The organism is Trueperella bialowiezensis (assembly GCF_900637955.1).
GTDB lineage: Bacteria > Actinomycetota > Actinomycetes > Actinomycetales > Actinomycetaceae > Trueperella > Trueperella bialowiezensis.
In genome coordinates this window covers 1-57,671 of record NZ_LR134476.1, presented here as the reverse complement: position 1 = coordinate 57,671, position 57,671 = coordinate 1, and the positions used below count along the sequence as shown (strand labels likewise).

The window sequence follows — 57,671 nt, the reverse complement described above, 5'->3', positions numbered from 1 at the left end:
TTCGGCCACTTTCACCACCGAATCGGGCACGACGTCGACAACCCTGTCGAACGTTGCCATGTCGACGTCGAGTGTCTTGAGGTTGCGCGCATTAATTCCGAGCACCTGGGCGCCCGCGTCGAGTCCGCGGATAGCTTCTTCACGGTTATGCGCTTCCACGAGGGCTGTCATCCCCAACGAATGGACTCGCTCGACGAGGGAGGTGAGTACGTTCTGTTCGAGCGCTGCGACGATGATGAGCACCATGTCCGCTCCATGTGCCCGCGCTTCCCAAATCTGATAGGGAGTGACGACGAAGTCTTTGCGCAGCACCGGGATATCAACGCGAGCCCGGACGGCGTCCAAATCCGCGAGCGTGCCGCTAAAGCGGCGCTGTTCTGTCAGTACGGAGATGACGGCGGCGCCACCTTCTTCGTAAATGCCGGCAAGATCGGCTGGATCCGGGATGTCGGCCAAAGCGCCTTTCGAGGGGCTGCGGCGTTTGACTTCAGCAATCACCTGAACGCTACGGTGCTCGCCGGGTGGTTTAAGCGCGTCAATCACGTTGAGCGGGCTGCGTACCTTTGCCGCTTGTTCCTTGAGCTCATCTAGGCTCACCGCGGCTTCCCGCAGCGCGAGATCTTCCCTAACGCCAGCAATGATGTCATCTAAAACAGTCATAACCATCCTTCCCCTCAGGCAACCATACCCGGGCTTAGGCGCCGGGCGAAAAAGCGGATTCCGAAAGCTGGGACGCCAGCTGGATCGCCCGTATCGCGGCTCCGGCCTTGTTTTGGGTTTCCGTATATTCGTAGTGCGAGTCAGATTCGGCGACGACGCCGGCTCCGGCCTGCACGCTTGCTTTGCCGTCCTTAACAATCGCGGTACGAATCGTGATCGCAAGGTCAGCATTTCCTGAAAAGTCAAAGTAGCCCGTCACCCCGCCGAAAATTCCTCTGCGGGAGGCTTCCAGTTCGTCGATAATCTCAACAGATCGCTGTTTCGGGCTTCCAGAAAGCGTGCCGGCGGGGAATGTTGCCGCCAGGCAATCCGCGATTGTCGTCCCCTCGTTGAGCGTTCCAATCACCGTGGACGTAATGTGGATGACGTGTGAAAACACTTTAATTGCCATGAGATCCACAACTTCGATTGACTGCGGATCACAGACTTTTGCGAGATCAGATTTTGATAGTTCAACGAGCATCATGTGTTCGTTGACTTCCTTCGGGTCGGCCTTGAGTTCCTCGATGACTCGCGCGTCATCGAGCGGGTCGGCTGGCCGTGGGCGCGTGCCGCCAATCGGGAACGTCATCGCCTGGCCATCGGTGACCCTGATAAGGGTTTCTGGCGAGGATCCCACAATCGTGAATCCCGATTCGGTGCCGTCTGGCAAACGCAAAAATAGCATGTAAGGGCTCGGATTGATTGCTCTGAGCACCCGGTAGACGTCCAGCGGATCTGCCGGCGAGTCGATATCGGCACGTTGCGAGACGACGATCTGCTCGGCTTCTCCCGCCTCAATGTATGCCTTCGCCCTATCGAGTGCCGCCACGAACTCTTCTTCGCTCACACGCCACTGAGGCTGCGGTGCGGGAACGTTGCTCATTGTTGCCGCATGAGCAGACGCCGGCCTGTTGAGATTTTCGCGGACCGCGTGGACGCGCGCCACGGCGTCTTCGTAAGCGCGCTCGATACCCTCCGGCGTGTTATTTCGGTTGATCGCGTTGGCCACGATCCACACGCAGTTTTCCCGGTGGTCGACGACGACGAGGTCGTCAGCCAAGCACAGTGCCGCGTCTGGGGTCGTGTGTTCTTGTGGAGCTTTCCTGCGCAGATCAGGCCACCAGTCGTAGAGCGTGTCCCAGCCGAGCGTGCCCACGAGTCCGCCGGTGAGCGGGGGTAGCCCGTCGATCGGTTCGCTCGTCAGCTCGGTGAGTGCCGATTCGAGAACCTCCATGGTGGTACCTTCACGAAGCAAGCCCTCTGGCACATCACCATGCCAGGTCGCTGTGCCGTCAAAGGTGGTCATCCACGCCCGCGCTGCTACGCCAATGAACGACCACCGTGACCACGTGCCGTCCGATTCGGCACTTTCTAACAGGAACGTTCCTACCCGAGAGTCTGCCAGTGCACGATACAGGCCGACGGGCGCGGCGTCGTCAACAAGAATCTTCGTGACGACCGGAACCACCCGCCGACTCTTACCGAGATCGGCAAATTCGTTCAGGCTCGGCCAGATCTGACCCCATTCCAGGTTCTTCACTACGTGTTCTCCTTATCGCGCTGTATTGTGTGCCCGGTTGTCTCAAGCCGTAGTGGCAGCTGGCCACCTTCGTCGAAACACCGCCACTTGCCGGTGTGGCACGCGGCGATCTTTTGAGTGACGGACACGAGCAGGGCGTCGCCATCGCAATCTACTTCCACACCGTGCACGAGTTGAATAGCCCCCGAGGTGTCGCCTTTACGCCAATATTCTTGGCGGGAACGCGACCAGAACCACACGCGCCCCGAGCTCAGCGTGCGGGCGAGCGCCACGCTATTCATATACCCGAGCATGAGCACGTCCTTGGTCTCGGCGTCTTGAATAATAGCTGGAACAAGCCCGTTCGCGTCGAACGTTACTTTGGCTGCAACCTCGCTCGTCAGCTCGTCGGTCACAGGCGTACCTCGAAGCCAGCCTGCGCAAGTGCTTCTTTGACGTCTGCCACGGTCAGCGTGCCGAAGTGGAACACGGACGCAGCAAGCACGGCGTCGGCCCCCGCTCTGGCTGCGTCCACGAAATGCTCGGCCGTACCCGCACCGCCAGAGGCGATCAATGAAACAGAAACTTTGTCACGAACCTTGCTGATCAGTTCGATGTCGAAGCCATCAGTTGTGCCATCCGCATCCATCGAATTAAGCAAGATTTCCCCCGCGCCGAGCTCCGCCGCGCGCACGGCCCACTCAACCGCGTCCACGCCAGCCGACCTCGTGCCACCATGAGTCGTCACACCGAAACCAGAATCCATGTCCGATTCCCGGCGTGCATCAACTGACAGCGTGACGACATCCCCGCCGAATTCTTCAGCGACCTCGGTGATCAACTCCGGGCGAGCCAGTGCGGCCGTGTTGATTCCCACCTTGTTGGCTCCAGCACCGAGCAGCGCCCGCACGTCATCCACGCTCCGCACGCCGCCACCAATCGTCAGCGGCACGTTCACTTCGCCCGCTGCCTTGCGCAACACGTCAAGCAATGCGCCCCGGCCCTCCACGCTCGCGGAAATATCCAAGAACGTGATCTCGTCGGCGCCCATCGCACTATAGCGGGCTGCCAGCTCGACCGGATCGCCCGCATCTTTCAAGTGTGCAAAATTGACGCCTTTCACAACCCGCCCGTGCGAGATGTCCAGACATGGAATGATACGAATTGGAGTGCTCATCATGACCCTTCGTTGACTACCGCAATATCGTACCGCCAATTAGGCTGTGCGTTATGACAAACGCCCACGAAGTGAACACGGCCAGCGCTATTGCCGCAGTCACCGCCCGCATCCGCGAGCTGACCCGCCGGCCGGGGCTTCCCGTGCTCGTCGGAATTGATGGGCGATCCGGAGCGGGAAAAACCAGTTTTGCTGCCCAACTCGAACACGAGATTGGCAACTCATCAAGCTTCGAAGTAGAAAACCACATCGCTGGCTGGCACGGACTCACCGCCGGCATCAGTAACGTCGCCACAATCGTTGCCGATATTCGGCGCGAAGGCCACACGCGCGCGCCGATCTGGGATTGGGAGCACAACATGTGGGGTCCCCACGTCGCCATTCCGGAACGCAGCGATTCCGACGTCGTCTTCGTCGTCGGCTGCGGATCCACCTCAGCACAGATACGACCCCACCTTGACCTCAGCGTGTGGCTGGACGTACCCGAGTCAGTGCGCAAAGCTCGGGTGCGCGCTCGCGATCCGTACGACTGGTCAGATTACTGGGATGCCTGGGCCGCCCAGGAAGCCGAACTTCTTGACGCGTGCCCGTCGCATCTGAATGCAGACGTTATTGTTCGCTCGTCACTTTAGCGAGCACGTCTACCACCAACGCCACATCGGAATCGCCGCGCGCCTGTTCGGCCGGAACGGCAAGCACCATGCGCGTACCTACCCGTGAATCGACCAGCCCGGTACGCAAACCGGGGAAAACCTCGTCCACATTCAGCACGGTCGGCGAAGCTTGATCCCACGTGCTTTCTTTGACTGTGCCGTCGGGGGCAATCAGCATGTAGTTCACAGCGACGACGTCACGCGGCCCTATCTGAGCGCCCGTCCCCTCGATCAGATCAACTTGAGCATATGTGCCAACCTCACCGCCGCCGGCACTCACCACCGGGATACCGGCGTCGGTGACCGAAAGTGCAGGAAGTCCGCCTCCTGCTGACGTAGCCGCCTGTTCGCCAGTGATGACGGTGGGCAAAATATCCACCACTCGCACAAGTGCTGACCCGGCCTCCGGTTCGACGCCGACAACGCGGCTGCCTTCCGCTCTACCTTGAATATAATCCGTTAACTCTGAGGGAATATCCTCAGGCGCTGTACCAACAATGTACGACTGACCCGATTCCAAGGGATCCTTACCAGGCGTGATCCGAAAATTAGTCACGCGCGCTAGCACTTGGCCGTCGCTGACGGCACGGCCGGAGCCCTGCTTATGCACCTCAATCGTGTCTCGCGCTCCACGCGAAGCCGATCCGGATGTTCGCACCGTCACCGGGGAGCCCAACTCGCCTTCCACCGTGACGACGAGCGGATCCTTCGCGTTCACAAACCGATATTGCACAGCGGAGATCGTGAAACCCGCGAACAGGCCGACGATCAACGCCGCAATCCAGATCAAGCGGCCGTTGTTATGCACGATCCATGTGCTCCATAAGTTCGTCGATCTGAGCATCAGCAGCTGCGAACGGATCTTTCAGGGTAAAGTGGCGTGCGCCGTCGTCGTCAAGAAGGCGAATATTCATCCAATCGACCATGAAATCACGCCGATTTTCCATCGCAAGCGCCACAAAATCACCCCGGACCTTTGCCCGCGTGGTCTGCGGCGGAATCCCCTTAGCCTCCTCAATGCGCTCAGCGCTCATAAGTTTTTTCAGCCCGCCGCTTCGTTCCAACGCGGGGCGCAGACCGGCATCCGTGATGTCGTGCCAGGCAAGATCAAGCCGGGCAATACGCGGGTCAGCTAGATTCACACCCAGTTTGTCCGCGTAACGGCCCAGCAGCCGCCACTTAGCAATCCAGTCAATCTCCGTTGCTACACGTTCCGGGGCGCTCTGTTCAAGCGCGTCAAGCGTGCGACCCCACAGGTCAAACACATAACGCCGAATTGGATCGAGCTCAGCCAGCCATCCTTCCTCTTCGTAGTGAGTGACGACGAACTCGTAGACCTCACGTTGGATCTCCAGCGCGCTCATCGTCGACCCATCTTTAAGGGTCACGAGCGCCCGCCCCGTCGTATCGACACTGACTTCCCGGATCGCCTCAACCGGATCGGCCAGTTCACGCACGGTCATCCGCCTGCCAGACTCAATCACGTTTATCAGAGCTTCAGTCGAACCAATTTTTAGCGCCGTCGTAGAATCCGACATTGTCGAATCGCCGACGATCACGTGCATACGCCGATACAGTTCGGCATCCCCATGCGGTTCGTCACGCGTGTTAATCATCGGCCGCGACCTCGTGGTGGCCGCCGACACGGCGTCGTCCATAATGTCAGCACGCTGCGAAATCTTGTACCTCGGCCCGTCATCCGTCACCTCGACGAAACCGGCCCCCACCATGATCTGGCGCGTCACAAAGAACGGAATCAGCGAATCGATCCGTGCCCGGAAGTCACGGCGACGACGTACCAAATAGTTCTCGTGAGACCCGTACGAGTTGCCGTAACTATCCAGATTGTTCTTGAACAGGTGCAGTTTACCGCCCGGGAACTGCTCATCTACCTGCGCCGCCATGTCTGCGTAAAGTGCGTCGCCAGCACGATCATTGGCAAGCAGATCTCCGAGGTCGTCACACTCTGCCGTGGCATATTCCGGATGCGCTCCCACGTCGAGATAAAGCCGCGCACCATTAGGTAAGAACGCGTTGGTCGACCGGGTACGTTGCAACAGTGGCTCGAAAAGGGCGTGGGCGGCTTCCTCGGCGTCGACTAACGGCTGGCCGTCAGTCTCCGACGCGCACAGCACGCCGTATTCCGTTTCAACGCCTAAAATACGGCGTGGAATCACTGGCCACCCTTTTGCACAAAACCCTGCACGAACGACGTCGCATTCTCTTCCAAGATCGAATCGATGTTATCGAGCAGATCGTCCACATCGAAATCCGCCGTATTCACCACCGCTTGAGGTAACTCCTGGCTCTGTTCTTCTGTGCGCCTGCGTGGCTGCAGAAATTCCTGTTCAGACATGTCATCCTTTCCTAGTGCACATCGTAGTCACGTAGCTCAGGCACGGCTAGGCCGACGTGAGATGAACCAAAAAATCTTCCACAGACTCCGCGTTTTCCAAGATCTCACCCACAAGTTCCTGATTCGCGCGTTGCGGGTGTGCAAGCGGAATGCGCACCAGACTCTCATAGCCTGGCACGTCGAGTGTGATCCCATCCCAGCCCGCTGCCATGACGTTGCCCGCAAACCGGCGGATCAGACCACCACGCAAATATGCGCGCGTACTTTGCGGCGCGTGCCGCACTGCCCAGTCCACCTGCTCGGGGTGGAACAGGCGTTCCACTCGGCCGGCCTCATCCAATTTATTGACGATCGACCTATCAGGGCGCAGATCGTGCCATTGCAGATCGAAAGCGCGCAGCCGATCGTTATCCCACGACCCGCCCGTACGCTGGCGTAGCGAATCAAGCATCTGATATTTGGCTACCCATTCGACCCGGCCGGCTGCCGACAACACGTCAACGCGAAGCATGTCGAGGGTTTCTTGCCACGTGGTGAGGATTTCTCGGGTGTCAAAATCCAGATCATCGCCCAACTCATCACGGATCGCATCAAGATACATCTGCTGGACATCAATCGCCGTGCACTGCGTGCCATCAACCATGTCCACCGTGCGCGTCAAAGTAGGATCGTGCGAAATCTCCCACCCAGCACGCACCGGCTCATACAGCATTGCGCTGTCCAATGAGAGTGGCACCCTGCCTGATTCGAGAAGCCACAACACGAGCGACGTCGTTCCAACCTTGAGCAAATTCGACACGTCAAACAAGTTCGCATCGCCGCAAATGACGTGCAGTCGCCGGTACAGCTCAGGATCGGCGTGCGGTTCATCGCGCGTATTGATAATCGGCCGGTTGAACGTGGTTTCCAGGCCGACATCGTTTTCGATGTAATCAGCCCGCTGGGAAATCTGAAAACCGGGCTGTTGTGACTGCTGGCCAAGGCCAAGCCGCCCCGCCCCACATAGGATCTGCCGCGTCACAAAGAAAGGCGTGAGATAGCGGATGATGTCCTGGAAATCGAGGTCGCGATTCACCAGATAGTTTTCGTGGCTACCGTAGGATGCTCCCTTGCCATCCACGTTGTTCTTGTACAAGACGATATTGCGCCCTGCTTCGCCCAGAAGTTCCATGGCTTCCACCGCGATCGCATCGCCTGCCCTGTCCCATAGGATCGCCTCGCGCGGGTTAGCTACTTCAGGCGAGGAATACTCCGGGTGAGCGTGATCGACGTAAAGCCGGGCCCCATTCGTTAACACAGCGTTCGCCGCGCGCGGCAAGGCAAGCTCTTTTTCCGACGGGCGGCGCACCGATTCGAGGCGAACGTCCCCCGACGGCGCAGGATTGTCCGGATCGTCGGTGAGCATCGACGGGTGGGCACTCGCGCGGTCAATACGGAAACCACGTGCATCGTTCAGCGGATCTTCCCCGTGATAATCCCACCGGATCGCACCCGCTCCCCCGGCAGCGCTTCCGCGCCCACCATAGGCATCCACCACATCCGTTGACAGCACAATCGGATTCGCCCGCGGATTATCGGCGTCAAGAATCCCGAACTCTGTTTCTAATCCGATACCACGCCGTACGCTCATATCAGCCCCTCACGAACCACGTCGTCCCACTGGTTGACCGGACGATCGTTGCTCATCCTACCCGCTGGCGTCTCTGGCTCGCTTGGAGTCTCGGTCTGATCGACCTTGTGCCCGGCAAGTGGTTTGACGAAGGTGATCCGCTTACCGGATGTGCGCCCGTGTACGCGCGCCCATTCATCCGGGTTAGTCATCTGGCTCAGGTCTTCGTTTTCCCGAATTTCCTGGGCAAGGGCAGTCAACAAGTGCTGCTGGCGAATACCTCGCTGCCCAGTGGCTAGCAAGTCCTTAATCGCGAGCTTCTTCGCGCGGTCCACGATGGCGGCAAGCATCGCACCCGAGACGAAATCGGACACGTAGAGCACCTCGGTGCTGCCGTCACTGTATGTGACGTGGATGTATTCGTTATCCTCGCTGCGCGTAAACAGCTGCTGAGCGGTGGCATGAGCCATGGCGGTCACGGCCGCTTCAGCGTTTCCGTGCTTGGCTAGTTCGTCGCGGTGAATCGGCAGATCAGGCGTGAGGTACTTGAGCAGAATATCGGCAGCTCCGGCCAGATCGGGGCGTTCGATTCTGATCTTCACGTCCAACCGGCCGGGTCGCAAAATAGCCGGATCAATCATGTCTTCTCTGTTCGATGCGCCGATGACGATGACGTTATCGAGCTGCTCGACGCCGTCGATTTCGGCGAGCAACTGGGGAACAACCGTGGTTTCGACGTCGGAAGAAATGCCGGAGCCACGGGTGCGGAACAGCGCTTCCATCTCGTCAAAAAAGATGACAACGGGGATTCCCGAGGCAGCGCGGTCGCGGGCGCGAGAAAAAATTTCCCGGATTTGCCGTTCGGTTTCACCGACGTACTTGTCAAGTAGCTGCGGGCCTTTGATGTTGAGGAAGTACGAACGCGCCTCGTGGCCATCACGCTCGGATATTTTCTTAGCCAACGACGTGGCAACCGCCTTCGCGATCAGCGTCTTACCGGTACCCGGCGGCCCATACAGCAGCACACCCTTTGGTGGTTTAAGCCCGTGTTCCCGATACAGTTCGGGCTGTTCAAACGGCAGTTCGACAGAATCTTTAATCTGTTCGATCTGCGAGTCCAAGCCGCCGATGTCGGAATAGGACACGTTGGGCACCTCTTCGAGCAGCAGGTGTTCGACGTCGGGGCGCTCCACGTGCTCAAGGATGAAGCCCGCCTTCGTGTCGGCCAGCACCGTGTCGCCAACTCGCACATCCTGATCTTGTAGGCGCCCGGATATGCGCATGACTCGTTCGTCGTCGGCGTGCACCTGAACTAGAGCGCGCTCGCTGTCGATGACGAGTTTGACCGTGACGATCTCGCCTACCCGTTCGTAGCTCGATACTCCGACGACGACGAGCGCCTCGTTCAACAACAGTTCTTGGCCTGGGCGAACGTTGCCCAGTTCGATGAGCGTGGATGCTGCCAGAATCATCTTCCGCCCATTGACCAGTGCGAGCACTTCGTGGCGGTCATGATCAGCTGAAATGAACGTGGCAGTCGACCCTGGTGGTTCGGATAGTTTTTCTACCTGAGTCGACAGGTCCTGGATGCGGCGGCGTGCCTGTTGGAGCGCTGTGGCGAGCCGATCGTTTTTCTCTTCGAGTGAGGCGATGGCTTCTTGGAGGCCGAAGATTTCCTCTTGGTCGTTCACTGTTCGTCCCTCCTCTTGCGCGCTTCCTCGGCAAGCTTACGATTCATACGAGAGCTATTATCGCCCGGAACGGACGAGCCGGATAGTTCAACATCCGCGCGGTGTGCCACATCGCGGCGAACTTTACGCAACTTCTTTTCTGACATCTCTCGCTGTGGCAGGTCCTCGCCACTCCACGTATCCCAATCGGGCGCTTCGGAATGCGCGGCTGGTGCCGGCCTCTTCTTCCGTTCCAAGGGTGTGCTGCCCCTGGCGATACGCCGGGCGATGACGAGAAATCCCGTGTGTCCGACCATCGAGTGGTTAGGGCGCACGGCCAGACCGTCGAGGTGCCACGTTCGCATGACCGTCTCGAACGCGTCGGGCTCGCTGAAACACTCCGACTCACGGAGCAGCTCGACGAACCGTGACAGCTGGGTCGTCGTCGTCACATATCCGACGACGACGCCGCCGGAGCGTAGCGCCCGTGCCGCATCGGCAATGATTTCCCAGGGCGCCAGCATGTCGAGAATGACGTGATCGAGGCTCGCTTCGTCTAGATCGCCGAGCACGGTTGCTGCTTCACCGACGATGAGATCCCACGGCGGTTGTTGAGGGCCGTACCACGATTCCACGTTGGCCTGGGCGATCTCGGCGAACTCGCTACGCCGCTCGCACGAGGTGAGATGGCCGTCTGGACCGATCGCAGCCAGTAGCGACAGGGTGAGCCCACCCGATCCCACTCCGGCTTCGAACACGCGCGCACCTGGGAAAATATCGGCTTGCTGAATGATCTGCGCCGCGTCTTTCGGGTAGATGGGCGTGGCTCCTCTGGGCATCGAAAACACGTAGTCAGCCACGAGTGGACGCATCGCTTGCATCTCGTGTCCCGACTCGGTTTCGAAAACAGTTCCTTCCTCTGCACCAATCAGAACGTGATGCCGGAAGTTGCCACGCTGCGACTGAAAATACCCGTCGCGGGTCAGCATTGTGGTGTAGCGGCGTCCTTTTCTATCGGTCAGTTGAACTCGTTCACCTGCGCGGAATGGACCTCTGCGGCGATCAGAACCCAATGGGTGTGGATAAGTAGTCATCTGTGCCATCTTACGGAAAATTGTCGGTGCAAGTGGATACGGTTGGATGCATGACACGACACGCTGCTCTTTCGCCCTCGCGCACCGCAGATTTTAAGAACTGCCCGCTCAAGTTCCGCTTTCGCGTGATCGACAGGCTTCCAGAACCGCCGTCGCTTGCCGCGCTACGCGGAACGATCGTGCACTCCGTGTTGGAGCACCTGTACGATTCACCGGCAACCGAGCGCACACCCGAACGTGCTCAGGAGCTGCTGGAACCAGCCTGGCACACACATGTGGAAAAAGATCCCAGCGTGCTCGAGCTTTTTGAGTCGGAGCGCGATCAAGCCGAGTGGCTCGGCTCTGCTCGGCCACTTATCGCCAACTATTTTCACTTGGAAAACCCGCAGTTCTTAGAGCCCGATGCGCGGGAAAGCTTCGTCAACGCCGTGCTACCGTCCGGGCTTGCGATCCGCGGGATTATTGACCGCATTGACCGTGCACCAAACGGGCAGCTCCGGCTCGTTGATTACAAGACGGGCAAGTCTCCCGCGCCACGTTTCCAATCCGAAGCGCTATTCCAAATGCGGTTCTATGCAACGGCGCTCTATCATTCCGACGCCGTGTTGCCCGCTCGCACGCAGCTCATCTACCTCAAAGACGGGCGCGTGCTAACCTACGATCCACATCCAGACGACGTCGCTGCACTAGCAATGGAAGTCGATTCGATCTGGTCAGCGATTCGGGGGCGCATTGATTCAGGTGTTTTCGAACCGTCGAAGGGCCCTCTGTGTAACTGGTGCCATTTCCAAGACGTGTGCCCGGCCTACGGGAACACTCCTCCTGAGATGAGCGAGTCTGGAGTTAAGCAGCTTCTGACAGCCGAAGTAGGTAAAGCCAGCTAGCCTCGGCAGAATTTTGCTCTACCTGCGCGCTAGAGCCGTGTGTAAGAACTCTTCGTTGACGACCTCGAGTGAGTCGATGATGGTCGCACCACGCACGTGGCTAATGTCGATGTTGAGCGGCACTCCGTAGGTGACTGCGCCCGAACTGATCGCCGATGTCAGCCCCGGGATCGAATCCTCGAAAGCAATACAACGCGACGGGTCTGCCCCGACTAGCGACGCAGCGCGCAGGTACGGTTCCGGATCGGGCTTTCCCGCACTCACGTCTTCGCCGCTCACGCAATATTCCAAGGATCCAGCCGGCGCTTGATCGAGCGTGAACTGGGCGAGGTTACGCATCGAGGCTGTGACCAACACACTCGGAATGCCGAGCGCACTTAAGAGCTCGAGCAGTTCGCGGGCTCCTGGCCGCCATGGCGCCCCGTGTTCGGCGGCCAGCTGGGCAACCCTGTCCGTGAGGATTCGCCCGAACTCGGCCGGTTCGACGTCGAGATCTAGTTTGCGTACTAAATAGTGTGACGAGTCATGCAGATTCATCCCGATCAGTTCGGTCTCGTCGCCTGATTTCCACTCCCGGCCAAAGTCGGCCATGACGTCAATTTCGGCTTGAAACCACAGCTTTTCCGTGTCTGTGAGCGTGCCGTCCATATCTACTAGCACGGCGTCCGGTAGCTGCCTAGAGGTTGATTCCAAAAAGTGCATCTATCGTGTCCCTTGCCAGATCCCGATCAGCCTTCGAATCCCACGATTTCCTGCCACGAAGGTGATCGTCCATGAGTTTCAGCGCCTGCGGAGTATCAAGATCATGACTCAACGCTTCACGTATGCGCGCCAAAACCGCCTCACTTGAACGCTGACCGTGGTCGTCGTCTCCGACGGGCGCATCGATACCGGCCTGCCACTCACGCAAACGTTCGGCCGCATGGTCAAGCGCGGCATCTTCGTATTCCCAGTCGATCCGGTAGTGCTGTGCCAAGATGGCGAGCCGAATCACACGCGGATCAACCCCGCTGTGACGAAGCTTGGACACGAACACAAGATTGCCCAGCGATTTGCTCATCTTTTCGCCTTCGTAAGCCACCATGGCGGCGTGCGCGTGCACGGTGACCTCTTGCCCGTTAGGGTTCAGCTGCCTCATGTGGTGCTCGGCCATTTCGTGGTGCGGGAAAATAAGATCCTTACCACCGGCGTGGACGTCCACCTCGCCCAGATTCTGGTGTGCCATGAGCGCGCACTCAATATGCCATCCCGGCCGCCAATCGCCCGGCTGCCCGCCGGCAGGCCGATAGTCATCACCGACCACGCCCTTCCACAGCTGAGGATCAAGCTCATTGCGTTTACCCGGACGCCACGAATCACCCCCGCGAGCATCGAACAAGGCTTTTACATCCATGTCCGCAAAAACCGGTGCGCTCAAAAACTGCGAGTCTGCTGCGATATCTGCATACACGAATTCCGAGCCGTCCTCAGCCGGTACCCGGTACGCATAGCCGTCCTGTTCCATTTTGCGTACCAGCTCTTCGAGCGGGTCAAGAATCTCTGTCACGGCCGTCCACGTGTCCGGTGGCAACACGCGCAGAGCTACCATGTCGTCTCGAAACAGCTGGGTTTGGGTAAGTGCCAGCTCATACCAGTCCTGCCCGGTTTGAGCCGCACGTTCGAATAGCGGATCGTCCATGTCAGTGACGTTCGACGCCGTCACAAGCTCACGTCCGCCGTCACGCCACACCCGCGACAGCGTATCGAACGCAACATACGTATTCGCATGGCCGAAATGAGTGGCGTCATAGGGCGTAATCCCGCACATCCACATTCGTAAGGAATCGTTCGTCAGATCAACAAGCTGCCCCGTGGCCGAATCATAGAGCCGCAACGTCGGCGGCTGCCCTGGCAGTTCCGGAACACTCGGCTTATCCCACGTTTCCACAACAGTCCCTCTTTCCAGCTCGCTCACACTCAGTACTGGCTGAGAATCCCCGCTCCGAGCATACCGACCACAGCTGCTGCAAGGAGCAACCGGTAAATCACGAACGGGAAATAAGATTTGGTCTCTACCAGCTTCAAAAAGCCCACGATAACAGCGAAGCCCACGACGAAGGCCATGAATGTAGCTACCAGCGTAGGCATCGCACCCACCTGCGGTCCGCTTCCGTCGTCAGTGAGCAAGCGGTAGAAACCCGAGCCCATGATCGCGGGGATCGCGAGGAAGAACGACACCCGTGCCGCTGCCGTACGCGTGTATCCAAGGGCTAGCCCCACCGTGATCGTGCCACCCGAGCGCGACACGCCCGGGATGAGTGCCATCGCCTGTGCAAAGCCGAGGATCACGCCGTCGCGAATACTCATCTGTTCCAAATTCTTCGCACGACTTCCGAACTTGTCCGCCAGTCCTAGCAACACCGCGAACACGGCCAGCATGATAGCTGTTAAGTACAGGTTGCGGAAATACGTGTCAATGAAGTCTTCTAACAGCAAGCCCAAGATGACAATCGGTAACGTACCGAGGATGACGATCCAGCCCATGCGCGCGTGCGGATCGTTGCGCGGCACCTGGTTCTTCCACGGACCCACCGGCAGCGATTTGAACCAGTGCTTGACGATTCGCACAATGTCTTTCCAAAAATAGATAATAACGGCGGTTTCCGTCCCTATTTGCGTAATCGCCGTAAACGTCACGCCCGGATCGCCAAGGTTCGGAAACAATTCGCCAACTATTCGCAGGTGTGCCGAGGAAGAAATCGGCAAAAACTCGGTCAGCCCCTGCACAATTCCCAGCACGATAGCCTCAAAAATACTCACCTGCCAAGCCTATCGCCCGCTTGAACGCCCTCGTGCGTTAGGCTCTGGGATATGAAGCACACGTTCCTTGGCACCACCGGACTGCGCATGGGCACCCTCGGCCTTGGCACGCTCACCTGGGGGCGCGACACCGAAGCCAGTGACGCCCAAGCCATGGTCAGTTCACTCCTCGACCACGGCGGTACCACCATCGACATCTCCCCCGTCTACGGCGACGGGCTAGCCATCGACGTTCTGGGTAGCGTGTTTGACGGCGGAGTCGACCGAACCGAGGTGTTCGTCGTCGCTCACGCCGGCGAGTTTTATCACGACGACGACGCCGTCCGCTTCAACGGTGGGCGCAGCGCACTCATTGATTCTTTGCATTCCACACTTGCCAAACTCGGCACAACGTATGTGGATGTCCTCATGGTCGGCGCACCAGATCCGCGCGTACCTCTAGAACAGCAGATGAACACGCTCGTCCAAGCAGTCCAGAGCGGGGCAACTCGCTACATTGGCCTCGCTAATCATCCGGCCTGGCGGGTCGCACGCGCCGCCCAGTATCTGACCGACATCCATTCTGAGACGCTCGGGGCAATCGGCGCCGAATACTCCGTCCTGCAACGTCAACCCGCCGGCGAGCTGACCGCTGTTGCACGCGAGTTCGGGATCGGTATGATCGCGCAAGCCCCACTTGCCGGAGGAGTACTCACCGGCAAGTATCGCCATACGATTCCAGCCACCTCACGTGCAGCAACCGACCACCTCAGCGCAACAGTACAGCCCTATCTGACTGACAAGCCGCGCAGGATCGTTGAAGCGGTGGCAAAAGCTGCCGACGGCTTGGCACGAACGCCCGTAGATGTTTCCCTCGCCTGGTTACTAGCCCAGCCACAAGTATCCTGCGCGCTCATCGGCGCACGTACGCACGCACAGTTTGAACAGATTCTCTCGCTCGATATCGCCGAGCTACCCGAGCCTGTTTCTCAAGTGATTACCGAGATCGCCTAGCTAGTCGTCTTCGTCGTCGATATCCTCATCGTCGTCGATATCCTCATCGTCGTCGTGATCATCGTCGTCATCGAAATCATCGAAGTCGTAATCGTCGTCATCGTCGAAATCGTCATCGTCGTAATCGTCGTCGTCATACGTGTCAAGAGGCGTTTCCACCCCGTACTGGGTGTAAATCGCGTCGTCATAGACGGTGTAGGCATCTGCAAGCACGTTAGCGGCCGCGATCACCGACGGATCATCGGGATCGTGTGCAGACACGGCTGCAGCATTGAATTCTTGCAAAGCGAAAATAAGCCGGTCGAACGCAACCTGTGTTTCATGTGCCATAGTAAAAGACTAACCCAGATCGAGCGTTTTCAAAACTGTTATAACCGCTCAATGAAATTGCGCAGAACCGCCGTACCAAACGGAAGCGAATCCACTGGAACACGCTCGTCAACGCCGTGGAACATGGCCGGGAAGTCGAAGCCTTCCGGAAGGCGCACCGGGGAGAACCCGTATCCCTGGATGCCCAGCCGGCCCAGCGTCTTATTATCGGTTCCAGCCGACAGCAGATAGGGCAACACACTCGCCTCCGGATCCAACTCTTGGAGCGCGCCGGTCATGGCATCGACGAACGAGCCCGTTGTCGGGGCCTCAAATCCAGGGCTGTGATGCAACTGTTCACGTCGTACCGACGCCGCCAACTCGTCAATTCGAGCTGCCACCTCGCTTTCTGTACCCGGAATAGCACGCACATCAACCGTGCCCGTGGCCGTTTGCGGAATCACGTTCGCCATATAGCCGCCATTCACGGACGTGAGGTTTGCGCCAGTGCGCAGCGTTGCCCCCACGTAAGCTTTCGCCGGGCCAAGCGCGTCAACGAGTGCGTTGAGTGTTTCCTCATCGTCCGGATCGAACGGCAGGCCGCTCAGCTCACTCACCCCGGCCAGCAACTCCGTCACCGTATCTGTCAACGTGAGTGGCCACTCTTCTTTGCCGATCGCATCCATAACGTTCGCCAGTTTCGCCACGGCATTGTTGTTATTAACCTGCGAGCCGTGGCCCGCCGTACCTTCCGCAATGAACTTGTACCAGGTCAGCGACTTTTCGCCAGTTTGCAGCAGATAGACGCGTTTGCCGGCCACGTATGTGGAATACCCGCCGACTTCCGAAATGGCGTGAGTTGCACCCTCGAACACGTCAGGGCGATTATCCACCATCCAGTGAGCGCCCAGCTTGCCGCCTGCTTCCTCGTCCGCGAACATCGCGATAATAAGATCTCGCGGCGGCACGTACCCGGTTCGTGCGATCTCACGCACCACGGTCAGAATCATGGCGTCCATGTTCTTCATGTCCACCGCACCGCGGCCCCACAGCATGCCATCCTTGATGACAGCCGCAAACGGATCGACAGACCAGTCTTCTGCCACTGCCGGCACGACGTCGAGATGCCCGTGAATAACCACGGCTCCCCGGCGCTCGCCAGTGACCGGATCGACCTCGACCTCGCGCTTCTTTCCCGGTATCCGCACGACGACGGACGGGCGCCCCGGCGTCGGCCCCGTCATCTCCGGCTGCAGGCCAACCTCGCTGAGAAGATCCATGACGTACTCGGCAGCCGGCGTTTCAATGACGTCTCGGCCGTCGTTTGACGTGTCGAATTGAATCAGCTGGCGTGCGATTTCTATCGACTCTTCGTACCTGGCGCTCATGCTCGTCATCCTTTCACTACGCAGTGGCCGAATCGTAGGCGGGCGCAGTCGATTCATCGCTTGCGGCAATGCCCTCCGGTTTAAACTGCTCCGGATCAAGCGGCTTTCCGGCTTCCATTTCGGCGATCATAAAATCTACGACTGCTTCACGCGAATTGTTGTAGTGCGCGCCCGCCCGTAGCAGGCGCTTGTACGGCGCGCCCACCTCGAGCACGGTATGGACCGTAGCAAGTTCGTCCGCGCAGCCGAGCTCATCTGCAATCGGCATAAGCCGATGAACCATGCGGTCCAAGGTTTCACCCACTGGTTCCTCGTTGCCGTCCGAATCGGTGATGAGGATCGCGTCCATGCCGTAGCGGGCGGCACGCCACTTGTTTTCATCAACGAACCACGGCGGAACCGTAGGTAGTTCTTCACCGCGATCCAACATGCGGGAAAAGTATTCCACCAAGCACTGTGACATCGCAGCGACCATTCCCACTTCAGTCACGTTTGTTGCCGCGTCGCACACCCGAAATTCGAGTGTGCCGTACTTCGGCGATGGCCGCACATCCCAGCGCACCTCATCAAAGTTCGAAATCACGCCGGTTTTCACCATGTCGTTGTAATAGGCTTCGAGCTCGTGCCAGTGCTCAAATTGGCGTGGCACTCCGGCCGTCGGCAACTGCTGAAACACCATCGCCCGGTTATCGACGTATCCCGTGTTCTTCCCGTTCCAAAATGGCGACGAGGCCGTCAACGCTTGCATGTGCGCAAAACGGGTGAGCACAGCCCGCAAAATGGGCAGAACCTTGGCACGATCCTCAATTCCCACGTGCACGTGCGTGCCAAACAAGAGCATTTGCCTACCCCAATACCGGGTGCGGTTAACAAGTTCGGCATAGCGTTGCGAATCTGTGACGCGCTGATAGACGGGATTGGCAAAAGGATGAGTCCCCGAGGATGCGAGCGCAATCCGCATCGGCTCCACAATTGGAAGCAGGATATCGATCGCTTCCAACAGGTCATCCGTACACCCGCTGATCGTCTCGTGCGGGCGAGTGACGAGCTCAACCGTGTTCAGCAGCATCTCGCCGTGGATAAGCGACGCGTCCTTTTCACGTTCGCGTGCTTTGCGCAGAATATGATCTGCTGCTTGCCGCAAATCGTTGGAATCCTTATCAACGAGCTGGAGCTCCCATTCGATTCCAACCGTTGACCGTGGTGAATCTGCAAAGATCATGATCTACCCCTCGGTAGTAGCGTTTCGGTACCGCTCGACGAACAGGCGAATAATCGCCGCTGCTGACGAATAGTCGTGCCCAGATGTTCGCTTGCGCACGGCGTCGAGTTCATCAGGCGGAAAATACTTGCCCTGATTGTAGTAATCGAGCCGGATCTCCAAGGCCGGGCTGTCGATTTCAGGGTGGAATTGCACTCCGTACACGTTGTTGCGATGCCGGATCGCTTGCACCGGGCAATCTGGTGAGCTGGCAAGCACCACCGTGTCTTTTGGCAAGTCACCGATCGATTCCGCATGGCCGAGTATCGCCGGGAAAACGTCGGGCAGCTGCCCAAAAATCGGGTCCTTTTTGCCGTCGTCCGTCAGCTCGATACCAACAGTGTTGATCTCTTCGAAGTATTCGCTCGTCAACTCCTCGCCTAGCGTGATCGCCAGCGACTGGTGCCCGTAACACATACCAAGGTAGGGAATGTCATGTTCAACGACGACGTCGTTGACCTGGAACAGCACATCTTCGGTAGCGATCTGCTCCGGCGTTTTCGTATCTGGATCATCGAAGAATCCGTACTGCGAGCCAGACACGAAAATTCCGGCATACGCCGTCGGATCAATGGACGGGCGATCTTCGAGCGAAAAGTAGACGAGTTCGGCGTCAGATAATCCGCCATACTTTTTGACTGCTGCATATTCGTCGTCGCGAATTGCGGCGGCACTCGACGGGCGCGCGGCAAGAAATGCGAAAGGTCTCATTGTCCTAGGGTATCGCGGGCGCACGTCATTCGCCTACGTTAACTATCGAGCACGGCAGCTTCAGCGACGTCGTAGGGCATGTCAATTCCGAGCCAAATCTTTTCACAGATCGCAGCCTGGCCTAGGAGCATGCGGATACCTTCAACTGTTTTTGCACCGGATTCGCGAGCCTCTGCAATCAGCCGCGTAATGCGGGGATGGTAGACGGCATCGGCCACCGTATGATTCTTCGTGATCCATGCGGCTGGAATGAGCGTGCGGTCAGCCATCTCCCCCATACCGACGCTGGTTGCGTTAATAATGATTGACGAGTCGGCGACCGCGCCGCGTAGCTCGGCCTCGTCCGCCACATCATACAAGGTGAGCTCGGTACCCGTTTTATCTCCGAGGCGTGCCAAGGTTTCTTGAATCTGCGGAAATTCCGGTTTCATGCGGTTGAACACGTGCACGCGTGCCGCACCGTCGAGTGCCGCCTGCGTCCACACCGCCGACGCCGCTCCCCCAGTACCCAAGAGCACGATGGACGCTCCGGAGATCTCCGTGTCAGTTTTACGAATCTCATTGAGGAGCCCCGCGCCGTCCGTGTTGTCCCCATATACGCGACCGTCCCGGAAACTGAGCGTATTGACCGCGTTCATTTCACGAGCCACGTCGGACACGCCGTCGAGGTACCGCAAGGCCTCTGATTTGAACGGCATCGTGAGGTTCGCACCCGAATAGCCCAGTTCGTTCATCCCTGCGATAGCCCTGCCAAGATCACTCGGCTCGTGAGCAACATAGACGGCATCAATACCAAGATGACGGAACACCGCGTTATGCAAGTGTGGTGACTTCGAATAAATTGCTGGACGGCCAAGAATCGCAAAAACCGCCGTGGTGGCGTGAGGGAAAGGACTCATGCGGCTATTGTCGCACAGTTGCCCACCAACGGGCTGCCGCACGTGACCCACAATGCGAAAAGCCGGTGATCACACCGGCTCTACCTGTGCGCGGAGGGGGACTTGAACCCCCACCCACTAATACGTGGACTAGCACCTCAAGCTAGCGCGTCTGCCTATTCCGCCACCCGCGCAGGTCTGCTGCAAAAGCAACAGATAGCAATCTACCACTGACCGGGAGAGCTTTCCAATTCCTACCCTGAAAAATTTTGTGATTTGAGCCAAGGTCACATGGCGTCATGGGTCACGGTAGATTAACACCATGACACTCGACAACGATTCTGTGGATCCAACGCGCCCCGAAGAACTGGTCCGTCAGTTCCATCACACCTACGGGTTACCCATCGTCGATGATGGTCCCAATGCTGACCGAGAGCGCATTCACATGAGGATGAGCCTGATCGCCGAAGAGTTCGCCGAACTTACCGGTGCAGTTTACGGCGCGCGCGCCCGTGAGATCATCGAAAACGCTTTTGCCGAGGCTCGCCGCACAGACGACCATTCTCGCGACACCGTCGAAGTAGCCGACGCACTCGGCGATCTCACCTACGTGATTTACGGAATGGCACTCGAACTCGGCATCCCGATGGCTGATGTGTTACGTGAGATCCAAGGGTCGAACATGTCAAAACTAGGCGCGGACGGCAAGCCGATCTACCGTGAAGACGGTAAAGTACTCAAGGGCCCAGACTTTTATGAACCCAATATTGCGAAGGTTCTCGGTTTAGATTCCTAGCTCCTAGCGCGAGGGCGGCTGGTCGTCGTCGACTAACTGAGCGTCCTCGATGTCATCTTCAAGAGTCAGGGCGAGAATTTTGGCAGACAGGTCGTCAACCGTGGCCTCAATCTGCTTCAGGTGCCCGCGGCGCTGCTTGGCTTTCATCGCCCCAATCACCGGTAACGCCGAGTGCAGGGCGTCCAATTCGTGACGCCACGCAACCGTTTGTTCAGCGACCTCCGCGGAATTTGCTGACGCATACAGGTAGGTGGTTTGCTCACGCAACACCTCAATGCGTTCTTGCAGCTTAGCTGGCCCGCGCCGAGTCTTCCCAGCTCCGGCAATCGCAACTATACGGCTTTTAATCGTGGCGTAAAGGTGCGGGTTGTCGTCAATCACCTGTTTTATTTGCGGACCATACCTGCGCACAACACTATAAATGGCCGGCCCGGCTGTCGTGGCAATCCGAAGTAATGTCCTAAATTTACTCACACTCGCACCTTTCAACGCTTTTATCAGTGTAACCGCCGCGGGCGTTCATTGTGCAGGCAGGTACTGACTTACCGGGCATCTCGTTACCAGACATCTCGTTACCGGAAATCTCGCGACGGCACGGCCACTGGCAGTTCGAGGGCATGTACGCCGTCTGCAACAAGGTTAGTCACCCCGTCGGCGCGTTCCACCACCCCGCGAATGATCAGACCGTTCGAGGTGCGTAACACGCGCCGATACCTTTTCCACAGCCCCGGCGAGCAGACCACGTTGAGCAAGCCGGTCTCATCTTCTAGCGAAAGAAACGTTATTCCCGACGCCGTGTGCGGCCGTTGCCTGTGCGTCACGATTCCGCCCACGCGCACTCGTTGCCCTGCACTGATACCAGCCAGCCCGCTAATGGGCACAGCACCTGCAGCATCTAGTTGCGCGCGCAAAAACTCGATTGGATGCCCGTCAACAGCCAGCCCTGTCGTGCGTAATTCCGCGGCGTTTTCTTCCGCCGGAGACATATGCGGAAGGTCTGGCGGACGAGCCCCCACGACTAGGTCTGGAATGGCTAGCTGCACCGAGGTACCGGCTGTCTTATCCGCATGCGCTAACGCTGAGGCCGACCACACGCCATCTCTGCGCGAGGTACCAAGTGAGCGAAGAGCTCCTGCAGCTGCCAGGCGTTCGAGCTCAGCAGTAGAAAGCTCGGCACGCCGGGCAAGATCTGCAACGGAGGCGAACGGCCGTTCTTCCCGCGCCGCCAAAATACGGTCAATGGCGCTTCCTAGCCCCTTTATGTTGCTCAGCCCAAGGCGTAGACCGCGGCACGGATCGGCGTCGACAAGCGGATGCACAGACACCGTACGCCGTGGCGTGACCTCAACACTCGAATGCTCCTGTGAATGGCACACGTCCACCGGGAGCACGTGGACCCCGTGACGGCGGGCATCTGCCACGAGTGTTTGCGGCGAATAAAATCCCATCGGTTGCGCTGCGAGTATTCCCGCATAAAAGTTTTCCGGATAGTGAACCTTGAGCCACGCGCTCGCATACACGAGGTAGGCGAAAGAAAAAGAATGAGATTCAGGAAAACCGAACTCTGCGAAAGCAAACAGTTTTTCGTAGATCTCTTCACGCACGTGCTCATCAATACCGTTGGCCTCCATGCCGGCCATGAGCTCGTCGTGAAGTGCTCGCATACGTGCGTGGCTTCGTTTAGCACCCATCGCTTTACGCAGTTGATCTGCTTGGGCTGGCGTGAACCCTGCAGCATCGATCGCAATCTGCATGAGTTGCTCCTGGAACAGGGGAACTCCGAGAGTCTTCTTCAGCGCGTTTTCAAGGAGCGGATGCGGATACGTCACTTTCTCCCGACCGCGCCGCCGGTTGATATACGGATTCACCGAATTTCCTTGAATCGGCCCGGGGCGGATAAGCGCCACCTCAATGACGATGTCGTAAAACGTGCGCGGCTGAATACGTGGCAACGTGGCCATCTGAGCGCGCGACTCCACCTGAAACACACCGATCGTGTCGGCAGCACACAGCAAATCGTAGACGCGTGGATCTTCCTGGCCGATATTGTGCAGATCCAATGGCTGCCCGTTATCAGCGACGACGCCGCGGCACGCCAAATCCGTAAACGCGATCCGCAAGGCACTGAGCATACCGAGACCGAGCAGGTCAAACTTGACGAGCCCGGCCTCCGCGCAGTCATCCTTGTCCCACTGCAGGACGGTTCGCCCTTCCTTGCGTGCCCATCCCACCGGGCACACGTCAATGAGCGGCCGGTCACAGATCACCATTCCACCAGAGTGGATACCAAGATGCCGCGGAAGTCCTTCCAGCCGTGCGGCGAGCTCGGCAACTTGCCGCTCGGCGTCGATATCCTCACCGCTGCCAACCGGCGTTGCAACCTGCCCACGTGTAGTAGTGCGCCCGCCTGTCGCGGCTTGCCCGCCTGTAGCAGCTTGCCCGTCCGTCGCGGCTTGCCCTTGGCGTAGGCCCCTCCCGCGTTCGACGCTTTTAGCCCAGGCGTCTGCCTGACCTGCGCTATAACCCAGCGCACGCGCCGCGTCCCTGATCGCGGAGCGTGGCCGATACGTGATCACGTTCGCCACTTGAGCAGCATGCCTGCGCCCGTAACGTTCATACACATGTTGGATCACTTCTTCACGGCGATCAGCCTCAATATCGAGATCAATATCCGGCGGGCCACTACGCCCCGGCGACAGGAAGCGTTCAAAAAGCATCTTGTGGCGGACGGCATCAACAGCAGTAATCCCCAGTGCGAAACACACTGCCGAATTCGCCGCCGAGCCTCGACCCTGGCACCAGATATCTTTTTTGCGGCAAAACTCTACGATCTCATGCACGATGAGGAAATAACCCGCGAATCCAAGCTGCTCGATGACGCCGAGTTCGTGATCAATCTGCGCCCACGCGCTCGGATACTCTGCTCGAGTGCCGTATCGCCGGCTCGCAGCGACCGTGGTGATATGCCGCAGCCAGCTAGCTTCCGTATGCCCGGCAGGAGTTGGAAACGGCGGAAGGCGCGGGGCAACTAACGCGAGATCAAACGCGCACTCCTCACCAATACGCACGGCTTCCCGCAACGCATGTGGATGATCCGCATGCAGGCGAAGCATCTGCTCGCCAGATTTCAGATACGACGGCCATGCTCCTAGCCACCCGCGATATTCCTCCAATGACTTACCCGCACGCGTGGCGGCAAGCGTGTCAGCAACAACGGCCTCGCTAGGCCGGGCACAATGCACGTTCCCAGTAACGCACGGCACAACCCCAACCTCTGCTGCCAATTGAGCCAAGATAATGTTGCGTTGCCTATCATGCGGCTGCATCGTGTTCGTCAGTTCCACCGCCACGTTGTCCGCACCAAAAAGAGAAACCAAACGTTCCAAATAGGCACGCCCGGCGTCCAGATTCCACACCCCTGGCCGCGGCTCCAACGCACGCCGAACCCCACCTTTTCGGCATCCTGTCAAGATCTGCCAATCCTGAGCAGCGCTCGCCAAAGACTCTAAACTGTGCTCCGCCGCTCCCTTTTCGCCCGTAGCCAGCATGGCTTCACCGATCGCGCGTGAAAGTGCACGATAACCGTCAGGACCGCGCGCCAAGATGACAAGGTGGTCGCCGTCGGGATCTTGCTGGCCAACGCGTGCCGTGCCGCCAATACTCACTTCCGAACCGATGACCGCCGGAATACCGTATGTGCGCGCAGCGCTCGCGAACTGGACAACTCCTGGTAGCCCGTCATGATCCGTTAATGCGATAGCGTTCAGTCCGAGTTCAGCAGCGCGCGCAACGAGGTCGGCTGGCATGGATGCGCCGTCAAGAAAGCTATATGCGGAATGAACGTGCAACTCTGCGTATGGGATCATTCGTATACCCCTGCCAGCCACCACTGATTGTTTTCCCGGAAAATGAGGTATCCGCGCCGGGCATCATCAACAACTTCCATCCACGCTTTACGTTGCTGGGTGTGCGGATTCCACCACCCCACCGCCTGTAGCCAAGGCCCGGCATAGTCAGCCACGACGGCGGCAGAGTGCCGCGAAATAAGCTGGGCCGGCCGAGGATCCACGCACCGATCGCCGCAATAGAACGTTCCAAGTGAACTCAAAAGACATTCGTGCCCCTGAGAATCGACCACCCGGATCTTGTCTGGCTGAGCTTTGACCACATGCGGCCAAGGCTCTGGCAGCCTGCCCGGAAAGGGTGCCTGCACGCGCGGTTCTTGTGTGGGTGCGGCGTCCCATAATCGTTTCTTGTGACTTTCCAGTGGGTGCCTCCCACCTACCCGCTGCGGAACGACCACAGCCTGGTCACCCAACAGGGCCTGAATACGACTAACCGCCCGCTGCGCTTGGGCATCGCCGCGCCTGTCACCGCCCCATAAAGTTCCTTGCGCAAGCCCGGCTGCGGCGATCTGCCTGGCAGTCACGGCAATATGCGCAATACCAGACCCAAGGCCTCCGCCATCGCTATCTGCCTCAGCAAGCCATGCGCCAAGCTGCCAACGCACCCGATCTGTAATATCACGCGGACTTGCTACAGCGACCGACCACAGACGTTCCCGCACATGGCCTTCTTCGGTCCGAACCGCAATCACTATTTCTTGGGCGACGACGCCCCGGCTCGCGAGATCATGCGATAACTCATGTGCCATCTGGCGAGCTAAAAACGCTGCCTGATCCGCATTGTTCAGCGGCGGATCTACAGATCTTTCAACAACCAATTCACGAATCGGATAGGTAACGCCGACGCCGTCCAGATCGCCACCATCCAGCAGTTCCATAACGTGGGTGGCAACGGCCCCGAAACGAGCAGCAAGCGCAGATCGGTCAAGTGCGCGTAGATCGCCAATACACTGAATACCCAAAGTTTTCATCGCGTTAATAAAAGCGGCCACGCGCGCTTTAGCCTGCGACGTGAAAGCCGCAGCCGCAAGAGAGTCAATCGGGTGGGCGTCAAGAAAAGGACGCATGTTATGGATATGCGCGTCTTGGCGAGCAGCGAGCACGGCAGTCAACAGCCCCTGCCCGAACCCGACGTGAGCTTCCACCCCGGTTGCGCTGGCGATACTACCGATCAGTTGTTCACTGAGAGCCGCTATGCCTCCCGCTGATTTTGCCGGCCCGCGTGCGAAGAAGGTGATTGTGCCCGGTTCTAACACGCTGACGTATGCAACATGTTCTTCGCAGGCACGAACCACCCGCTCAAATTGGGCGGCATCCTGTTCCGGATTGTGGCGGACACACGTGAGACCGGGCAGTATCGACTGGGCTTCCCGCCGTTTCATGCCCACGCGCACTCCTGCACGCTGCGCAATCCCATTGACGGCAATGATCCGCTGCGACACAACAGCGATAGGATCTTCCGGGCGAGCCTGGCCGGTAAGCAATGCTGTAACGACCGGCCAATCAGGGATCCACACGACTCCTCGCATAGTTACGCTCCGCCTCGATTCGGTACGGCCATCACGGAAGGAACGCCGCCCAGGTGTTCGCCTGCCATCGGAGCCACACCATCTGCCCCGTGACTTATCTGGCTGGTTCCGCGGCGCGTAGCTATTGCATAATCAACGCATCGCACGTGACCAATCCCGCCCTCAATACCGCGGCCTGCCAGCTGTTCACAGGACACCTCTAGATTCGCGTGCGGCCAATTCATTGCGATGAGTAGCGTTCCTTTCGACAGCGCACGCCGATGCAACACCCGCCGCTCTCGAGCGTCTAAGACCACATTGCCGATCACTACCACATCAAAACCGTCGATAGCCGCGCTCACCACTTGCGCGCCTTGCGACGCCACGTTTGGCACGTGAGCAATGCGATGCACCTGTAAGCCAAGGTGTTCAGCGCACGCCCATCCGACATCCGGCGCCCCGAGGAAAACAACCCATGCGTTTTGCTTCGAAGCAATACCTGCCAGTACGAGTGCGAAAAAGTTCGAGCCGCGAATGCTCACTACTCCGCGGCGTGGAATTCCGTGCGGCAAAGCCGCCTGCAGGTATTGCGGCACGTGATAATCGCTTGCGGCAACCTCACCGTTCAGCTGCGCCTGCGGTGTTTCAGAGCGCAGAACATGTAAGCCTGCTCGCTGCTCTGCCTGCGCGAGCACTGTGCGCGCAATCGCTAACTTATCCATGCCACCTCCAATCGAACGCCCGTTCGACAATCATACTAGAAGGAGGCTCCGACAAAAACAGAGTCTTTTCTTCCCCGGAAGACTTTGTGACGTGTATCGCATAGGCTGGAGCTATGAATCTACAACGACCAATCGCTCCTGATCCATACGAACTTCTCCCTGAAGTTCCCACGTTCGAGCTCACCAGCTCTTCCCTGACCGATGGCGGGGTCATGCCCGATAAGCACCTCGGATTCAAGGACAACGTCTCGCCAGCACTCGAGTGGACCGGCTTCCCTGAAGAAACTCAAGGCTTCGTGGTTACCTGCTTCGACCCCGATGCGCCCACGCCTTCTGGCTACTGGCATTGGACTGTCCTCGATCTCGACTCGTCGACTACCTCTTTGGACGAGAATGCCGGCAAGTCTGATCTTTTCCTGCCCGGCTCAGCAGTCCATGTCCGCAACGATGCAAACGAACCTGCATACTACGGTGCTGCACCACCGGCGGGTGATCATCCGCATCGTTATATTTTCGTGGTTCATGCACTTGACGTGCCAACACTCGATCTGGATCCCGAAACGACAACGCCGGCAACCGCGGCTTTCAACACGATATTCCACACGATTGCGAGGGCGCGTCTGACTGTCACTTATCAGCGCTGACGACCGCCGCGAGATCGAGCACCCGCGCTACACTATGCGGGTGCTCGATTTTGTTTTTCATGAACCTAAGATCCCCGGAAACACCGGAAACGCGATCCGTTTGGCTGCGTGTACTGGCGCACGGTTACACCTCATAGAGCCGTTGGCCTTCAATTTTGCAGACGCGCATCTGAAACGTGCCGGCCTCGACTATCATGACCTTGCCGACCTGGTGGTTCATGAATCATGGGAGGCCGCCAAGGATTATTTCGGCCCAGACCGCCGCATTTTTGCGTTCACGGGTCATACGGAAAACTGTTACGCCGATGAGGAGTACACCGAGACCGATGTACTCCTCTTCGGAACCGAGACGACTGGCTTGCCCCAGTCCGTGTTATCCGATCCGCGCGTAACGAAACAGTTACGGATTCCGATGTTGCCCGGGCGCCGCTCGCTTAATTTGGCAAATTCAGCGTCGATTGCGCTTTACGAGGCCTGGCGTCAATTCGGATTTCGGGAGGCTGCGTCCATCTCGTAGCAGGCACGGGTGATTAGACACGCCGGCGCGTGGCTGTCACGAAAGCTCCGCCTAGGCTCACCATTCCTCCCCCGATCACGGCAAATCCGAGCGTGGCAGAGCCCGTGTCTGGTAGACGTCGCTGAACCGGTTTCTCTGGTTCTGTGGGCGCAGGCTGCGGAGTTGGCGGACTTGACGGAGTTGGAGGCTGCTCAGGTTCGGGGATCTCCACATGAACCGTTTCGGCAGGTTCGAAGAACGGCATCTGAATCACTTCGTCAGGCAGGCCGGTAAACGCTCCAGTTGTGTCGAACTTTCCAGAGGCCACGACCGTATACCACCCGTGGCTCAACTCTGATTCAAATGGGACAGTGTACGTGCCCGGTTCAGTTACTCGAAGCGTTGCCGTTTCGATCGGCTCCAAGCCCTCGGGCACGGTCGGCTGTTCAGGTTGCTGATCGTCGAACGGTCCGTACAGGTTGGCGACGACGTCGTATACAGCCGGCTCTTCGCCATTGCTCGGCCAGGTGTCGGCATTGATAGAAATGACGTCCTGGATCTGCCGAGCGTCTTTTGTAGTTAGCACGGCAGCTTCCGTACTCATCGAAATCCCAACAGGACTGGGTTGATCACGCAGCACGTCGTCTTGGGTGATAGAGCCAGGTTCGCCCACGAGGTGCATGTCTTGTGCCACGGAATGATGCCCGGTCCTAAACGAATGTCCGGGAATATTACTGTACGTAATCTTCACTGAGACCTGTCCGAAAGCAGGCGCCTCGATGGCGAATCGCTGCGGATCGTTCCCCGTTGTTCCATTTAAGGTGTCTGTTGCGCTGTCAACAAACACGCCACCGGTGAGCTGCGCAGTGAACGGAATCCCCACCAGCGGTTTTCCAGCTTGCCCGCGCACAACAAACCCACTGAGCTCAGACCCGTGGAGAGAAATCTCATCAGCGGTATGCGGGCCGGCGAGATCTCTCGCAAGGTCAAGCAAGTCGCGTGCTTGTTGTTTCCATGGCGACTGCCCACCCATCTGCGCTCCGCGGGCATCGGACGTGAGTTCGTAGATTGCGATACTAAACGCTTCAGGCGCAATTCCGGATGCTCGCTCATCACCCCACAGGTCCAAGACGGCAGCGAGCACTCCTGTATTCTCGGCAGGGACGTTCGCATCCCAGCCGTGCTCTGTTGGTTGGCGAGTATAGGCTTGGCCGGCCTGCGTCGTCGAATAAGACTCGAACGACGCCGATTCTAGGCCGCGTTGATAGACAAAGTTCAACTGCCTATCCCCGGTACACAAAGCGATACTTTCGCTACCGTTACGGATACCACCAAATTCGCTATGTCTTTGGGACTCAACGTTTGACCAGCGGCTTTCGTCGGCCACGGCCTGTGGTATGAAAAGCGTGAACACGGCGATGAGAAGAACGATGAACAGTGCCGGACGGCGTACATTGATCGTATGCATAGATTTTCCTTTCGACGCGTCCATCGTTGCTGACTCACGATCACGGCCGCAATGACGCAACGACGCCGGTGGAAAAGCGCCGCAATGTGGCACCTGTGGAAAAAGATTTTGAAGACTGACACGGCCACCGTGTATACCCGGCGGACTTTCGCGGTGCATACACGGAAACTCAACATTGTGACTACACCATCGCCTGCAGAACGTGCGCTCGCATCTGCGTTCGCCAAAACTCTTCAGGCGCGCCGCAAAGAATTGGGCCTCACCCAAGAACAGGTAGCTTTGCGTGCAAACATTAACCGCAACCATTATCAGCTACTCGAGCACGCACGCTCCGATCGCAGATCGAACCGCCCAGCCAACCCACGTCTATCAACACTGATCAAGCTGGCAAAAGTGTTCGACTGTTCCGTGCAAGATTTGTTGAGTAACGCTTTAGAAGAGTACGACGCTGCGGATATCAATCCCTACGACTAGCGAATCGCCCAAGCCGCAACTGCGGCCGCTGCACCAACGTTGAGCGAATCCACACCGGCACGCATCGGGATCTTCACCACGTAATCAGCTGCCGACGTCGTCGAGGCGGCGAGCCCATCACCTTCTGTTCCTAGAATGAACGCAACCTTTCCAGAGCGGACCACAGGCAACTCAGCAAAGCGTTCCAGACTCACTGCACGGCTGTCCAAGGCGAGCGCGGCCGTCGTCCAACCATGATCACGCAGGAGCGAAGCTCTTTGCGGCCAGCCGGTTATTCGCGTCCACGGGATCTGAAAAACCGTGCCCATCGACACCTTGATCGACCTGCGATACAGCGGATCTGCACAGTGATCCGTGACCAGGATGGCGTCCACACTAAGGGCTGCCGCCGAACGGAAAATCGCGCCCACATTCGTGTGATCTACCAAGTCCTCCAACACAAAAATTCGCCGAGCCCCGCCAAGCTGATCGAGAAAACTTGTCACATCCGGCAGCTCCGGCCGGTTCATCGATGCGATAGCCCCACGGTGGATCCGGAACCCCGTGAGTTGCTCCAACAGCGCATCGTCAAGCACGAACAGCGGGACGTCGTCGGGAAAAAGCGGCTCGAAGGTCGCAGCCCACCTGGCCGTCATGACGGCGGCCCGAGGCTCGTGCCCGGCCTGCAACGCGCGGCGGATCACCTTCTCGCCTTCGGCAAGATACAGGCCCCGCTCGGAGTCCAGCTTCTTTCGTAACGCGACGTCGTTGAGGCGCACGAAGTCGTCAAGGCGCGGATCGGCTACATCAGGTACGTTGATAATCACGGGAATACTCTGCCAGAAAAGGGACCAAAAAAGCGGTGACCCACGAGAGTGGGTCACCGCTAGGCCACTATGACTACGGCATAGGCGTATTCGGATCGAGAGGATCAGGCTGATCCGGATCCTGGCCTACTGACTGGCTCGGATTAAACGGTTTACCCGAATGCGTTCCAGATTCTTCAGCTTCAGACGACGCGCGCGTTGCCTCGCCACGTGCGGAGGCTAGGGCCTCGTCGACGTCCGGCAAGCTCGTGCTAGCAAGCGAATCTGCGATCCCGTCATCAAGGCCTTCAAGGTTGACCTTGATTGGCGTGTCGTCCAGATCCCCGCCGTCCTTCTTCTTACCTGTGAATCCGGCGGTAACGGCGTCGAGTGCAGCAGTAAGTTCGGTCGGCACGATCCACAGCTTCGACGACTGCGAGTCGGCAATCTGCGGAAGCACCTTCAAGTACTCGTAGCTCAACAGCTTCGGATCGGCGTTACCGCGGTGGATAGCATCAAAGACCTGCAAAATTGCTCGCGATTCACCTTGAGCTTCAAGGATCTTCGCCTGTGCGGAACCTTCCGCACGCAAAATCGCGGACTGCTTCTCACCTTCCGCGGTGAGGATCTGCGACTGCTTGACACCTTCGGCCGTGAGGATCGCTGCACGCCTATCACGTTCAGCCTTCATCTGCTGTTCCATCGCGCTTTGCACGGTTGCTGGCGGATCGATTGCCTTGAGCTCAACTCGCGAGACGCGGATGCCCCAGCGGCCGGTTGCTTCGTCAAGAACCCCGCGCAACTGGCCATTGATCTGGTCACGGCCGGTGAGTGCCTGTTCCATGTCCATCGAACCGATAATGTTACGCAGCGTGGTCACGGCAAGCTGTTCGATGGCCGACATCGGATCGGCGATCTCGTACGTGGCCGCTTCTGGCTGAGTCACCTGGTAGTAGATCACCGTGTCAATATTGACCACGATGTTGTCCGAGGTAATCACAGGCTGGGGCGGGAACGGCACCACCTGTTCACGCATGTCGATACGCTGGCGTACAGAATCGAAGAACGGGATCAGGAAGTGAAGCCCTGGCCGCAAGGTCTTGCTGTATTTACCAAGCCGTTCGATAATCACCGTGTATCCCTGGTGAACCTGAATAACAGATTTCGCGATCGCGACTACGACGAGTAGCGCCAAAATCCCCAGGAACACGAGGAGAATGATGCTTGAATCTCCCATGACGTCCTACTTTCTTTGGTTAACGATAATTGTTGGTCGGATTAAACTGTTCAACGACTGCTCGGGCGCCTTCGACACCCACGACGACGACGGCGGTGCCTTCTGCTATTGGCGGTCCGTAGGTTTTTGCGCTCCACACTTCCCCACCAATTTTCACGCGCCCGGCTTTGACGTCGATATCCGTTAAGGCGTGTGCCACCTGGCCGCGCATGGCATAAACGTTTGATTCACCTTTCGATGAATCGTTGACGTGCCTGCGGGCCCACGGGCGAATGAAAGCGATGCCGAGTACGGACACAACTGCGAAGAGAACGATTTGCAAAACGAGCGCATCGGGTGCGATCGCCGACGTTATCGCGGCAACGAGCGTGCCACCTGCGAACATCATGAACAGGAAATCGACGGTCAGCGTTTCGGCGATCAATAGCACGAGCGTGATGATCGCCCAGATTCCCCATGCCATTTAGTCTCCCTACTATTCGGTAGCGTTCTTACTCACAGTTTACACGCCGTTACCTACCACACACCTCCGCCTACGGTTGTAAAATCGCGGGAATATTTACTTGGCAGCGCGGGCAGTGTACCTGCCGGAATCGTAGGTGACGTTGATGGGCACGTCGAAGACCTGTGAGAGGGTCTCGGACGTCATCACCTCGTCAAGCGTGCCACGTGCGGCGACCTGGCCATCCTTGAGCAGTAGACCGTGCGTGAAACCTTCTGGAATGTCCTCAACGCGATGGGTGACGAGTACCATGACGGGCGCATATTTCGCACGCGCCAGGTCGGTCAGCGAGCCGAGTAGAACTTCCCGCCCACCAAGGTCTAATCCCGACGCCGGTTCGTCAAGAACGAGAACTTCCGGATCGGGCATGAGCGCACGAGCAATACCAACCCGCTTGCGCTCCCCTGTTGACAGGGTTCCCCAGCGGCGGTCCTGAAGATGAGCAACACCGAGAATGGAAAGCAGCTCGCGGGCGCGCTCGTTATCGATCTCTTCGTATTCTTCACGCCAGGTGTTGATGACGCCGTAGGCTCCCGTGCGCACAACATCGATCACTTTTTCGCGTTCGCTAATTCTCTGATCAAGTGCCGACGACGACAGCCCAACGAGCGGATGAATCTCAGACACGTCGACTTTGCCAAGTTTTTGCCCGACGATCGAGACCGTGCCGTAGGTGGGATGAAGCCGTCCAGAAACCAGCCGCATGAGAGTCGTTTTACCGGCACCATTCTGGCCGAGCACGACCCAGCGCTCGCCTTCATTTACGGACCAGCTCACCCGGTCGACAATATTTCGTCCGCCACGGCGAACGCTAACATTACTTACGTCTAAAACATCTCCCATGTGCCTCACCCTAGTTCACTCGTGGGTTGGTGTGCTAGAGCACACCAACCCACGGTGCGATTGCTTCGTTACTTGCCGAGAATGTCGTTGTAGAAAGCCATCGTCTTCACGGCAATGGACTCCCACGAGAAGTGCTCTTCAGCGCGCTTGCGGCCGGCCCGGCCCATTTCCTTCGCGCGCTCAGGATCGGAGACCATCTCCGCAAGAGCCTCGCCAAGATCCTTCTCAAACTTATCCGGATCAAGCGGGGTTCCCGTGCCGTCTTGCTTCTGCTCGATCGGTACGAGCGTGCCTGTCACGCCGTGATCGATACAGTCCGGAATACCACCAGTGGCAGTTCCGACGACGGGCAGACCAACGGCCATCGCCTCAAGGTTGACGATACCGAGCGGTTCGTAGACGGATGGCGTGACGAACGTCGTCGAGCAAGATTCGAGTGCCACGATCTTGTCGTGTGGCAGGTGTTCGTCAATCCACACCACGCCGTCGCGATCCTTCTGCAGGTCTTCGACGAGCCCTCGAGTTTCCTCGAGAATCTCCGGCGTGTCGGGTGCCCCCGCACACAGGATTACCTGGACGTCTTCCGGCACATACTTGAGGGCACGCAACAGGCCAGGCACGCCCTTCTGCCGAGTAATCCGGCCAACGAAAATGATCGTCGGCTTATCCGGATCGAGGCCGTAGGAGCTGAAGTATTCACGTGCAGCTGCCCATTCTTCATCCGTTTGCGGCGCCTTCCAATCATCGAGGTCGATACCGTTGTGGATGACGCGCACCTTGTCGGGGTCAACCGCCGGGTAAGAGCGCAGGATGTCGTCGCGCATACCGTTCGACACGGCAACGATGCCGTCGGCAGCTTCGTAAGCCGTCTTTTCGATCCACGATGAGACTTCGTAGCCACCGCCGAGTTGCTCGCGCTTCCACGGACGTAGCGGCTCAAGCGAGTGCGCAGAAATAACGTGCGGAATGCCGTAGAGCATCTTCGACAGGTGGCCTGCCATGTTCGCATACCACGTGTGCGAGTGAACGATGTCGGCGTCGGCGGTCTTATCCGCAATTTGCAGGTCGACGCCGAGCGTCTTCAATGTCGCATTCGCACCGTCGAGCTCAGCAACATCGCTGTAGCCGTGGACGGTCACACCATCGCCGCCCTCGCGCGGCCCGTCAAACGCATGGACGTGCACGTCAGCGTGCACTTTCAGCACCTTTGCCAGCTCGGTGACGTGAACGCCTGCGCCTCCGTAAACGTGCGGCGGGTATTCGCGGGTGAGCAGATCGACTCTCATCAATCTTCCTTTCTCTATGAGGGAACGTGAAACGTGTTCGTTCATAGCCTATCCCGGACTTCGATTGATTTTGTGAAATAGGCCAATTTTCTCTGCAAAGCAGTTAAGCTTAGAAACATGAGATCTAAACCACGTGTACTTGCCATTGTTCTTGCTGGAGGGGAAGGCAAACGCCTCATGCCCTTGACCAAGGAGCGCGCCAAGCCGGCCGTTCCATTCGGCGGAACCTACCGCCTCATTGACTTCGTGCTGTCAAATATCGTCAACTCGGGATATTTGAAGACCGTCGTCTTGACCCAGTACAAGTCTCATTCCCTTGATCGTCATATTTCGAAGACGTGGCGCATGTCGTCACTGCTCGGCAACTACATTGCTCCGGTGCCCGCCCAGCAGCGCGTGTCGAAGAGCTGGTTCTCGGGCTCGGCGGATGCCGTCTACCAGTCGCTCAACATTCTCGACGACGAACGGCCAGACATCGTTCTCATCACCGGTGCGGATAACATCTACCGGATGGATTTCTCGCAGATGGTTGAACAGCACATCGACACGGGTGTGGGGATGACCATCTCCGGTATTCGTCAGCCGATCGAAATGTCGAGCTCGTTCGGCGTCATCGATACCGATCCTAATGACACGAAGAAGGTTCGTGAGTTCCTCGAGAAGCCTGCTGAAGTTGACGGGCTGCCTGATTCGCCGAACGAGATCCTCGCGTCGATGGGTAACTACGTTGTGTCTGCTGATGTGCTCTACGAAGCGCTACATCAGGACGCGGCCAACCCGGATTCCAACCATGACATGGGCGGAGATCTTGTGCCGATGTTCGTTAATAACAACGACTGCGGTGTCTACGACTTCACCTTCAACGAGGTTCCCGGCTCGACCGAACGTGATCGCAACTACTGGCGCGACGTCGGTACGATCGACATGTTCCACGAGGCGAACATGGATCTTATTTCAGTCAACCCGATCTTTAACCTGTACAACGACAAGTGGCCGCTGTACACCGGTTACACGGGTCTGCCACCGGCAAAGTTCGTTTACGGCCACCGTGAACGTCTTGGCCACGCGCTCGATTCGATCATCTCCCCCGGCGTCATCATCTCCGGTGGTGAGGTCATCGGTTCGGTGCTCTCGCCGCACGTGCGGGTAAACTCTTGGTCCTCGGTTCGCGATTCGGTGCTGTTCGACGGCGTGAATGTGGGCCGTAACGCCACTGTCGTCGGCGCGATTCTCGACAAGTACGTCAACGTCGAAGAAGGCGCACAGATCGGCATCGATCACGATCATGATCGGGAGCGCGGCTTCCACGTGTCCGACGGCGGTATCGTCGTCGTTCCGAAGGGCGCAACCGTTCGCGCCTAGTCGCTCTACCTATCTGACAACTTGCAGGTGGAGGGGCCAGCTCGGTTAGCCGAGCTGGCCCCTTCGGCTGTTGAAGACGTGTCGGCATTCCTCACATTGCGGCAAATAGTTTCCGCGGCAGACTAGGCTGGTGGATATGCGCGTTCGTTTTTCACTTGTGTCAGACCGCCGGCTACCGGAGGCACTTGTTCGCCATGTTCGGCGTACGATTACAGACGTTTGTGACGCCCCAGACGAACGCCCGGTGCCTGTACCTGGCTTGAATGCCCTGACGTGGCTGTTCGATCTGCCAGAGCAGCTACCCGAACCGTTCACGGGAGCGTTATCGGCGTTGCGTGACGAACTGAGAGGCCCTGCAATGGCACTGGCCGTTGACTCGGCATTTATCACGGGCCCGATGGCTGACCACGGACCGCGAGCGATCGTCACAGACGTGGATTCGACGTTCATCACGACCGAAGTGATCGAGATGCTCGCTGCTTACGCGGGCGTGGAAGAGGAAGTTCGCGCGGTGACGGAATCTGCGATGCGCGGCGAACTCGATTTCAAGGAATCGCTCGAACACCGGGTCGCCCTGTTGCGCGGCGTACCCGCCGACGTCGTCGACGACGTCTTCGCCGCGATCAAACTTACCCCCGGCGCGCGGCGCCTCGTCGATGCAGCCCATGCTCGCGGCGCTAAATTCGGCTTAGTATCAGGCGGTTTTACTGAGGTCGTTGGAAAGATAGGAGCGGACTGCCAGATCGACGGCTATGTGGCCAACGGACTCGAGGTCAACGACGGCGTTCTCACCGGGCGCACCTACGGGCCAGTGATTGATGGGGCAGCGAAAGTTGAGGCGATCGAACGCTGGCAGGAGGAGTGGGACGTTTCCCCCGATCTCACGCTATGTGCCGGCGACGGGGCAAACGACCTGCCGATGCTCGCCAGGGCTGGTCTTGGTGTGGCGTTCATGGGCAAACAGGTCGTCGTCGAACGGGCTGACTGCGCGATCTCAATCCCGCGGCTGGATGCCATTGCGGCACTGGTTGGATGGGATATCGATGGCTAAACCAGCACCCGAATGCCCAATCCGTTTCGGTGAGCCCTGCACGTTATGCCAGCTGTACGTGACGGGCCCAGAGGACTGCCAAACTGTTCGCCTCGTGTTAGACGATCCCGAACTGCGCGCAGAATGGCAACGCAAACGAGCCGCCTATATCAAGGCTAAGCGCGAGGCGAGGAAAAGCTAGCGCCGCCGCCTGGGATGATTCCCGCAGGCTAGGACGGCAGCCGCGGAGCGGTCAAGAAGTCTTTCAGAGCTAGGCCTCCGGTCGGCATCTCCAGCCACGGGCGAGCACATGTGAAAACTGCCGTGCCCGCCGTCGGGAAACCGCTTTCAAATCCAGCGCTCCCCTGCCTGTCCCACAGCTCGAAAGCCAGTGCGGACATCGTCGGCTCATGCCCCACGATCATCACCGTTTGTCCGGTGGCCTCGGTGCGAATGATCTCAACTAGGTCATCGCCGCCAGCAGAGTACAACCGCGGATCAATGTTCACCGCATCCGCTTTCAAGCCGCCAGCCACGAGCTGTTCCAACGTCTGCTGGGTGCGCACCGCATCGGATACGAACAACTGGTCAATAACAGGAAAGCGACTGGCAAGTTGACCGCCAATATAGCTGGCTTGCCGACGCCCGCGGTCAGCGAGTGGGCGGCGATGGTCGGGCGAGCCATCTGCAGCCTTCGCGTGGCGCATCACAATAAGAGTATTCATGTGCTCAAGCATAGCTAGGCAAGCGAAATAAGGTCGATGTAGTCGTCAGACCACAAGTCCTCGTCCCCATCCGGCAAGAGCAGAACCCGATCCGGATTCAGCGCTTTAACCGCCCCCTCGTCGTGTGTCACGAGCACCACAGCACCCTCGTATGTGCGCAAAGCTGCCAAAATCTTTTCCCGGGAGGCCGGGTCGAGATTGTTCGTCGGTTCATCAAGAAGGAGAACGTTAGCTGCGGAGGCGACGATCGTAGCAAGCGCGAGCCGAGTCTTTTCGCCGCCAGAAAGGACAGACGCGGGCTTATCGGCGTCGTCGCCAGAAAATAGGAACGAGCCGAGCACGCTGCGCACCGCCGTGTCGTCAAACGTGTCAGGTGCCGCCCGGCGCATGTTTTCTTCCACGGTCGCATCGAGGTCAATAAACTCGTGTTCCTGGGCGTAGTAGCCGATTTTCAGGCCGTGGCCGGCTTTGATCTCACCCGCATCCGGCTTCTCTACACCGGCGAGCAAGCGAAGTAGCGTCGTTTTGCCAGCACCGTTCAACCCGAGCACGACGACACGCGAGCCGCGGTCAATCGCAAGGTCAACCCCGGCAAACACTTCGAGCGAGCCGTATGCTTTCGTCAACCCTGTTGCCATCAACGGGGTTTTGCCGCACGGAGCCGGATCTGGAAAACGTAGCTGAGCGACCTTCTCTTCCGCGCGTTCCTCATCTAACGCCGCCAACATCTTCTCTGCACGCCGTTCCATGTTCTGTGCCGCCACCGCTTTAGTGGCTTTGTACCGCATTTTGTCGGCTTGCGCTCGCAGGGCAGCCGCTTTCTTTTCGGCATTTTGCCGTTCCCGACGACGACGCCGCTCATCTGCCTCGCGCTGAGTGAGGTAGCGATCCCAGCCCATCGAATACACGTCGAGCATTCCTCGGTTCGCATCCAGGTACCAGACCGTATTCACGGTATCCCTCAGCAGCTCAACCGAATGCGAAATGATGACGTAGCCGCCGGAATAGTTCTTCAACCAGTCACGCAACCACACAATAGAATCGTGGTCGAGGTGGTTCGTTGGCTCATCGAGAAGAAGGGTTTGTGCACCAGAAAAGAGCACCCGCGCCAGCTCAACCCGGCGGCGCTGGCCACCCGAAAGCGTGGCAAGTGGCTGCTCAAGGACTCGATCGGGCAAACCGAGTGCGGCCGTAATCCGCGCGGCCTCCGAATTCGCAGCCCACCCGCCAGCCGCCGTAAACTCGGCGTCTAACCGCGCATAGCGCTCAATAGCCTTTTGCTGCCTCTCGCCGTCGAGCGTGGACATCTCACGCTCGGCTTTAGCGATTCTTCGTAGCATCGATTCAATACCGCGAGCGGACAGTATCCTGTCGCGTGCTATCTGATCAGTATCACCGACACGGGTGTCTTGAGCCAGATAACCAATCGGATCACGCCGATGAATCGCACCTTGTCGTTCGACGACGTCGGAGCTCGCGTCCTCACCAGCGAGCAGCCGCATTAAGGTCGTCTTGCCAGCACCATTTCGACCAACAAGCCCAATGCGCTTGCCTTTACCGACGCTAAGCGAGACGGGGTGTAAAAGCACCCGCTGCCCGATACGCATCTGAAGATCTTGCGCTTGAATCACGCAGACCAGTCTAGCGCCGGGTGATCTTAGACGTTAAAGCCGAGCGCGCGGAGCTGTTCCCGCCCGTCGTCGGTGATACGTTCCGGACCCCACGGCGGAAGCCACACCCAGTTGATCCGAAATTCTTCAACGAGGCCCGCCACAGCTTGGTGGCACTGCTCTTCGATGACGTCGGTAAGCGGGCATGCTGCGGACGTTAACGTCATGCCCACCACCGCTGAGCTTCCGTCGATCGTCAGCCCGTACACGAGGCCGAGATCCACAATGTTGATACCGAGTTCGGGATCGATCACATCCTTGAGAGCCTCAATGAGGTCATCTTCGATAGATGTGGCAGCTACAGGATTGTCTGTCACGATTATCTCCTTCTTCGTTATTCGTTGGCTTGCATGGTGGCGTCCTTCAGCGCCATCCAGCCAAGCAGAGCACACTTGATACGCATCGGGAATTTCGCCACGCCATGCAATGATGAGGCATCTTCAAGCAGGTCGGCGTCCTCATCAGAAATCTCGGCACCGCGAGAATCCATCATGCGCCGGAACGTGTCGTACAACTTCTCAAAGTCGGCGGCTGACTTGTTTTCCACGAGTTCTGTCATCATCGAGATCGACGCCTGCGAAATAGAACAGCCGTGCCCCGTCCACGCAAGATCCGTGTAGCGGCCGTCTTCCATGTTGACCTGGTAGTTCACCTGATCACCGCACGTGGGGTTCACTTGAAAAGACTCGCCGTCCGGGTCTTCGATCTCACCTTCGCCGTGACGCTCCCGAGCCGCATCCAAAATAATTTCTTGGTACATCTGCTCAAGTTCGTTCATCGTGCCTCCCCCACTTTCTCATCTGTCACGCCAAAATATTCGCGTACCCGCCCCAAGGCGGCCAAAAACACGTCCACTTCTTCAGCCGTATTATACGGCCCGAAGGAAGCGCGGCATGAAGCATGAACCCCAAAGTGTTGATGGATTGGTTGAGCACAGTGGTGGCCCACACGAATAGCGATTCCCTGCGAGTCAAGCAACTGACCGACGTCGTGAGGGTGCACCCCAGCAACGTCAAAAGCGACCACTCCGATCCGCTCGGAGGCGTCCGTTGGCCCAAGGACGCGCACACCGGGGATCTGCGACAAGCCGGCAAGTGCGCGTGCTGTTAGCTCTTCCTCGTGGCGTGCAATCTCATCCATGCCGATGTCCAGCAGATAGTTTGCTGCAGCACCCATCCCAACCGCTTGGGCGACAGGCTGAGTGCCGGCTTCAAAGCGTGCCGGCGGGCGCGCAAACGTGGTGGCCTCCATGCGGACGATCTCCACCATGGAACCACCGAAGAGGAAAGGTGGCATCGCTGCAAGCAGGTCCGCGCGCCCATACAGCGCACCGATCCCAGTCGGCCCGAGCATCTTGTGCCCGGAAAACGCGGCGAAGTCGACGTCGAGTTCATGGAAATCAACCGGCATGTGTGGGACCGACTGGCATGCATCCAGCACGGTCAACGCACCAACCTCACGGGCACGCTCCACGATCTGTCTCACCGGAGAAATCGCTCCGGTCACGTTCGACACGTGGGTGAACGCCACGAGCTTCGTACGCTCGTCAATTACTCCATCAGTCAGGTCAATACGGCCGTCGTCAGTAAGATCAAACCAGCGCAGTTCCGCTCCGGTACGAATACAAAGTTCTTGCCAGGGAATCAGATTCGCGTGGTGTTCGGCGCGAGTGATGACGACATTATCGCCGGCGCGCAAAGTCAAGCGTTCGTGAATAGCCGCTAGGCGTTCTTTCTGCTTGCGTCCCCCGCGTAGCACGCTCTGACCACGCCCGCGGGAAATATCGTCAATGACGTAGGCAATAAGATTGAGCGCTTCAGTGGAATTCTTCGTCCACACGATCTCTTCGGGCTCGGCGCCAACCAACCGGGCCACCGATTCGCGAGCCTGCTCGTAGGCAACCGTCGCCTCAGCAGCAAGCGTGTGCGAACCCCGGTTAACCGCGCCGTTGGAATACGTTTCCTGCCGGACGACGGCGTCGATCACGGCCTGCGGTTTTTGTGACGTGGCACCGGAGTCAAGGTAGACGAGGGGCACCCCGTCCTGCACTTCACGCTGCAGGACGGGGAAATCCTCTCGAGGAGCAGGACAACTCATTTAGGCCTGCATTTTTTCGAAACGCTCGTAGCCGTTTTCTTCCAGCTCGTCCGCAAGCTCCGGACCGCCAGACTCGGCCACTCGTCCATCAACAAACACGTGCACGTGATCAGGCTTGATGTAGCGCAAAATACGCGTGTAATGCGTGATCAGCATGATGCCGTTATTGTTTTCTTGATGCACCCGGTTAACACCTTCAGACACGAGACGCAGAGCATCAACATCAAGGCCGGAATCGGTCTCGTCAAGAACCGCGAAACGTGGCTTGAGCATCTCCATCTGCAGAATCTCTAGGCGCTTCTTCTCACCGCCAGAGAATCCGACGTTGAGGTCACGGCTTGCCCAGTCTTTATCTGCCTTAAAGTTCTCCATGGCCGTGTTGAGGTCTTTGACCCAGGTCCGCAGCTTGGGAGCTTCGCCGTCGATCGCTGTCTTGGCGGCGCGCAGGAAGTTGGTCACCGTCACTCCGGGGACTTCTACGGGGTACTGCATTGCGATGAACAGGCCGACGTGTGCACGCTCGTCCGGGCTCATGTCTTCAATGTTTTCGCCGTCGAGCAAGATCTCGCCCTCGTCGATTTCGTAGTCTGGATGGCCAGCGATCGCGTAGGCCAACGTCGACTTTCCAGAACCGTTCGGGCCCATGATGGCGTGGATTTCACCGTGGTTGATGGTGAGGTCCACTCCCTTGAGGATCTGCAGTGGACCGTCCTGTGTTTCGACCGATACGTGGAGGTTCTTAATTTCCAGTGTAGACACGTTAGTTTTCTTTCGGTTAGTGCGCCTTGCGGCGCGGTGAATTCTTAATTGACGGTGATGTAGACGTCGTCGCCGTCTACACGCACCTGGTAGGTCTTGACCGGCGCTGAGGCCGGAGGGTTAAGTGGCTGACCTGTATGCAGGTCGAATGCCGAGCCGTGCCGCGTGCATTCCAGAGTTTCCCCGTCAACATAGCCTTCTGCGAGCTTGAAACGCCCGTGTGAACAGCGATTATCGACGGCGAACCAGTTGCCGGTCTCTGCGTGGACGAGCGCCACCGCAAGCGGTAGCGGCTTGCCAGGGATGTCGATGCCAACTGCATGAACATCCCCGGGTGCCACCTCATCGACCGTGCACGCGAAATACTCAGGCATTCTGCAACTCCAGTGCGATATCGAGTTCCGCTTCGATGGATTCCATGAGCTTGTTTTGCACCGTATCAACACCGATCTGGTTGATGAGCTCGGCGAAGAACCCGCGCACCACGAGCCGGCGAGCCTGATCTTCAGGGATGCCGCGCGAACGCAGGTAGAACAGCTGGTTGTCATCGAAGTATGCGGTCGCAGATGCGTGGCCTGCGCCCTCAATCTCTCCGGTCTCGATTTCGAGGTTCGGTACAGAATCTGCACGCGAGCCGTCGGTCAAGATGAGGTTGCGGTTTTCCTCATACGTGTCCGTCCCCTCGGCGATCTTGCGGATGACGACGTCGCCCACCCACACCGCATGCGCATCATCACCCTGCAAAGCGCCCTTGTACGACGAGCGCGAACGGCAATTCGGCTGGTTGTGCTCCATGAGCAAGCGGTTTTCGATGTGCTGGCCCTCGTCTGCGTAGTAGGCGCCCAACATCTCCAGCTCCGCACCTTCACCGGCGAAATCCGACGACGACGTCACGCGCACGACATCCCCGCCCAGTGTGACGACGATGTGCTTGAGCGTGCCCGAACGCCCCACTCGCATGCGGTGGGACGCAATATGTGCGGCGTCGTCGTCCCAATCCTGGATTGACACAACAGTCAGATTCGCACCATCAGCGACCTGAACTTCAACGCCCTGAGCAAGCCGAGCCGAGCCCGTGTGATTGAGAACGATCGTTCCTTTCGAATGCTGCTCTGCAATGATCACAATGTGCATGGGCGCCACCTGGCTCGACCCATCACCCTGAATATTGACGATGACCTCCTTGTCGAGTTCAACGTCTTTGGCAATGGTGATCACATAGGCGTCGTTGAAATCCTTCCACGACAGTGCCGCAACCCGATCTTCCGGAGCTACGGTTTTGCCAAGCCGGTCATCATCACGGCTCACCTTTTCAAGTGTCGCATCGCCAGTCACCGTCACCGTAGGCGCAGTGCCCGGAGCTGCTTCAGCGAAGAAATCCTCGATACGCTCAACCGGCGTGAAACGCCAGACCTCTTCGGTTCCTTGCGGAACCGGATGCGTGGCGAAATCGAAAGAGCGATTACGGTCTGCAAGCGAAGATCCACTAGTTGTCACATCAGTCATATCAGCCGACTGCTCCTTCCATCTGGAGTCCAATGAGGCGGTTAAGTTCGAGCGCGTATTCCATCGGCAGCTCGCGCGCGATCGGCTCAACGAATCCGCGCACGATCATCGCGTATGCTTCGGCCTCATCAATACCGCGGCTCATCAGGTAGAACAGCTGATCCGCTGACACCTTCGACACCGTGGCCTCGTGGCCCATTTCAGCATCGCCCACCCGCACGTCCACATACGGGTACGTGTCCGAACGTGAAATCTGGTCCACCAACAGTGCATCACACAGCACTGAAGACTTAGCCCTCTTAGCATTCTCGTTGACTTGGACGAGCCCACGATAGGCCGAGCGGCCACCGCCACGTGCCACGGACTTGGCAACAATATTCGAATGCGTGTTAGGAGCGTTGTGAATCATCTTCGCGCCAGTCTCTTGGTGCTGGTCGGCTCCCGCGAAAGCAATCGACAGGGTTTCTCCGCGAGCGTGCTCACCCTGCAAGTAGACGGCAGGGTATTTCATGGTGACCTTCGAACCGATGTTGCCATCGATCCACTCCATGAGACCGCCTTCTTCAACCATTGCGCGCTTGGTGACGAGGTTGTAGACGTTCTTCGACCAATTCTGAATGGTCGTATACCGAACCTTCGCATCCTTCTTGACGAAGATCTCGACGTTTGCTGCGTGCAGCGAATCCGACGAGTAAATCGGGGCTGTACAACCTTCAACGTAGTGCACCGATGATCCTTCATCGGCGATGATCAAGGTGCGTTCGAACTGGCCCATGTTTTCCGTGTTGATCCGGAAGTACGCCTGAAGTGGGATCTCCACGTGGACGCCCGGTGGCACGTAGACAAACGAACCACCCGACCACACGGCCGTGTTCAAGGATGCAAACTTGTTATCGCCCAGCGGGATTGCCGTACCGAAGTACTCTTTGACGATGTCCGGGTGCTCCTTAAGCCCCGTGTCCATGTCAAGGAAAATCACGCCTTGAGCTTCCAGATCTTCGCGGATCTGGTGGTAGACCACTTCGGATTCGTACTGTGCAGCCACACCCGCAACAAGGCGCTGCTTTTCAGCTTCGGGAATGCCGAGCTTATCGTACGTATTCCGGATGTCTTCTGGCAGATCTTCCCACGACGTGGCAACACGTTCAGTGGAGCGCACGAAGTACTTAATGTTGTCGAAATCAATCTCCGACAGATCGGCACCCCACGTGGGAACCGGCCGACGTTCAAAGAGCTTGAGAGCCTTCAAACGCTTTTCCAGCATCCACTCTGGTTCTTCCTTGAGCGCAGATATTCTGCGCACAACATCTTCGTTCAAACCCCGTTCGGCCTTATCAGCTTCCGGGTTAACATCATGCCACCCGTACTGGTAATTGCCGATCTTGGCAATCGTTTCTTCCTGGGTCAAACCTTCGTTTGTACCCGGTGCGACTTGGGTCATCAGTTTCCTTCCGAGACGCCGCCCGAAGGCGGTGTTGTAGAATCACGCTTCGCTGAGCGTGCGCTTTGACGCGAACGAGCTCGCAAGTTTCGTGGGATTCCCAGTGGAATGTTCGTTGTGCACACGTGACCCCCACTGGCGATTGTCGAAAGACGCTGAATCGGGACTCCCAGGAGGCGGGCGAACGCCTCCGTCTCTGCCTCACACAAAAGCGGAAATTCTTCCGCCACTTCGTGAACGGGGCAGTGACCCTGACAGATCTGAACGGACAACGCGTTTGGCCCCCCGCGACGCAAGGTTGCCACGTAGCCGTCTCTGCTCAACGCATCAGTAAGTGCCGCAGCTCGTTCAGCCGGTGTTGAACCGGCGTCATTGAGGATCTCACTGTATCGCTTTTCCAGCGACTTTGCGCGAGCGGTGATGAACTGTTCGAGCCCTTCATCTCCCAGCGAATCTTGGACGAACGCGAGAGCGTTCGATGCGAGGTCAGAATAGCCTTGGCCGAGTTGACCTTGGCCTTCTGCTGTGGCGACGTATTGACGCGATGGCCGCCCGCGCCGCACAGGCCCTTTCTTGGGGCCGTCGTACTCTTCGATAAACTTGTCATCGACGAGCACGCCTAAGTGCCGGCGCACTGCCGCTGGCGTGAGCACGAGAATCTTCGCGAGTTCGCCTGCCGTGATCGGACCTCGCTCCACAATTAGCCGCAGAATTTGTTCGTACGTACCCTCGTCATTACTCACTCACATCACCTCCTGCATTAAGCAACATCTTTGTTGCTTTATTCCAGATTAGCAAGTTGAGGCGTGCGGCGTGGCGAGTGTGATTAGTCGGTCAGAACAATCTCGTCAAACTTGTCTAAGCCGCGAGATAGTGCCACATTCGCCGCAAGAATTCCGGCTACGAGGGTGGGGCTCGATAGGTTACCAGCGAACACGGCGTCGGTCACCTCACTGAGCCCGAACCACGTGACGACGATCTCGGCCTCTTCCGCCTCGCGCGTAAAATCACGTGCCGGAGCTTCCTCGATGTCGAACGCGAGATAAATCGCGAGGTCTTCATTCGACACCCCGGGGGACGTCACGAAGTTGACCATCCGGTACCAGCGCCGAGCGGACAGATCGGTTTCTTCCCGCAGTTCACGCGCGGCCGTGTTGACTTCCGATTCACCCGCCTCATCGCAGAGGCCGGCCGGAATCTCCCACATGATCCGGCGCGGCGAATGTCGATACTGCTGGATGAGCAGCACATCCCACTGCTCGCCGTCGCGCTCAGATGGGCGTAGGGCGACGATCGCGACGGCGTCGTCGTGATCCATCCACTGGCGCCGAACGACGTCTCCGGAGGCAAACTCGATCTCGTCGTCGAAAATGGTGAAGATCGGCCCGCGGAAACGTTCCTGGCGGTCGGTAAGTTTCACGTGGTCAGGGGCATAAACGTCCCGTAATTCTTCGTTCACGTACCCATATTATCCGATTCGCCGGGCTGTTTGCGTGACGCGTCCGCCAGTGCTTGCCGATCCGCTATGGCTAGCGCCCCTATCCCTGCCCCAATGAGAATGACGGCTCCGATCGCGCTGGCAACAAACGCGCTGATGATTGACAGGTTTCCGGCGTTCACGACGGCGTTAACGACGTGCCATGCCAGCAGGCTGGCTAATGCAAGGACGATACCGACGACGGCGATGAGCCGGACCAAGCCTGCGCTCGCCCCCGTGCCTAGTTCGCGGCGGATCATCATGACCATGGCGAGCGCACCAAGGCTCAGGCCAATAGACATTGCCCCGCCGATCGCCTGCAATACAGGTACCCTGCCGGCCACGCCGCCTGCCGCCGCTGCAATGAGGCAGAGCACGACGGTTCCCCACGCTATCGTGTTCGAGGCGATCACTCGCCCGGCAGCGTTGCGGGCATACAGTACGCGTGCGCCATGGTAGATCACGCTGAAACCGAGTAGTCCGGGGGCCATTGCTTGCAGAGCACTTTCCAGCCCCGCGATGTCTCTGCCCATGTCGATAACGATCTTCGCCGGGATGGCCAACACGAAAAGCAGCGCCCCGCCAATCATGCCCATCGTGACAACGAGCCGTAGTGATCGGGCCGTCAAATCGATCTGTTCATCACCTGTGGCTGCTGAAATCCGTGGGAACGTGACGGTTGCGATGGGAACAGCGAGCACGGCGTAGGGAACCATAAACACCGCGTACGCGTAGTTAAACGCCGTATAGGTGCCAGTGCCGCCCTGGGCATTCGCAAAAATCATGATCGCCACAATGGCAATCTGCTGGGCAAGCAAGGCTGCCAGGCCAGCACCACCAAGGCGTAAAGTCAGCTTGGCTGCTCCGGGTGGAAACTTCACTGTTGGGCGGAGGTGCGCATACCTTCCCGCGAGCACAAGCTGTGGCAACGCGAACAGGATGACCCCCGACGTCGTGCCCACACCAAGTAGCGCAAGTTCGCCCCAGCCGATGGTTGCCGGATCAGCAAAAGGATCGGCGATCGATGAATAGGCGATGAATGTAGCTGTGACGGCCAGCGACGACAGCAATGGGGACAGCGCCGGCAACACGAAATGGTCATTACTATGTAAAATTCCGGTCGCGACCACCGACAGCCCATACAGCGGGATCTGCACGGCAAACATTCGCAAGAGCGTGGCCGCCGCGTTCACCGTGCCCGCGTGAGCAGTCGGCAACAAAAAGGACATGATCGGACTCGCGAATACGACGACGACCACACACAGCGGCACGCCGACCAGGCTGATCCACGTGATAAGCGCAGAGGCTGCCGCATCTGCGTCTTTCGACTGCCCGCGTGCCAGGTAGCGCGCCAGGATCGGGATCACCGCCCCTGACAGCGCGCCGCCAGCAGCCACTTCAAATAGAACGTTGGGAACGGTATTTGCCGTATCGTAGGCGGTTGCCATTAACCCGTCTGATAGCGCCCACGATTGCGCGAGTTTTCGCACCAAGCCCATGAGACGTGACAAGAGAGTAAGAATGGCGACGACGCCGGCAGCACCGGCAAAGCCTTTCCACACTTTAGCCATTGGACGTGCCCTCAGCTCGCCCGGCCAAGCCGATCAAACCATCGAAGTACCGGGGTCTCGTCAATCACGCGAGAAAAGGAGACTTTCTCGGATGCCGCATTCAACCCTGTGAGTGTAGCTGCCACACACACTTTAACTGCCGGTGGGTAGGTGGCCAGATGAGTTCCGAGGAACGCGCCAAGAGTGTTCGCACCCAGATCTCCCAGCATCGTGTCCCTGCGTAAATCGCTTTCCAGACCACCAGCGGCCGCGCCCACGACGATCTGGGCCGGGATTGATCCCGCGATGGCTGGTCCTGCGGCTGCAAGTATGACTGCTTTTCGTGCGCGGCCCGGGCGTACGTCTAGCAGGTTCACGAGGTTGGCGGACAGTGCGATAATCACCGTGTCGAGCCCGGTTTCAGCCAAGGTGCGTAACAAGCCGCCATCTCGTGCCCTGCCCAACATGATGGCCGCACCCAACGCACCCGTACCGGTTGCCACGATCTTGACCAGCCCGGATGTCGGCTGCCCATCGCAGGCAGAACTCACATGCCCGCGAAATCCTTTCGCCGTCGCAGGAAATGCCTCTTCCCAATGATCGTCCACGTAGCCGCCGAGAGCGGCGCCGACGCTCGCCACGCACGCGGCCTTGTTCGCATCCTTGCCTGCGATCACACTGCCCGCGATCAGACCAACGGCCGCATCAATCCCGCCGGTCAACGACGTACTTTTGCCAGCGAAATTCTTTCGTTGCCAGCTAGGCAGCTCGGGCATCGATCGGCTGGCAATCCGCGCACCAACCCAGGCAGAGATGGCAGCAATCACGGCGCCTCATCTGCCGGCGGCGCGCCGTCCCCCTCGGCCGGGGCTTCCTCAGCCGGAGCTTCCGCTTGGGCAGGTTCGGCAACCTTCTTCGCCTCTACTCGTGCACCGAGAGTCCGCTGCGTCCCCTCGTCAACACCCAAATGGACGTGACCATCCGTGAGCTCGGTTGCAACCGCAATTGGCACATTGATCTGACCGAGCACGAGGTTGAGCGAATCTGCCGTCGACACAGCCGTACCGCCCCGCCGAAGCGCACTGACGACGTCGTGGTCTGTCTTTGCCGGACCGGCCACAACTGTTGCACCTCGCTCGGCGAAATCTGTGGCAAGGGCGACGAACGTCGTTGTCGTATATTCAGTTTGCGCACGCGCATCCGCATCCGCGTCATGTGCTGGCTCAGCGAATTCGGGGCTGAGGATAACGACGGCGTCAGCCGGCTGAGCCATATCAACAGTGGTAATCATCGGGGTGGCTGTACCAGTCATCAAACCAGCAAGCGTGCCGTGAGCGCCCAGGCCATCACGAACGAGCGTGTTAAGGGCGAGCGCTAGCACCCGGTTCGCATCCGCATCGTCCGGCAGATCAGGAACGTACGCCTTCAACTGGTCGGCAAAAGTTGTGCGGAAAGAATTCTGGTCGGCGGCCGTCCACGAGTCGTTAATCAGCGTATGGCCCGTGATAGTAGCACCCGCTGCTTCGAGGCGAGACTTCACCGCCGTGATCTCCGCTTCAGGAACGCCAGGCAACGCCACGACTCCCACGGCCTGGCCTTCCAACGTGGCGCCCAACAGCTCGGGCGCAGCCTCTTCGAAAGCCTGCTCCTGCCGGGCGAGTGCCTCGCGCACCTCAGAGTTATCCGCCTTGAGCTTTTCGTTTGTTGCTCGCAGATCAGAAACCTGGCTTTGCAGCACGTTACCAATCGAATTCTGCAACGGCCCAGCACCCAAAATGATTCCGATCGCAAGAGCGAAAAACACGGAAATCAGCGAAACTAAGTGATACCTAAAATCAACCACGATTACACCTTAGAACAAGTTCTTAACCCACAAAACGAAATCAGACCACCACACGCTCAGCAAATCGAACGTAATCCTGCCCACTTCCGTTGCTGAAATTGCCGCACATACACCGCTCAGCCCGGCAATGAGAAGAAACGCTATCTGCCAGTTCGAAATGCGAGAACGGTACAGGCGCGAAACCCCGCGGGCGTCCACAAGCTTCGAGCCCACTTTTAGCCGGGTGAGGAACGTGGAGGCCATCCCCCGCCGGCCCTTATCCAAGAAATCGACGAGATTTGAATGCGTTCCGACTGCCACGATCAGTTCCGCGCCCTTACTATCGGCGAGCAGCATGGCGATGTCCTCAGACGTTCCCGTGGCAGGAAAAACTTTGTGCTCCACGCCGAGATCCTCAACCCGTTTACGGCCGGGCGCACTGCCATCACGGTAGGCGTGCACAACAACTTCCGCGCCGCCGCGCAAGGTCTCATCTGACACCGAATCCATGTCACCAATAATCATGTCCGGTTTATGGCCCGCTTCAATAATCGCATCTGCGCCGCCATCAACCCCAACCATGATCGGTTTATATTCCCGAATATAGGGGCGTAGCGCTTGCAGGTCTTCTTTGTATTGATGTCCGCGTACCACGATCAACACGTGCCGGCCGTCAAATTCGGTGGCAACATCGGGAAATCCAGCACCATCAAGGATGAGTTCCTGTTCCTTTTCCAGGTACTGCATCGTGTTGTTCGCAAACGCTTTCAGCTGGACTGTCATCCCCGCCTTAGCGGCCACGAGGTTCTCGGCTGTCGTCTGCTCGGTCTGCCACGTGCCATGACTGATCAACGTCTGCCCGCGATAGACCTCACCGGCGGGCGTGACGCTCAGCTTTTGGCCTTCCCGGATATCCATAATTCCCGATCCGAGATTGTCGATAAGCGGGATACCGGCGTCAACAAGAATCTGTGGACCCAAATTCGGATAGCGGCCCGAGGTTGATTGCGCAGCGTTCAACACGGCAGCAGGCCGAATCTCCACGATCGATTCAGCTGCCACCCGGTCGATATCTTCATGGTCGATCACGGCAATCTCACCCGGCCGCAGCCTCTTGACAAGATTCTTCGTGCGTGAATCTACCCGAGCTCGTCCAGCGATCTCACCCGGTGTTGATTGATCTTGGCGTCCAATTACCATGCAAACATCATGGCACAACTGCACTGCGAATTAGTTCAGCCGCGTGCATGCGTGCCGTATCAGATTCCTCGTGCCCGGAGAGCATCCGCGCAAGTTCGCCCACCCGGGCCTCACCTTCGACTGCTATAACATCCGTAGCAGTTGTTGAGGCCTGATTCTTTTTCGTGACGACGACGTGTTGGTTCGCGTAGGCCGCAACCTGTGCGAGGTGGGTGACGGTGAGGACCTGACTAGAACGAGCGACTCGAGCTAGCCGTTCACCAACGGAAAGCGCGGTTTTTCCGCCAATTCCGGCATCGACCTCATCGAAGATGAACGTGTGGTCCGCGCTCGCTTTGGCACTCAGCGCACTTTCGAGGGCAAGCATGATGCGGGACATTTCGCCACCCGACGCCGTCGTGGCAAGAGGCAGATCGGGCGCGCCTTTATGAGGTGAAAGAAGGAAAGTAATCTCATCACTGCCGTGGCTGAAAGGCTGTGCGAGCTCGTCCACTGCAACAGAAAATGTGGCCTCTTTCATAGCCAAACTGTGCAGTTCTTTTGTCACGAGACTGCCGAGTCTCTGGGCTGCCTCACGCCGGCAGGCCCTCAGCTCCGCTGCACAGCTAGCAAGTTCACTGCGGGCACTATCCGCACGTTCTTCCAACGTAGCTAGGTGATCCATCGGCGATTCCAGCGTGGAAAGACGCTGGTCAGCTGCGTTGCGCTGGCGAATAATCTCGTCAAGAGGCATACCAAGATCGCGTTGCAACGATCGCAGCTGTGCCCGCCGCTCGTGAATCGTGTTGAGCTCCTCAGGATCCGCTGCTAATTCGCGGAATTTGATTCCTAGCTCATTGACAACATCCGATGCGATGAGGGCCGCGTCTCTGACCTGCTCGGCAAGACCGCTCATGTCCGCATCGGCACTTTCCAGTTGCCGTAACGCACGCTCGGCTGAATCAAGCGCAACGAGAGCCCCCGCATCCGCCTCTACGCCTTCGAGAGCAGTAAGAGCAACGGACATGGATGCCCGCACATCTTCCACGTTCTCCAACACGAGAGCGCGGGCCTTCAGCTCCTCGTCTTCTCCAATCTCGGGCTTGACCTCGTCTACTCGCTTGACGAGAGCTTCCAATGCTAAACGTTCCGCGGCCGCTTGCTGCATTCCAGCGCGGAACTCATCGAGTTCACGTTCTGCTTCTTTCGTGGCGTTCCACGCGGCGTCGTAATGCGCACGTGCTTGAGCCACCTTGTCCCCACCAAATGAGTCCAATGCTTCACGCTGCTGCGCTGCCGACCGTAATTTGAGCTGATCTGCCTGCCCGTGAACCGTGACCAGATGCTCGGCAATATCTGCCAACACGGCCAACGGCACCGCGCGCCCGCCCACGTAGGCACGCGATCTGCCTCGCGCCAGAACATGCCGGGCAACAAGAATGATCGCCTGCTCGCCGTCATCATCAACAGCGCCACCAGCCTGCTCAACGATGCCAACCACCTGGGAGTCTTTACGTACAACAAACGTGCCTTCGACGACGGCGCGCTCGGCGCCCTGCCGCACACGCGAGGAATCTGCCCGCTCTCCCATGAGCAACAGCAGCGAAGTGAGAGCCATGGTTTTACCGGCACCGGTCTCCCCGGTGATTGCCGTCATGCCGGGCCCGAAAGTGACCTGGGCTGATTCAATCACGCCCAGGTTGGTGATCCGCAGTTCCTCGATCACTCAGCTATCCCCCGCCGCCAGCCTTCAACCGGCAGATGGAATTTCTTCACAAGACGGCCAGAAAACGGCGTGTCGTTCAGCCGTGCCAAACGCACCGGGTGCTTCCCCTTGACAGCGGTAATACGCGAGCCTTCCGGAGCTTCCACCTGCCTGCGCCCATCGAGCCAGACCACGGCGTCGTCGGAACGAATACCAACCTCCAGTGTTGAATCTTTACTGACCACCAGCGGGCGAGCGAACAGCGCGTGTGCCGCGATCGGAGTAAGAAGTAAGGCTTCGACGTCGGGCCACACAACCGGTCCGCCAGCCGAAAAACTGTAAGCCGTGGAACCCGTGGGAGTCGATAGCAAAATCGCGTCCGCTTTAAACGATGACAGGCCAAGCCCATCAACACCTATGTCCGTTTCAATCATCCGTGCGCCAGCACCCTTTTCAATCGACGCCTCATTCAACGCCCAGCCGGTTTCCGACGTCCCATCAGGCCTGGTCACCGTCACGTCAATTGTGAGCCGCGAATCGACCGTCCACTTACCCTCAACAATCGCGTTGACGACATCAAGGAGCGACGCCGGTTCTGCTTCCGCAAGAAAACCAACATGACCAAAATTAATCCCCAAAATCGGGGTTTCATACGGCATCGCAATCTGTGCGGCCTTCAAGATCGTGCCGTCGCCACCGATCACCAAAATCAGATCAGTGCCGCGAAGATCGGACTCGGGGGTAACGTAAAACGCTTCTGAACCTGCAGCACGCAGACGATCGAACGCGATCTGCGCCGACGTGGTGGCGTCCTCGCGCGTTTCGTGTATGAGAATACCTACCCGAACACTCACTGTGTCTCCTTTACCCGGCGACCTGCAGGACCTTCCTCCACCGCCTGCTCAATAGCGGCATTGAGGCTATCTCCCAGATCGTTCCCACCCGCAACCAGGTGTACGAAATATTCTACATTTCCGGCCGGACCAGGAAGAGGTGAAGGCGCGACAGCCTGCACTGCCAAACCCGCATCACGGGCAGCTAACGCTACGCGGCGAACCGTTTCCACGTGATCACGCGGATCGCGAACAACCCCGCCCGATCCGAGCTTGTCTTTACCGATCTCAAACTGCGGCTTCACCATTAACAAGAAATGGGCCGCCGGCGCAGCCACGCGCGCAAGAGCTGGAATGACCAGCGTGAGCGAAATAAACGACAGATCGCCAACGATCAAATCCGGAGCGTACGGCAACATGTCAGCGGTCAAGTTGCGCACGTTCGTGCGTTCCATGACGACGACGCGCGGATCTTCCCGAAGCCGCCACGCAAGCTGCCCGTATCCGACGTCAGCCGCAATCACCTTGGTAGCTCCGCGGCGTAGCAGCACGTCCGTGAAACCACCGGTGGAAGCTCCTGCATCGAGAGCGTGCGCACCCTTAATTACCGGTGCGTCAGCACCAAGATAGTCGAGTGCACCAATAAGCTTATGAGCGCCGCGCGACGCGTAGTCGTCCCGTTCACCTTCGGTAACAACCAACGCATCCGCCGGGTCCATTTGCCGCGCAGGTTTTGCCACCACCATGCCGTTGACCAGCACCCGGCCACTGTGAATCAAGTCCGCAGCTTCAGCCCGCGATCTGGCAAGCTTGCGCCGAACGAGCTCAGCATCAACTCGAATGAGCTTGGCCATTATGCTTGCGCGCGCCCAAGCCGGATGGTCAATTCCTGGTGCACCTTTTCGAGGTTGGCGATCTGCTCGCCGCGCTCGTGCTGGCCGAGTTCGCCGAGTACCTGGGTCACGTTAATCCGTTCATGTGACCCGCCCGGCTTAGGCGTTGCCTTCGGCTCAGCCATTCTCACGCACCACTGTGAACTCGGGAAGCCAAGCAAGCTCATCGCGCGAGGTGCCCGAATCAATCGCATCCCACACCGTTGCGACTAGCGCCCGGTATGCGTTCAAGCCGATCTGCGACGTCGTCAACTCACTTCCGTTGACTGTGATCACGCCGGATCCCAGGCTCACCCGTGCCTCACCGCACGTCCACTCCGAGCCGTCACGGGTGATCGCAGGGATCGCAATGTTGAGATCGAGCATGTCAATCCCAAGGAAGGTTGGCCTCTCATGGTCGGGGGCCAGCATGACGTCGCGTGCCGTGTTCACGCCGGTCAGCACGTGTAGCACTGGCAACTCAGCGGCGTTCGCCCCTGCGATGTCCGTATCGAGGCGATCACCAACACAGATCGGATTACGCGCACCCTTTTCTTTCATGGCCAAGCGATACATGTCTGGAGCCGGTTTGCCCGACGCGATCGGCCTCACGCCCGTCGCATGCACAACCGCTTCCACCATCGATCCACACCCGAGGTACTGGCCGCGCTCCAGCGGTAACGTGGCGTCAAGATTAGTCGCAAAATAGACGGCGCCCTGCCGTATCGCCAACGCGGCTTCGGACAGTTCACGCCATCCAAGATCCTTCGTCAGGCCCTGCAAAACGGCATCAGGCTTATCGTCGGCGGACGTCACCACCTCGAGGTCTGTTTGCTCGAGCTCGTAGAACAGGCCCTCAGTGCCAAGCGCAAGCACTTTTGCCCCGTTTGGGAAGCGTTCCAGCACTTGAGCTACAGCCGTTCGCGACGACGTGTAAATCTCGCTCTCTTCCGCGTCGACTCCCACACTTGCCAACTTTGCGGCCACACTGCGCGGCGCTGCCATCGAATTGTTGGTGAGGAAAGCTTTCTTATTTCCGTTAGCTTCCGCCTCTCGGATCCCTTCGGGCACATTCTCAATCGGCGAAGATCCCCGATAGCACACGCCGTCGAGATCCAAGAAAATATAGTCGCTAGTTTCGCTGAGTGGGCGATCAGCCTGTCCGAGTTTTCGCGTCACTTTTCCTCATCCGTATCGAAGTCGTCACCAAGTTCAGCGTCGAGATCGTCTAACTCCGCTGGATGAGCAGCAGGTTCGCCGGCTGCGTCATCGGTATCTACCGTATCAGCACCTTCCTGCTGGTCAACAGGCTCGTCGGTCACCGGTTCCGAATCGTTGGTGTCTGATTCTTCGATGTCCTCAGCACGTGAATCATCAACATTCTCGGCCGCCGGTTCGTCGACATCGTCTTGCTCGTTGAGGTCGAGGTCAAGGTCCTCTTCCAGCTCGTTCGCAAGCTCTTGCTCGTCTAGCTCGGGAAGGGCTGCTTCGTCTTCCGCTGTGATCACGACGTCGTCGTCATCTGGCACATCGAAGGCTCCAGTTTCTTCCGGAAGGTCGTCGAGGACGTCGTCGAGATCGACCATCATGTCCTCGCCTTGGTCTTCGTAGTAATCCTGCCATTCCTCACGCAACTGTGTCGCTTCTTCAGAGCGTCCAAGCTCATCCAGCCTGTCTGCTTTAATGAGCTGGACGCGCGCTGCGAGTTCTTTGGGCAGGTTGTCAACCAGGATCTTTTCGAGCACGCTAAGGCCACCTTCAGAATCACCGGTTTCAGCCCGAGCTCCCGACGTCACGAGCGCAAGCTCAACTTGAGATTGCGCGTTAAGCCGCTTAAGCGGGATCCCTTCGATGAATCGGAGAGCTTTTTCTGGCCTGCCGAGCCCTCGTTCCGCGTCCGCTTCGAGCGGGACGTGCCGGTAGTCGTCGCTCATTCGGCGATACGTGCGCAGCTCACGCAGCGCCTCAGAGTAGCGTTCGGTTGCGTATGCCGTCAGACCAAGTGCTTCCCTGACGATGTCAATCCGTGCCGCTTTCTTGTATGCCGCTCGTGCATGCGTATAGGCGGCTTCCGGATCGATATGTATTAACTCGCCCGCATACACGAGGTGCCGGGCCACGAGATCAGCATTCTCTTTGCTCAGGGAACGCAGTTGGCGGCGAGCAGATTTGTCGAGGTCATCCGCACTGATCGATTCCGGAATCTCCGGCTCCCTGTACTGGTCTGCCCTCAGGCTGTCTTCACGGAAACCATTGCTGGCGAAGTCACCGCCGAATCCGGCGTCGTCGGCCCTGTTGCGGTGATCAGGTTGGCGATCACGGTTGTCGCCCCGCCTCTCGTCGCGATCCCAGCCGCCACGGCGGCGCTGTTCACGCCAGTCATCCGAACGATCAAAACGATCCTGGCGCCGATCATCGCGGTTACCACGACGACGATCATCACGATCCCGGCGATTATCCCGGCGATCATCACGCCAACCTCTGCGGTCATCACAGCGATCATCACGGCGGTCTCCACTTTCCCAGCGGTTATCCCGCCGCCGACCATCCCGCTCCCAGCCGCCACCGCGGCGATCATCACGGTCCCAGGCACCTCGACGTCGGCTATCACGCCGATCATCGCGGTATCCGTCGCGATCCCAACTTCCACGACGACGCTGCTCACGCCGATCATCGCGGCGGTCGAACCGATCCTGGCGCCGACCATCACGATCCCAGCGATTGTCACTACGGTCATCGCGCCAGCCTCGCCGGTCCTCACGGCGATCATCACGACGCTGGTTATCACGGTCCCAACCGCCACTACGCCTACCGCCACGGTTATCGCGATCCCAACGATTATCCCGCCGCCCGTCGCGATTCCAGCCGCCGCGATGGTCATCACGGCGACCATCACGATCCCAGCCGCCGCGATTCTGCTCGCGTTTTCCACCGCGTCCCTTTGCTGCGGGTGTCCACCCAGAGGATTTCCCAT

The 57,671-nt window shown here is 58.4% G+C and carries 59 protein-coding genes, 1 tRNA gene and 1 pseudogene (1 of these 61 running past the window's edge); 10 read left to right on the top strand and 51 right to left on the bottom strand.

Features of this window, described 5'->3' with window-relative positions:
- The 4 genes in view from trpC to hisF are tightly spaced (at most 34 nt apart) and all read right to left on the bottom strand, a layout consistent with a single transcriptional unit that may run on beyond the window.
- Positions 1-660, bottom strand: partial view of an indole-3-glycerol phosphate synthase TrpC gene (trpC, locus tag EL234_RS00300; RefSeq protein ID WP_126415595.1) — the 5' portion only. It extends 156 nt beyond the left edge of the window; 660 of the gene's 816 nt are visible here — the first part of the coding sequence; it begins with the start codon at positions 658-660; the stop codon falls past the left edge of the window.
- A gap of 34 nt (positions 661-694) precedes the next feature.
- Positions 695-2,242, bottom strand: coding sequence for a chorismate-binding protein (locus EL234_RS00295; RefSeq protein ID WP_241969022.1), 1,548 nt, complete (start codon positions 2,240-2,242; stop codon positions 695-697).
- Positions 2,242-2,637, bottom strand: coding sequence for a phosphoribosyl-AMP cyclohydrolase (hisI, locus tag EL234_RS00290; RefSeq protein ID WP_126415594.1), 396 nt, complete (start codon positions 2,635-2,637; stop codon positions 2,242-2,244). The genes EL234_RS00295 and hisI overlap by 1 nt, the downstream gene beginning before the upstream one ends.
- Positions 2,634-3,398 (bottom strand): imidazole glycerol phosphate synthase subunit HisF, encoded by a 765-nt coding sequence (gene hisF / locus EL234_RS00285; RefSeq protein WP_126417187.1) that lies wholly within the window; start codon positions 3,396-3,398, stop codon positions 2,634-2,636. Before hisF ends, hisI begins: the two co-directional genes overlap by 4 nt.
- Positions 3,399-3,451: 53 nt before the next feature.
- Here hisF and EL234_RS00280 point away from each other — a divergent pair, with 53 nt between their 5' ends.
- Complete coding sequence (locus tag EL234_RS00280) at positions 3,452-4,030, top strand: nucleoside/nucleotide kinase family protein (RefSeq protein ID WP_126415593.1); 579 nt, start codon at positions 3,452-3,454, stop codon at positions 4,028-4,030.
- Here EL234_RS00280 and EL234_RS00275 read toward each other — a convergent pair.
- Genes EL234_RS00275 through EL234_RS00250 form a run of 6 tightly spaced genes read right to left on the bottom strand, consistent with a single transcriptional unit; the run spans position 4,008 to position 10,780 of the window.
- Positions 4,008-4,859, bottom strand: coding sequence for an FKBP-type peptidyl-prolyl cis-trans isomerase (locus EL234_RS00275; RefSeq protein ID WP_164712252.1), 852 nt, complete (start codon positions 4,857-4,859; stop codon positions 4,008-4,010). The genes EL234_RS00280 and EL234_RS00275 overlap by 23 nt on opposite strands.
- Positions 4,852-6,228 carry a Pup--protein ligase gene (gene pafA, locus EL234_RS00270; protein WP_322787198.1) on the bottom strand — a complete coding sequence of 459 codons (1,377 nt, stop codon included), beginning with the start codon at positions 6,226-6,228 and terminating at the stop codon, positions 4,852-4,854. The genes EL234_RS00275 and pafA overlap by 8 nt, the downstream gene beginning before the upstream one ends.
- Positions 6,225-6,407 carry a ubiquitin-like protein Pup gene (locus EL234_RS00265; RefSeq protein ID WP_126415591.1) on the bottom strand — a complete coding sequence of 61 codons (183 nt, stop codon included), beginning with the start codon at positions 6,405-6,407 and terminating at the stop codon, positions 6,225-6,227. The genes pafA and EL234_RS00265 overlap by 4 nt, the downstream gene beginning before the upstream one ends.
- A gap of 46 nt (positions 6,408-6,453) precedes the next feature.
- Complete coding sequence (gene dop, locus EL234_RS00260) at positions 6,454-8,037, bottom strand: depupylase/deamidase Dop (protein WP_126415590.1); 1,584 nt, start codon at positions 8,035-8,037, stop codon at positions 6,454-6,456.
- Complete coding sequence (gene arc / locus EL234_RS00255; protein ID WP_126415589.1) at positions 8,034-9,707, bottom strand: proteasome ATPase; 1,674 nt, start codon at positions 9,705-9,707, stop codon at positions 8,034-8,036. Before arc ends, dop begins: the two co-directional genes overlap by 4 nt.
- The gene (locus tag EL234_RS00250; RefSeq protein ID WP_126415588.1) at positions 9,704-10,780 is read right to left on the bottom strand and encodes a tRNA (adenine-N1)-methyltransferase; all 1,077 of its coding nucleotides are present in this window, start codon (positions 10,778-10,780) and stop codon (positions 9,704-9,706) included. The genes arc and EL234_RS00250 overlap by 4 nt, the downstream gene beginning before the upstream one ends.
- Before the next feature lie 50 nt (positions 10,781-10,830).
- On the opposite strand from EL234_RS00250, the gene EL234_RS00245 reads away from it, so the two are divergent.
- Positions 10,831-11,664, top strand: coding sequence for a RecB family exonuclease (locus EL234_RS00245; protein ID WP_126415587.1), 834 nt, complete (start codon positions 10,831-10,833; stop codon positions 11,662-11,664).
- An 18-nt stretch (positions 11,665-11,682) separates the two neighbouring features.
- On the opposite strand, the gene EL234_RS00240 is transcribed toward EL234_RS00245, so the two are convergent.
- Genes EL234_RS00240 through EL234_RS00230 form a run of 3 tightly spaced genes read right to left on the bottom strand, consistent with a single transcriptional unit; the run spans position 11,683 to position 14,463 of the window.
- The gene (locus tag EL234_RS00240; protein WP_126415586.1) at positions 11,683-12,366 is read right to left on the bottom strand and encodes an HAD family hydrolase; all 684 of its coding nucleotides are present in this window, start codon (positions 12,364-12,366) and stop codon (positions 11,683-11,685) included.
- A complete protein-coding gene (locus EL234_RS00235) occupies positions 12,341-13,591 on the bottom strand; it encodes a hypothetical protein (protein WP_126415585.1) in 1,251 nt (416 codons plus the stop codon). The genes EL234_RS00240 and EL234_RS00235 overlap by 26 nt, the downstream gene beginning before the upstream one ends.
- A 29-nt stretch (positions 13,592-13,620) precedes the next feature.
- On the bottom strand, positions 13,621-14,463 hold the full coding sequence (locus tag EL234_RS00230; protein ID WP_126415584.1) for an undecaprenyl-diphosphate phosphatase: 843 nt from the start codon (positions 14,461-14,463) through the stop codon (positions 13,621-13,623).
- A gap of 51 nt (positions 14,464-14,514) precedes the next feature.
- On the opposite strand from EL234_RS00230, the gene EL234_RS00225 reads away from it, so the two are divergent.
- Positions 14,515-15,456 carry an aldo/keto reductase gene (locus tag EL234_RS00225; RefSeq protein WP_126415583.1) on the top strand — a complete coding sequence of 314 codons (942 nt, stop codon included), beginning with the start codon at positions 14,515-14,517 and terminating at the stop codon, positions 15,454-15,456.
- Here the strand turns inward: EL234_RS00225 and EL234_RS00220 are convergent, their stop codons facing one another.
- The 6 genes from EL234_RS00220 to EL234_RS00195 form a co-directional block, all read right to left on the bottom strand.
- Positions 15,457-15,786, bottom strand: coding sequence for a hypothetical protein (locus tag EL234_RS00220; RefSeq protein ID WP_126415582.1), 330 nt, complete (start codon positions 15,784-15,786; stop codon positions 15,457-15,459).
- A 38-nt stretch (positions 15,787-15,824) separates the two neighbouring features.
- Positions 15,825-17,153, bottom strand: coding sequence for a M20/M25/M40 family metallo-hydrolase (locus tag EL234_RS00215; protein WP_197718443.1), 1,329 nt, complete (start codon positions 17,151-17,153; stop codon positions 15,825-15,827).
- Positions 17,154-17,169: 16 nt separating this feature from the next.
- Positions 17,170-18,375, bottom strand: coding sequence for a glutamate--cysteine ligase (locus EL234_RS00210; protein ID WP_126415581.1), 1,206 nt, complete (start codon positions 18,373-18,375; stop codon positions 17,170-17,172).
- A gap of 3 nt (positions 18,376-18,378) precedes the next feature.
- Entirely contained in the window at positions 18,379-19,125 is a 747-nt protein-coding gene (locus tag EL234_RS00205; protein ID WP_126415580.1) for a glutamine amidotransferase-related protein, read from the bottom strand.
- A 38-nt stretch (positions 19,126-19,163) separates the two neighbouring features.
- A complete protein-coding gene (locus EL234_RS00200; RefSeq protein ID WP_126415579.1) occupies positions 19,164-20,024 on the bottom strand; it encodes a shikimate dehydrogenase family protein in 861 nt (286 codons plus the stop codon).
- A gap of 87 nt (positions 20,025-20,111) precedes the next feature.
- Positions 20,112-20,197 (bottom strand) — tRNA-Leu (locus EL234_RS00195).
- A 164-nt stretch (positions 20,198-20,361) separates the two neighbouring features.
- Between EL234_RS00195 and EL234_RS00190 the strand changes: the two are divergent.
- Positions 20,362-20,799 (top strand): annotated as a pseudogene (locus EL234_RS00190) (pyrophosphohydrolase domain-containing protein); the annotation flags it as partial.
- Between the two features lie 3 nt (positions 20,800-20,802).
- Here EL234_RS00190 and EL234_RS00185 read toward each other — a convergent pair.
- From EL234_RS00185 to EL234_RS00170, 4 genes are all read right to left on the bottom strand, one after another.
- Positions 20,803-21,273: a hypothetical protein gene (locus EL234_RS00185; RefSeq protein ID WP_126415577.1), complete on the bottom strand. Its 471-nt coding sequence runs from the start codon at positions 21,271-21,273 to the stop codon at positions 20,803-20,805.
- Positions 21,274-21,371: 98 nt separating this feature from the next.
- Complete coding sequence (locus EL234_RS00180; RefSeq protein ID WP_126415576.1) at positions 21,372-24,665, bottom strand: error-prone DNA polymerase; 3,294 nt, start codon at positions 24,663-24,665, stop codon at positions 21,372-21,374.
- Positions 24,662-26,233: a DNA polymerase Y family protein gene (locus tag EL234_RS00175; RefSeq protein ID WP_126415575.1), complete on the bottom strand. Its 1,572-nt coding sequence runs from the start codon at positions 26,231-26,233 to the stop codon at positions 24,662-24,664. The genes EL234_RS00180 and EL234_RS00175 overlap by 4 nt, the downstream gene beginning before the upstream one ends.
- Before the next feature lie 2 nt (positions 26,234-26,235).
- Positions 26,236-26,934 carry a hypothetical protein gene (locus EL234_RS00170; protein ID WP_126415574.1) on the bottom strand — a complete coding sequence of 233 codons (699 nt, stop codon included), beginning with the start codon at positions 26,932-26,934 and terminating at the stop codon, positions 26,236-26,238.
- A 113-nt stretch (positions 26,935-27,047) separates the two neighbouring features.
- Here EL234_RS00170 and EL234_RS00165 point away from each other — a divergent pair, with 113 nt between their 5' ends.
- On the top strand, positions 27,048-27,578 hold the full coding sequence (locus EL234_RS00165; protein ID WP_126415573.1) for a YbhB/YbcL family Raf kinase inhibitor-like protein: 531 nt from the start codon (positions 27,048-27,050) through the stop codon (positions 27,576-27,578).
- Between the two features lie 40 nt (positions 27,579-27,618).
- Positions 27,619-28,095 carry a tRNA (cytidine(34)-2'-O)-methyltransferase gene (locus EL234_RS00160; RefSeq protein WP_126415572.1) on the top strand — a complete coding sequence of 159 codons (477 nt, stop codon included), beginning with the start codon at positions 27,619-27,621 and terminating at the stop codon, positions 28,093-28,095.
- Positions 28,096-28,108: 13 nt separating this feature from the next.
- Here the strand turns inward: EL234_RS00160 and EL234_RS00155 are convergent, their stop codons facing one another.
- Positions 28,109-29,542: an LPXTG cell wall anchor domain-containing protein gene (locus EL234_RS00155; protein WP_164712250.1), complete on the bottom strand. Its 1,434-nt coding sequence runs from the start codon at positions 29,540-29,542 to the stop codon at positions 28,109-28,111.
- A gap of 177 nt (positions 29,543-29,719) precedes the next feature.
- Between EL234_RS00155 and EL234_RS00150 the strand changes: the two genes are divergently transcribed.
- On the top strand, positions 29,720-30,016 hold the full coding sequence (locus EL234_RS00150; protein ID WP_197718442.1) for a helix-turn-helix domain-containing protein: 297 nt from the start codon (positions 29,720-29,722) through the stop codon (positions 30,014-30,016).
- Here the strand turns inward: EL234_RS00150 and EL234_RS00145 are convergent.
- The 5 genes from EL234_RS00145 to glgA all read right to left on the bottom strand — a co-directional run bounded on the left by EL234_RS00145 (position 30,013) and on the right by glgA (position 34,669).
- Complete coding sequence (locus tag EL234_RS00145) at positions 30,013-30,822, bottom strand: TrmH family RNA methyltransferase (protein WP_197718441.1); 810 nt, start codon at positions 30,820-30,822, stop codon at positions 30,013-30,015. The two genes, EL234_RS00150 and EL234_RS00145, sit on opposite strands and share 4 nt — an antisense overlap.
- 73 nt (positions 30,823-30,895) lie before the next feature.
- Positions 30,896-32,038, bottom strand: a complete 1,143-nt coding sequence (locus tag EL234_RS00140; RefSeq protein ID WP_126415570.1) for an SPFH domain-containing protein — start codon at positions 32,036-32,038, stop codon at positions 30,896-30,898.
- Between the two features lie 19 nt (positions 32,039-32,057).
- The gene (locus EL234_RS00135; protein WP_126415569.1) at positions 32,058-32,501 is read right to left on the bottom strand and encodes an NfeD family protein; all 444 of its coding nucleotides are present in this window, start codon (positions 32,499-32,501) and stop codon (positions 32,058-32,060) included.
- A 96-nt stretch (positions 32,502-32,597) separates the two neighbouring features.
- Positions 32,598-33,383, bottom strand: a complete 786-nt coding sequence (locus EL234_RS00130; RefSeq protein WP_126415568.1) for an ABC transporter ATP-binding protein — start codon at positions 33,381-33,383, stop codon at positions 32,598-32,600.
- A 68-nt stretch (positions 33,384-33,451) separates the two neighbouring features.
- Positions 33,452-34,669 (bottom strand): glycogen synthase, encoded by a 1,218-nt coding sequence (gene glgA / locus EL234_RS00125; RefSeq protein ID WP_126415567.1) that lies wholly within the window; start codon positions 34,667-34,669, stop codon positions 33,452-33,454.
- Between the two features lie 117 nt (positions 34,670-34,786).
- Between glgA and EL234_RS00120 the strand changes: the two genes are divergently transcribed.
- The 3 genes from EL234_RS00120 to EL234_RS09430 all read left to right on the top strand — a co-directional run bounded on the left by EL234_RS00120 (position 34,787) and on the right by EL234_RS09430 (position 37,263).
- A complete protein-coding gene (locus EL234_RS00120; RefSeq protein WP_126415566.1) occupies positions 34,787-36,031 on the top strand; it encodes a glucose-1-phosphate adenylyltransferase in 1,245 nt (414 codons plus the stop codon).
- A gap of 136 nt (positions 36,032-36,167) precedes the next feature.
- Positions 36,168-37,082: a phosphoserine phosphatase SerB gene (serB, locus tag EL234_RS00115; protein ID WP_126415565.1), complete on the top strand. Its 915-nt coding sequence runs from the start codon at positions 36,168-36,170 to the stop codon at positions 37,080-37,082.
- Positions 37,075-37,263, top strand: coding sequence for a DUF6767 domain-containing protein (locus tag EL234_RS09430; RefSeq protein ID WP_126415564.1), 189 nt, complete (start codon positions 37,075-37,077; stop codon positions 37,261-37,263). Before serB ends, EL234_RS09430 begins: the two co-directional genes overlap by 8 nt.
- A gap of 28 nt (positions 37,264-37,291) precedes the next feature.
- Here the strand turns inward: EL234_RS09430 and EL234_RS00105 are convergent, their stop codons facing one another.
- The 22 genes from EL234_RS00105 to EL234_RS00005 all read right to left on the bottom strand — a co-directional run bounded on the left by EL234_RS00105 (position 37,292) and on the right by EL234_RS00005 (position 57,629).
- Positions 37,292-37,786, bottom strand: coding sequence for a SixA phosphatase family protein (locus EL234_RS00105; RefSeq protein ID WP_164712248.1), 495 nt, complete (start codon positions 37,784-37,786; stop codon positions 37,292-37,294).
- A 14-nt stretch (positions 37,787-37,800) separates the two neighbouring features.
- Positions 37,801-39,417 (bottom strand): ABC-F family ATP-binding cassette domain-containing protein, encoded by a 1,617-nt coding sequence (locus EL234_RS00100; RefSeq protein WP_197718440.1) that lies wholly within the window; start codon positions 39,415-39,417, stop codon positions 37,801-37,803.
- A gap of 26 nt (positions 39,418-39,443) precedes the next feature.
- Positions 39,444-39,794, bottom strand: a complete 351-nt coding sequence (locus EL234_RS00095) for a metal-sulfur cluster assembly factor (protein ID WP_407701397.1) — start codon at positions 39,792-39,794, stop codon at positions 39,444-39,446.
- Entirely contained in the window at positions 39,791-40,234 is a 444-nt protein-coding gene (gene sufU, locus EL234_RS00090) for a Fe-S cluster assembly sulfur transfer protein SufU (protein WP_126415561.1), read from the bottom strand. The genes EL234_RS00095 and sufU overlap by 4 nt, the downstream gene beginning before the upstream one ends.
- The gene (locus tag EL234_RS00085) at positions 40,231-41,553 is read right to left on the bottom strand and encodes a cysteine desulfurase (protein WP_126415560.1); all 1,323 of its coding nucleotides are present in this window, start codon (positions 41,551-41,553) and stop codon (positions 40,231-40,233) included. The genes sufU and EL234_RS00085 overlap by 4 nt, the downstream gene beginning before the upstream one ends.
- The gene (sufC, locus tag EL234_RS00080) at positions 41,554-42,312 is read right to left on the bottom strand and encodes a Fe-S cluster assembly ATPase SufC (protein ID WP_126415559.1); all 759 of its coding nucleotides are present in this window, start codon (positions 42,310-42,312) and stop codon (positions 41,554-41,556) included. It abuts the gene before it with no gap.
- A gap of 44 nt (positions 42,313-42,356) precedes the next feature.
- Positions 42,357-42,686, bottom strand: a complete 330-nt coding sequence (locus tag EL234_RS00075) for a Rieske (2Fe-2S) protein (RefSeq protein WP_126415558.1) — start codon at positions 42,684-42,686, stop codon at positions 42,357-42,359.
- Positions 42,679-43,818, bottom strand: coding sequence for a Fe-S cluster assembly protein SufD (gene sufD, locus EL234_RS00070; protein ID WP_126415557.1), 1,140 nt, complete (start codon positions 43,816-43,818; stop codon positions 42,679-42,681). The genes EL234_RS00075 and sufD overlap by 8 nt, the downstream gene beginning before the upstream one ends.
- A 1-nt stretch (position 43,819) precedes the next feature.
- Positions 43,820-45,259 (bottom strand): Fe-S cluster assembly protein SufB, encoded by a 1,440-nt coding sequence (gene sufB, locus EL234_RS00065; RefSeq protein ID WP_126415556.1) that lies wholly within the window; start codon positions 45,257-45,259, stop codon positions 43,820-43,822.
- Positions 45,259-46,002: a helix-turn-helix transcriptional regulator gene (locus tag EL234_RS00060; RefSeq protein ID WP_126415555.1), complete on the bottom strand. Its 744-nt coding sequence runs from the start codon at positions 46,000-46,002 to the stop codon at positions 45,259-45,261. The genes sufB and EL234_RS00060 overlap by 1 nt, the downstream gene beginning before the upstream one ends.
- Positions 46,003-46,085: 83 nt before the next feature.
- A complete protein-coding gene (locus tag EL234_RS00055) occupies positions 46,086-46,718 on the bottom strand; it encodes an NUDIX domain-containing protein (RefSeq protein WP_126415554.1) in 633 nt (210 codons plus the stop codon).
- Complete coding sequence (gene murJ, locus EL234_RS00050; RefSeq protein ID WP_126415553.1) at positions 46,715-48,307, bottom strand: murein biosynthesis integral membrane protein MurJ; 1,593 nt, start codon at positions 48,305-48,307, stop codon at positions 46,715-46,717. Before murJ ends, EL234_RS00055 begins: the two co-directional genes overlap by 4 nt.
- 11 nt (positions 48,308-48,318) lie before the next feature.
- Positions 48,319-49,113 carry a hypothetical protein gene (locus tag EL234_RS00045; protein ID WP_126415552.1) on the bottom strand — a complete coding sequence of 265 codons (795 nt, stop codon included), beginning with the start codon at positions 49,111-49,113 and terminating at the stop codon, positions 48,319-48,321.
- Positions 49,110-50,129 (bottom strand): copper transporter, encoded by a 1,020-nt coding sequence (locus EL234_RS00040; protein ID WP_164712247.1) that lies wholly within the window; start codon positions 50,127-50,129, stop codon positions 49,110-49,112. The genes EL234_RS00045 and EL234_RS00040 overlap by 4 nt, the downstream gene beginning before the upstream one ends.
- 9 nt (positions 50,130-50,138) lie before the next feature.
- On the bottom strand, positions 50,139-51,308 hold the full coding sequence (gene steA, locus EL234_RS00035; RefSeq protein WP_126415550.1) for a putative cytokinetic ring protein SteA: 1,170 nt from the start codon (positions 51,306-51,308) through the stop codon (positions 50,139-50,141).
- A 7-nt stretch (positions 51,309-51,315) separates the two neighbouring features.
- Positions 51,316-53,013 (bottom strand): DNA repair protein RecN, encoded by a 1,698-nt coding sequence (recN, locus tag EL234_RS00030; protein WP_126415549.1) that lies wholly within the window; start codon positions 53,011-53,013, stop codon positions 51,316-51,318.
- Positions 53,010-53,846, bottom strand: a complete 837-nt coding sequence (locus EL234_RS00025; protein WP_126415548.1) for an NAD kinase — start codon at positions 53,844-53,846, stop codon at positions 53,010-53,012. The genes recN and EL234_RS00025 overlap by 4 nt, the downstream gene beginning before the upstream one ends.
- The gene (locus tag EL234_RS00020) at positions 53,843-54,679 is read right to left on the bottom strand and encodes a TlyA family RNA methyltransferase (protein WP_126415547.1); all 837 of its coding nucleotides are present in this window, start codon (positions 54,677-54,679) and stop codon (positions 53,843-53,845) included. The genes EL234_RS00025 and EL234_RS00020 overlap by 4 nt, the downstream gene beginning before the upstream one ends.
- A complete protein-coding gene (locus EL234_RS09280) occupies positions 54,679-54,843 on the bottom strand; it encodes a hypothetical protein (protein ID WP_164712245.1) in 165 nt (54 codons plus the stop codon). Before EL234_RS09280 ends, EL234_RS00020 begins: the two co-directional genes overlap by 1 nt.
- Positions 54,836-55,876 (bottom strand): HAD-IIA family hydrolase, encoded by a 1,041-nt coding sequence (locus EL234_RS00015; RefSeq protein WP_241969020.1) that lies wholly within the window; start codon positions 55,874-55,876, stop codon positions 54,836-54,838. Before EL234_RS00015 ends, EL234_RS09280 begins: the two co-directional genes overlap by 8 nt.
- A complete protein-coding gene (locus tag EL234_RS00010) occupies positions 55,873-56,817 on the bottom strand; it encodes a hypothetical protein (RefSeq protein WP_126415546.1) in 945 nt (314 codons plus the stop codon). The genes EL234_RS00015 and EL234_RS00010 overlap by 4 nt, the downstream gene beginning before the upstream one ends.
- 110 nt (positions 56,818-56,927) lie before the next feature.
- Positions 56,928-57,629 carry a hypothetical protein gene (locus EL234_RS00005; RefSeq protein ID WP_126415545.1) on the bottom strand — a complete coding sequence of 234 codons (702 nt, stop codon included), beginning with the start codon at positions 57,627-57,629 and terminating at the stop codon, positions 56,928-56,930.
- Positions 57,630-57,671: the final 42 nt, after the last annotated feature.

Coding starts and splice junctions, on each gene's coding strand:
- hisF (WP_126417187.1), bottom strand. CDS start 3,398: ATGAGCACTCCAATTCGTATCATTCCATGTCTGGACATCTCGCACGGG.
- EL234_RS00280 (WP_126415593.1), top strand. CDS start 3,452: ATGACAAACGCCCACGAAGTGAACACGGCCAGCGCTATTGCCGCAGTC.
- EL234_RS00265 (WP_126415591.1), bottom strand. CDS start 6,407: ATGTCTGAACAGGAATTTCTGCAGCCACGCAGGCGCACAGAAGAACAG.
- dop (WP_126415590.1), bottom strand. CDS start 8,037: ATGAGCGTACGGCGTGGTATCGGATTAGAAACAGAGTTCGGGATTCTT.
- EL234_RS00250 (WP_126415588.1), bottom strand. CDS start 10,780: ATGACTACTTATCCACACCCATTGGGTTCTGATCGCCGCAGAGGTCCA.
- EL234_RS00245 (WP_126415587.1), top strand. CDS start 10,831: ATGACACGACACGCTGCTCTTTCGCCCTCGCGCACCGCAGATTTTAAG.
- EL234_RS00240 (WP_126415586.1), bottom strand. CDS start 12,366: ATGCACTTTTTGGAATCAACCTCTAGGCAGCTACCGGACGCCGTGCTA.
- EL234_RS00225 (WP_126415583.1), top strand. CDS start 14,515: ATGAAGCACACGTTCCTTGGCACCACCGGACTGCGCATGGGCACCCTC.
- EL234_RS00220 (WP_126415582.1), bottom strand. CDS start 15,786: ATGGCACATGAAACACAGGTTGCGTTCGACCGGCTTATTTTCGCTTTG.
- EL234_RS00215 (WP_197718443.1), bottom strand. CDS start 17,153: ATGAGCGCCAGGTACGAAGAGTCGATAGAAATCGCACGCCAGCTGATT.
- EL234_RS00210 (WP_126415581.1), bottom strand. CDS start 18,375: ATGATCTTTGCAGATTCACCACGGTCAACGGTTGGAATCGAATGGGAG.
- EL234_RS00205 (WP_126415580.1), bottom strand. CDS start 19,125: ATGAGACCTTTCGCATTTCTTGCCGCGCGCCCGTCGAGTGCCGCCGCA.
- EL234_RS00200 (WP_126415579.1), bottom strand. CDS start 20,024: ATGAGTCCTTTCCCTCACGCCACCACGGCGGTTTTTGCGATTCTTGGC.
- EL234_RS00180 (WP_126415576.1), bottom strand. CDS start 24,665: ATGATCCCATACGCAGAGTTGCACGTTCATTCCGCATATAGCTTTCTT.
- EL234_RS00175 (WP_126415575.1), bottom strand. CDS start 26,233: ATGCGAGGAGTCGTGTGGATCCCTGATTGGCCGGTCGTTACAGCATTG.
- EL234_RS00170 (WP_126415574.1), bottom strand. CDS start 26,934: ATGGATAAGTTAGCGATTGCGCGCACAGTGCTCGCGCAGGCAGAGCAG.
- EL234_RS00165 (WP_126415573.1), top strand. CDS start 27,048: ATGAATCTACAACGACCAATCGCTCCTGATCCATACGAACTTCTCCCT.
- EL234_RS00155 (WP_164712250.1), bottom strand. CDS start 29,542: ATGCATACGATCAATGTACGCCGTCCGGCACTGTTCATCGTTCTTCTC.
- EL234_RS00140 (WP_126415570.1), bottom strand. CDS start 32,038: ATGGGAGATTCAAGCATCATTCTCCTCGTGTTCCTGGGGATTTTGGCG.
- EL234_RS00135 (WP_126415569.1), bottom strand. CDS start 32,501: ATGGCATGGGGAATCTGGGCGATCATCACGCTCGTGCTATTGATCGCC.
- EL234_RS00130 (WP_126415568.1), bottom strand. CDS start 33,383: ATGGGAGATGTTTTAGACGTAAGTAATGTTAGCGTTCGCCGTGGCGGA.
- glgA (WP_126415567.1), bottom strand. CDS start 34,669: ATGAGAGTCGATCTGCTCACCCGCGAATACCCGCCGCACGTTTACGGA.
- EL234_RS00120 (WP_126415566.1), top strand. CDS start 34,787: ATGAGATCTAAACCACGTGTACTTGCCATTGTTCTTGCTGGAGGGGAA.
- serB (WP_126415565.1), top strand. CDS start 36,168: ATGCGCGTTCGTTTTTCACTTGTGTCAGACCGCCGGCTACCGGAGGCA.
- EL234_RS09430 (WP_126415564.1), top strand. CDS start 37,075: ATGGCTAAACCAGCACCCGAATGCCCAATCCGTTTCGGTGAGCCCTGC.
- EL234_RS00105 (WP_164712248.1), bottom strand. CDS start 37,786: ATGAATACTCTTATTGTGATGCGCCACGCGAAGGCTGCAGATGGCTCG.
- sufU (WP_126415561.1), bottom strand. CDS start 40,234: ATGAACGAACTTGAGCAGATGTACCAAGAAATTATTTTGGATGCGGCT.
- EL234_RS00085 (WP_126415560.1), bottom strand. CDS start 41,553: ATGAGTTGTCCTGCTCCTCGAGAGGATTTCCCCGTCCTGCAGCGTGAA.
- EL234_RS00075 (WP_126415558.1), bottom strand. CDS start 42,686: ATGCCTGAGTATTTCGCGTGCACGGTCGATGAGGTGGCACCCGGGGAT.
- sufD (WP_126415557.1), bottom strand. CDS start 43,818: ATGACTGATGTGACAACTAGTGGATCTTCGCTTGCAGACCGTAATCGC.
- sufB (WP_126415556.1), bottom strand. CDS start 45,259: ATGACCCAAGTCGCACCGGGTACAAACGAAGGTTTGACCCAGGAAGAA.
- murJ (WP_126415553.1), bottom strand. CDS start 48,307: ATGGCTAAAGTGTGGAAAGGCTTTGCCGGTGCTGCCGGCGTCGTCGCC.
- steA (WP_126415550.1), bottom strand. CDS start 51,308: ATGGTAATTGGACGCCAAGATCAATCAACACCGGGTGAGATCGCTGGA.
- EL234_RS00020 (WP_126415547.1), bottom strand. CDS start 54,679: ATGGCCAAGCTCATTCGAGTTGATGCTGAGCTCGTTCGGCGCAAGCTT.
- EL234_RS09280 (WP_164712245.1), bottom strand. CDS start 54,843: ATGGCTGAGCCGAAGGCAACGCCTAAGCCGGGCGGGTCACATGAACGG.